The organism is Sutcliffiella halmapala, from assembly GCF_050107295.1.
GTDB lineage: Bacteria > Bacillota > Bacilli > Bacillales > Bacillaceae_I > Sutcliffiella_A > Sutcliffiella_A halmapala_A.
The window spans coordinates 1-57,671 of sequence record NZ_JBNIKR010000004.1 but is presented as its reverse complement, the minus strand read 5'-3'; the positions used below and the strand labels follow the sequence as shown (position 1 = coordinate 57,671).

General features: G+C 43.1%; 52 protein-coding genes, 1 tRNA gene and 1 other annotated feature (1 of these 54 running past the window's edge). Of the genes, 8 read left to right on the top strand and 45 right to left on the bottom strand.

What is annotated here, in order from left to right; genetic code table 11:
* From ACQCT5_RS07830 to ACQCT5_RS07780, 11 genes are all read right to left on the bottom strand, one after another.
* Window positions 1–819: the 5' portion of a hypothetical protein gene (locus ACQCT5_RS07830; RefSeq protein WP_499640670.1), read on the bottom strand. The gene continues 315 nt to the left of window position 1, outside the view; the window shows 819 of its 1,134 coding nt (coding positions 1–819); it begins with the start codon at window positions 817–819; its stop codon lies off the left edge, out of view.
* Between the two features lie 163 nt (window positions 820–982).
* A complete protein-coding gene (locus tag ACQCT5_RS07825; protein WP_499640668.1) occupies window positions 983–1,708 on the bottom strand; it encodes a pilus assembly protein PilO in 726 nt (241 codons plus the stop codon).
* Window positions 1,705–2,379: a PilN domain-containing protein gene (locus ACQCT5_RS07820; RefSeq protein WP_499640666.1), complete on the bottom strand. Its 675-nt coding sequence runs from the start codon at window positions 2,377–2,379 to the stop codon at window positions 1,705–1,707. The genes ACQCT5_RS07825 and ACQCT5_RS07820 overlap by 4 nt, the downstream gene beginning before the upstream one ends.
* A gap of 2 nt (window positions 2,380–2,381) precedes the next feature.
* Window positions 2,382–3,362, bottom strand: a complete 981-nt coding sequence (pilM, locus tag ACQCT5_RS07815; protein ID WP_499640664.1) for a type IV pilus biogenesis protein PilM — start codon at window positions 3,360–3,362, stop codon at window positions 2,382–2,384.
* Between the two features lie 24 nt (window positions 3,363–3,386).
* A complete protein-coding gene (locus tag ACQCT5_RS07810; protein ID WP_499640662.1) occupies window positions 3,387–4,136 on the bottom strand; it encodes a prepilin peptidase in 750 nt (249 codons plus the stop codon).
* Window positions 4,137–4,138: 2 nt separating this feature from the next.
* Window positions 4,139–4,597, bottom strand: coding sequence for a type II secretion system protein (locus ACQCT5_RS07805; RefSeq protein ID WP_499640660.1), 459 nt, complete (start codon window positions 4,595–4,597; stop codon window positions 4,139–4,141).
* A gap of 97 nt (window positions 4,598–4,694) precedes the next feature.
* Window positions 4,695–5,903 (bottom strand): type II secretion system F family protein, encoded by a 1,209-nt coding sequence (locus tag ACQCT5_RS07800; RefSeq protein WP_499640658.1) that lies wholly within the window; start codon window positions 5,901–5,903, stop codon window positions 4,695–4,697.
* Window positions 5,904–6,944, bottom strand: coding sequence for a type IV pilus twitching motility protein PilT (locus ACQCT5_RS07795; protein WP_499640656.1), 1,041 nt, complete (start codon window positions 6,942–6,944; stop codon window positions 5,904–5,906). It lies immediately after the preceding gene.
* Between the two features lie 12 nt (window positions 6,945–6,956).
* On the bottom strand, window positions 6,957–8,624 hold the full coding sequence (locus ACQCT5_RS07790; protein ID WP_499640654.1) for a GspE/PulE family protein: 1,668 nt from the start codon (window positions 8,622–8,624) through the stop codon (window positions 6,957–6,959).
* 20 nt (window positions 8,625–8,644) lie between these two features.
* Window positions 8,645–10,081 (bottom strand): hypothetical protein, encoded by a 1,437-nt coding sequence (locus ACQCT5_RS07785; protein ID WP_499640652.1) that lies wholly within the window; start codon window positions 10,079–10,081, stop codon window positions 8,645–8,647.
* Window positions 10,082–10,105: 24 nt separating this feature from the next.
* A complete protein-coding gene (locus ACQCT5_RS07780; protein WP_499640650.1) occupies window positions 10,106–10,492 on the bottom strand; it encodes a hypothetical protein in 387 nt (128 codons plus the stop codon).
* 102 nt (window positions 10,493–10,594) lie between these two features.
* Here ACQCT5_RS07780 and ACQCT5_RS07775 point away from each other — a divergent pair, with 102 nt between their 5' ends.
* From ACQCT5_RS07775 to ACQCT5_RS07765, 3 genes are read left to right on the top strand one after another with little or no spacing between them, the layout of a single operon-like run.
* Entirely contained in the window at window positions 10,595–11,293 is a 699-nt protein-coding gene (locus ACQCT5_RS07775) for a type IV pilus modification PilV family protein (protein WP_499640648.1), read from the top strand.
* Window positions 11,277–11,933, top strand: coding sequence for a PulJ/GspJ family protein (locus tag ACQCT5_RS07770; RefSeq protein ID WP_499640646.1), 657 nt, complete (start codon window positions 11,277–11,279; stop codon window positions 11,931–11,933). The genes ACQCT5_RS07775 and ACQCT5_RS07770 overlap by 17 nt, the downstream gene beginning before the upstream one ends.
* A gap of 13 nt (window positions 11,934–11,946) precedes the next feature.
* Window positions 11,947–13,698 (top strand): hypothetical protein, encoded by a 1,752-nt coding sequence (locus ACQCT5_RS07765; RefSeq protein ID WP_499640644.1) that lies wholly within the window; start codon window positions 11,947–11,949, stop codon window positions 13,696–13,698.
* Between the two features lie 37 nt (window positions 13,699–13,735).
* Here ACQCT5_RS07765 and ACQCT5_RS07760 read toward each other — a convergent pair whose 3' ends face one another.
* The 4 genes from ACQCT5_RS07760 to ACQCT5_RS07745 all read right to left on the bottom strand — a co-directional run bounded on the left by ACQCT5_RS07760 (window position 13,736) and on the right by ACQCT5_RS07745 (window position 21,335).
* Window positions 13,736–15,265: an Ig-like domain-containing protein gene (locus ACQCT5_RS07760; protein ID WP_499640642.1), complete on the bottom strand. Its 1,530-nt coding sequence runs from the start codon at window positions 15,263–15,265 to the stop codon at window positions 13,736–13,738.
* 199 nt (window positions 15,266–15,464) lie between these two features.
* The gene (locus ACQCT5_RS07755) at window positions 15,465–17,201 is read right to left on the bottom strand and encodes a sensor domain-containing diguanylate cyclase (RefSeq protein WP_499640640.1); all 1,737 of its coding nucleotides are present in this window, start codon (window positions 17,199–17,201) and stop codon (window positions 15,465–15,467) included.
* A gap of 109 nt (window positions 17,202–17,310) precedes the next feature.
* Window positions 17,311–18,615 (bottom strand): bifunctional folylpolyglutamate synthase/dihydrofolate synthase, encoded by a 1,305-nt coding sequence (locus tag ACQCT5_RS07750; RefSeq protein WP_499641158.1) that lies wholly within the window; start codon window positions 18,613–18,615, stop codon window positions 17,311–17,313.
* 77 nt (window positions 18,616–18,692) lie between these two features.
* Window positions 18,693–21,335, bottom strand: coding sequence for a valine--tRNA ligase (locus ACQCT5_RS07745; RefSeq protein WP_499640638.1), 2,643 nt, complete (start codon window positions 21,333–21,335; stop codon window positions 18,693–18,695).
* A gap of 58 nt (window positions 21,336–21,393) precedes the next feature.
* Window positions 21,394–21,630, bottom strand: a binding site (T-box leader).
* 187 nt (window positions 21,631–21,817) lie between these two features.
* Here ACQCT5_RS07745 and ACQCT5_RS07740 point away from each other — a divergent pair.
* Entirely contained in the window at window positions 21,818–22,006 is a 189-nt protein-coding gene (locus ACQCT5_RS07740) for a YszA family small membrane protein (RefSeq protein WP_386640630.1), read from the top strand.
* A 147-nt stretch (window positions 22,007–22,153) separates the two neighbouring features.
* A complete protein-coding gene (locus ACQCT5_RS07735; protein ID WP_499640636.1) occupies window positions 22,154–23,455 on the top strand; it encodes a protoglobin domain-containing protein in 1,302 nt (433 codons plus the stop codon).
* A gap of 206 nt (window positions 23,456–23,661) precedes the next feature.
* On the opposite strand, the gene ysxE is transcribed toward ACQCT5_RS07735, so the two are convergent.
* The 8 genes from ysxE to hemA form a co-directional block, all read right to left on the bottom strand.
* On the bottom strand, window positions 23,662–24,699 hold the full coding sequence (gene ysxE / locus ACQCT5_RS07730) for a spore coat protein YsxE (RefSeq protein WP_499640634.1): 1,038 nt from the start codon (window positions 24,697–24,699) through the stop codon (window positions 23,662–23,664).
* 255 nt (window positions 24,700–24,954) lie between these two features.
* Window positions 24,955–26,118 carry a stage VI sporulation protein D gene (spoVID, locus tag ACQCT5_RS07725; protein ID WP_499640632.1) on the bottom strand — a complete coding sequence of 388 codons (1,164 nt, stop codon included), beginning with the start codon at window positions 26,116–26,118 and terminating at the stop codon, window positions 24,955–24,957.
* Between the two features lie 419 nt (window positions 26,119–26,537).
* The gene (gene hemL / locus ACQCT5_RS07720; protein ID WP_499640630.1) at window positions 26,538–27,827 is read right to left on the bottom strand and encodes a glutamate-1-semialdehyde 2,1-aminomutase; all 1,290 of its coding nucleotides are present in this window, start codon (window positions 27,825–27,827) and stop codon (window positions 26,538–26,540) included.
* Window positions 27,828–27,915: 88 nt separating this feature from the next.
* The gene (gene hemB, locus ACQCT5_RS07715; RefSeq protein WP_499640628.1) at window positions 27,916–28,896 is read right to left on the bottom strand and encodes a porphobilinogen synthase; all 981 of its coding nucleotides are present in this window, start codon (window positions 28,894–28,896) and stop codon (window positions 27,916–27,918) included.
* Window positions 28,897–29,652: a uroporphyrinogen-III synthase gene (locus ACQCT5_RS07710; protein ID WP_499640627.1), complete on the bottom strand. Its 756-nt coding sequence runs from the start codon at window positions 29,650–29,652 to the stop codon at window positions 28,897–28,899.
* Window positions 29,652–30,584, bottom strand: a complete 933-nt coding sequence (gene hemC / locus ACQCT5_RS07705) for a hydroxymethylbilane synthase (RefSeq protein ID WP_499640625.1) — start codon at window positions 30,582–30,584, stop codon at window positions 29,652–29,654. Before hemC ends, ACQCT5_RS07710 begins: the two co-directional genes overlap by 1 nt.
* A 28-nt stretch (window positions 30,585–30,612) precedes the next feature.
* The gene (locus tag ACQCT5_RS07700; RefSeq protein WP_499640622.1) at window positions 30,613–31,446 is read right to left on the bottom strand and encodes a cytochrome c biogenesis protein; all 834 of its coding nucleotides are present in this window, start codon (window positions 31,444–31,446) and stop codon (window positions 30,613–30,615) included.
* 15 nt (window positions 31,447–31,461) lie between these two features.
* Window positions 31,462–32,832, bottom strand: a complete 1,371-nt coding sequence (gene hemA / locus ACQCT5_RS07695; RefSeq protein ID WP_499640620.1) for a glutamyl-tRNA reductase — start codon at window positions 32,830–32,832, stop codon at window positions 31,462–31,464.
* Between the two features lie 236 nt (window positions 32,833–33,068).
* On the opposite strand from hemA, the gene ACQCT5_RS07690 reads away from it, so the two are divergent.
* Window positions 33,069–33,551 carry a LiaF transmembrane domain-containing protein gene (locus tag ACQCT5_RS07690; RefSeq protein ID WP_499640618.1) on the top strand — a complete coding sequence of 161 codons (483 nt, stop codon included), beginning with the start codon at window positions 33,069–33,071 and terminating at the stop codon, window positions 33,549–33,551.
* A 59-nt stretch (window positions 33,552–33,610) separates the two neighbouring features.
* Here the strand turns inward: ACQCT5_RS07690 and ACQCT5_RS07685 are convergent, their stop codons facing one another.
* The 6 genes from ACQCT5_RS07685 to lonB all read right to left on the bottom strand — a co-directional run bounded on the left by ACQCT5_RS07685 (window position 33,611) and on the right by lonB (window position 41,248).
* Complete coding sequence (locus ACQCT5_RS07685; protein ID WP_499640616.1) at window positions 33,611–34,342, bottom strand: amino acid ABC transporter ATP-binding protein; 732 nt, start codon at window positions 34,340–34,342, stop codon at window positions 33,611–33,613.
* 11 nt (window positions 34,343–34,353) lie between these two features.
* On the bottom strand, window positions 34,354–35,016 hold the full coding sequence (locus tag ACQCT5_RS07680; RefSeq protein WP_499640613.1) for an amino acid ABC transporter permease: 663 nt from the start codon (window positions 35,014–35,016) through the stop codon (window positions 34,354–34,356).
* Window positions 35,017–35,099: 83 nt separating this feature from the next.
* Window positions 35,100–35,882: a transporter substrate-binding domain-containing protein gene (locus tag ACQCT5_RS07675; protein WP_499640611.1), complete on the bottom strand. Its 783-nt coding sequence runs from the start codon at window positions 35,880–35,882 to the stop codon at window positions 35,100–35,102.
* Between the two features lie 284 nt (window positions 35,883–36,166).
* Window positions 36,167–36,751, bottom strand: a complete 585-nt coding sequence (gene yihA, locus ACQCT5_RS07670; RefSeq protein ID WP_386640675.1) for a ribosome biogenesis GTP-binding protein YihA/YsxC — start codon at window positions 36,749–36,751, stop codon at window positions 36,167–36,169.
* Window positions 36,748–39,072 carry an endopeptidase La gene (gene lon / locus ACQCT5_RS07665; protein ID WP_499640609.1) on the bottom strand — a complete coding sequence of 775 codons (2,325 nt, stop codon included), beginning with the start codon at window positions 39,070–39,072 and terminating at the stop codon, window positions 36,748–36,750. The genes yihA and lon overlap by 4 nt, the downstream gene beginning before the upstream one ends.
* Before the next feature lie 490 nt (window positions 39,073–39,562).
* Window positions 39,563–41,248, bottom strand: coding sequence for an ATP-dependent protease LonB (gene lonB / locus ACQCT5_RS07660; protein ID WP_499640607.1), 1,686 nt, complete (start codon window positions 41,246–41,248; stop codon window positions 39,563–39,565).
* A gap of 140 nt (window positions 41,249–41,388) precedes the next feature.
* Between lonB and ACQCT5_RS07655 the strand changes: the two genes are divergently transcribed.
* Window positions 41,389–41,955 carry a tubby C-terminal domain-like protein gene (locus ACQCT5_RS07655; RefSeq protein ID WP_499640605.1) on the top strand — a complete coding sequence of 189 codons (567 nt, stop codon included), beginning with the start codon at window positions 41,389–41,391 and terminating at the stop codon, window positions 41,953–41,955.
* Window positions 41,956–41,996: 41 nt separating this feature from the next.
* Here ACQCT5_RS07655 and clpX read toward each other — a convergent pair whose 3' ends face one another.
* The 15 genes from clpX to ACQCT5_RS07580 all read right to left on the bottom strand — a co-directional run bounded on the left by clpX (window position 41,997) and on the right by ACQCT5_RS07580 (window position 55,474).
* Window positions 41,997–43,265, bottom strand: coding sequence for an ATP-dependent protease ATP-binding subunit ClpX (clpX, locus tag ACQCT5_RS07650; protein ID WP_499640603.1), 1,269 nt, complete (start codon window positions 43,263–43,265; stop codon window positions 41,997–41,999).
* Window positions 43,266–43,633: 368 nt separating this feature from the next.
* A complete protein-coding gene (tig, locus tag ACQCT5_RS07645) occupies window positions 43,634–44,920 on the bottom strand; it encodes a trigger factor (protein ID WP_499640602.1) in 1,287 nt (428 codons plus the stop codon).
* 217 nt (window positions 44,921–45,137) lie between these two features.
* On the bottom strand, window positions 45,138–46,166 hold the full coding sequence (locus tag ACQCT5_RS07640) for a tetratricopeptide repeat protein (protein WP_499640600.1): 1,029 nt from the start codon (window positions 46,164–46,166) through the stop codon (window positions 45,138–45,140).
* Window positions 46,167–46,387: 221 nt separating this feature from the next.
* Window positions 46,388–46,464 (bottom strand) — tRNA-Arg (locus ACQCT5_RS07635).
* Window positions 46,465–46,623: 159 nt separating this feature from the next.
* Complete coding sequence (locus ACQCT5_RS07630) at window positions 46,624–47,127, bottom strand: metallophosphoesterase (protein ID WP_499640599.1); 504 nt, start codon at window positions 47,125–47,127, stop codon at window positions 46,624–46,626.
* Window positions 47,128–47,137: 10 nt separating this feature from the next.
* A complete protein-coding gene (locus ACQCT5_RS07625) occupies window positions 47,138–47,740 on the bottom strand; it encodes an XTP/dITP diphosphatase (RefSeq protein ID WP_499641156.1) in 603 nt (200 codons plus the stop codon).
* 2 nt (window positions 47,741–47,742) lie between these two features.
* Window positions 47,743–48,510, bottom strand: coding sequence for a ribonuclease PH (gene rph, locus ACQCT5_RS07620; RefSeq protein ID WP_499640597.1), 768 nt, complete (start codon window positions 48,508–48,510; stop codon window positions 47,743–47,745).
* 136 nt (window positions 48,511–48,646) lie between these two features.
* The gene (locus tag ACQCT5_RS07615; protein ID WP_499640595.1) at window positions 48,647–49,738 is read right to left on the bottom strand and encodes a GerMN domain-containing protein; all 1,092 of its coding nucleotides are present in this window, start codon (window positions 49,736–49,738) and stop codon (window positions 48,647–48,649) included.
* Between the two features lie 147 nt (window positions 49,739–49,885).
* Window positions 49,886–50,695 (bottom strand): glutamate racemase, encoded by an 810-nt coding sequence (gene racE, locus ACQCT5_RS07610; RefSeq protein WP_499640594.1) that lies wholly within the window; start codon window positions 50,693–50,695, stop codon window positions 49,886–49,888.
* Between the two features lie 9 nt (window positions 50,696–50,704).
* Window positions 50,705–51,157 (bottom strand): MarR family winged helix-turn-helix transcriptional regulator, encoded by a 453-nt coding sequence (locus tag ACQCT5_RS07605; RefSeq protein ID WP_386640705.1) that lies wholly within the window; start codon window positions 51,155–51,157, stop codon window positions 50,705–50,707.
* A gap of 230 nt (window positions 51,158–51,387) precedes the next feature.
* Complete coding sequence (gerE, locus tag ACQCT5_RS07600; RefSeq protein WP_047972062.1) at window positions 51,388–51,612, bottom strand: spore germination transcription factor GerE; 225 nt, start codon at window positions 51,610–51,612, stop codon at window positions 51,388–51,390.
* A 137-nt stretch (window positions 51,613–51,749) separates the two neighbouring features.
* The gene (locus ACQCT5_RS07595) at window positions 51,750–52,214 is read right to left on the bottom strand and encodes an acyl-CoA thioesterase (protein ID WP_499640590.1); all 465 of its coding nucleotides are present in this window, start codon (window positions 52,212–52,214) and stop codon (window positions 51,750–51,752) included.
* Window positions 52,215–52,307: 93 nt separating this feature from the next.
* Window positions 52,308–53,075 (bottom strand): succinate dehydrogenase iron-sulfur subunit, encoded by a 768-nt coding sequence (gene sdhB / locus ACQCT5_RS07590; protein ID WP_386640711.1) that lies wholly within the window; start codon window positions 53,073–53,075, stop codon window positions 52,308–52,310.
* The gene (gene sdhA, locus ACQCT5_RS07585; protein WP_499640588.1) at window positions 53,072–54,832 is read right to left on the bottom strand and encodes a succinate dehydrogenase flavoprotein subunit; all 1,761 of its coding nucleotides are present in this window, start codon (window positions 54,830–54,832) and stop codon (window positions 53,072–53,074) included. Before sdhA ends, sdhB begins: the two co-directional genes overlap by 4 nt.
* A 33-nt stretch (window positions 54,833–54,865) precedes the next feature.
* Window positions 54,866–55,474 (bottom strand): succinate dehydrogenase cytochrome b558 subunit, encoded by a 609-nt coding sequence (locus ACQCT5_RS07580; protein ID WP_386640716.1) that lies wholly within the window; start codon window positions 55,472–55,474, stop codon window positions 54,866–54,868.
* 354 nt (window positions 55,475–55,828) lie between these two features.
* On the opposite strand from ACQCT5_RS07580, the gene ACQCT5_RS07575 reads away from it, so the two are divergent.
* Window positions 55,829–56,269 carry a YslB family protein gene (locus ACQCT5_RS07575; protein WP_499640585.1) on the top strand — a complete coding sequence of 147 codons (441 nt, stop codon included), beginning with the start codon at window positions 55,829–55,831 and terminating at the stop codon, window positions 56,267–56,269.
* 258 nt (window positions 56,270–56,527) lie between these two features.
* Here the strand turns inward: ACQCT5_RS07575 and ACQCT5_RS07570 are convergent, their stop codons facing one another.
* Entirely contained in the window at window positions 56,528–57,469 is a 942-nt protein-coding gene (locus ACQCT5_RS07570) for a carbohydrate kinase family protein (RefSeq protein ID WP_499640583.1), read from the bottom strand.
* Window positions 57,470–57,671 lie beyond the last annotated feature (202 nt).

Genomic DNA, 57,671 nt, shown 5'->3' with positions numbered 1-57,671 from the left:
TTTTTCCGGGATGGCAAACTCCTTCGCATAGGTTTCCAGTCCTTTTTCGGTTGCCATCGCACCAAGACTCTTCATTCCTTCGACCGTTTCTCCGATCCCCACCAAAACATAAATAGTATCAGTGCCAATAGCAACAGCTGAAAATCCCTGGCTTTTGAAAGTATCGATCGTCGCATTTGCAGATTCCATATTGGATAACGCTCCCCCCTGCAGGACAGCTACACTTTGCGCAGGAATGGTCACACTTTGTTCGCCGCTTTTTCCAGTAGTGCCGGTATTATTCTTATCCGGTTGGTCTGATACAGATCCAGCAGCAGGCTGAGTTGGATTCAATGGATTATTATCAGATGAAATATTCATGATAGCTAGAATAAGAAAGCCTAAACAAGTTCCAATACCGACAGCCATCAAGATGGATACAATAAGTTGTTTTGAAAAGGACGGAGGAGTCAATTTCTTCTTGCCTAAGGAATGGGGACGCGGTTTCTTTCCGGTTGGTTTATTGATTTGACGCAAATCTTCTATATAGGAAGTTTTTCCTGCTGTTGTTTCCTTCTTCTCCTGCTTAACCGGCTCTTTCGGAAGAACCCATTCGAATTCTTCTTCCTCTTTCTTTTCTGCAGCTGCAGCCGTTTCATCCACGATAATTAGGGGCAGATCGTCCTCTTCCATATGGATATCTTCTTGTACTTGATCCTGGTAGCTTGTCACAGGTGCGTCCGATTGTTTTTTCGCTTTCTTTCTTTTTGAATGATGATGAAATGATTTTTCCTTCCCGTTAATTCGTATTTTCACTTCATGTGAATGATTCTTGTCCAATATTTCCACCTCCACTTACCTTGACAAAATATGTCTGCATTTGATTTGTTTCATCCTATCATAGAGCATAAAAAAAAGAACAAGACTTTTGTCGTCTTGTCCTAATAGTTTTCCGACACAATCCCCTAACATTAGGGCTTTCGACTGTTTCCTCGGAAATAATTTACTCATTGTCGAGAAATGGATTGGTCTTATTACTCGGTTCCGGTGCAGAGATCGGAGGCAGATCCTCCATCAAGTCCGCTAGCTCCGGATGGTAAAACGCTGATAACTGAACCGAATATGTGAGTGATGTCAATTCCTGTGCAATGGAAGTCAACTCGGGAAGTCCAGTGAAAGCAACCGATTCGATTTGAGTGATTCGCGTCAAACCTTCCAATTCCTCAAGGAAGGTAGTGAGATCTTCATAGTTATCGGACTCGATGGATAAATTGACGGTTACCTTCTTTAACCCTTCAGGCAAGTAGGCTTGTTCGGTCTGCTGTTCCGCTGTGCCTTCTGTGTCAGTAGAGCTGTTTGATTCCACATACTCATCCAATGTCGTAGTGGATGCTGAAAAATCCGCATCCCCAAATGTCATGTTCATGATTCTTGAATTGGAGACCACTTCCGCCTTCTCAAATTCGAGAATCAGCTGTTCTACATAGGAGGTGACAGGAATCTTACGCTGGAGTTCCATTGTATTTCCCAAGCCTGTTCCAGCCGATTCTTGCTGCTGATCCAGAACTTGTATCAATTGCTCCTCAATTTCAATTTCCTGCTTTTTCTGCTCCACCATCGTCTGTTTCGGTGCATAGTTTAAATAGTAGAAAAGGATGATTCCCATTACGAGCAATGCTACAACAGAGGCAAAGATGATGTAGTGCTTTCTCTGCAGTTCAATGATCATAGGTCCTCGCCTCCATCCTCTGATTCCGATTCCGTCCCGGTTTCTGTATCCTCTTCATCCGATTCGGTTTCTTCCCCCTCAGTTTCAGGAGCTTCCTCTTCTTCTGCCTTTATGGCAGCCTTGTCAAATTCGAGACTATACTGTGCAATATAACGAGGCAACACATCAGCGTCCTCCTCTTCATCAACAGAGGCGGTAGAAACACTTGATAGATTTACATTCTGGAAATAGCTGTTTCCGTTCAGATGATACAGGTAATAGGCTGCGTCTTTGGATTGATCGAACTGGACTGTTACATTCAATGCTCCACTCTCAGCATAGGAGAAGCTTTGTACAAACCCGCGGTTCGGAAGCATCCTTACTAGCTCCTGCATGACAGGAACCATTTCCACCGGATATTCCTCTGCCCATTGAACCGTATTCTCCAAGCGCTGAGCGGAGGGGGAGTTCTGAGGTGTCCGGATGGATTCTTCTTTAGCCGCACGCAACGCTTGGACGTTTTCAAGGCCTCTTTCAGCCCTTGCGACATCCTGGCTGACAAGATGCTGAAAGATTACTAGAAGAACAACCACAAACAGTACAAAGAAACCGCAAATCCCATATACAAGAGGAGTTGTTATGTTACGCGCCTGTTTTCTTGGCAATAGGTTAATATCTACTAAAGTTTTCATTCCTACACCTCTTTTAACGCTAACCCGAGTGGGAAATAATACTTAGGGTCAACAACCTCTTGATCTTGTGTATAGACATCCTGCTCATATGTATCAACCGGGACTGTAATCCGTTCTCTCAGCTTTGCCAATACCAATGGGAAGTTAGGATGATCCCCATATAGGAGAACTCTCTTCACTTCATCGGTCCCTTGGTTCAAGGAGTAACGGAAGAAATTCATGATCCGTTCCACTTCTTTGATGAAGTCCTCCAAAAATACGTTAAACTGAATAATATCCCCTGCCCACTCCATTCTCGTATTCGTCTCAGATACTTCCCATGTCTTAATATCTGTTGGAATCGCGATGGTTCTGACGAATACAGGAACATGCTTCATAAAAATACTAAGCGTGATGCAACTGATATCAAAATGAATGATTAATAGATGGTCATGCTCGTTCCGCTGTCCAAACTCATAGTAGAGTCTGTATAGGCAAAGAGAAGATACATCGGCCACAGTGGGCTTCATTTTATTTTCTTCAAAAATGGAAGACACCTGTGTGACCATTTCTTCCGGTGAAGCGAAAAGGACAAGGTCCGTTTTCTCGGAACGCTGCAGAACATGGACGTCAAACACTGGATCTTCAAATGGAAGGTGAATGGTCGAACCGAGCTCCAGATACAGGTGGCCGATAATCTCGTCATCCATCACATTCGAAGGAATGCTAAGCTTTCTCGTCACCACAAACTGATCGGGAACGACAAATCTGACATGCTTCCGCTTCAATCCCCATTCTTCCACACATTCCTCGAATATGAGACGAAAGATATTTTCATCGACAATTTTTCCATCACGCACGATGTTCGGCGGCAAAAATCGCTCCCTTGTCCGCTTGACCGTCAAAGGATTCAAACTCTTCAACTCTACCATTCTAATAACATGGTCACGAAACGTAATATTTATAATATTATTATGTTTAGGCTGTAAAAACGAAAATTCCATAGAGTAGAACTCCTTTTTGATTTACTAGAAGAGTAGAGAAAAGTACAGTTTCAAAATTTGCTCGCCTATAAAATAACTGATGAGCGCCGCCACTGCAATAGATGGTCCAAACGGAAACGGTACACCTTTTTTCACCTTACCAAACAGCATTCCAGTGAGGGCTGCAATCATCCCGATCAAGGAGGAGAGAAAGAACGCGAGAATGACCATCTTCCACCCCAAAACAAACCCGAGGACAGCAAACAGCTTGATATCCCCTCCACCCATACCGCCTTTGGAAACCATGGCAACAAGTGCCGGGATCGCAAAACCTACCGCCAGTCCGATCAGATGATTCGGAAGGGTCTGATACGGAATGAAAATTCTTTCAAAAATGAATAAAAGGAAAAAGAACAACAGTATTTTATTTGGAATGAGCATATAGTGAATATCAGTAATGACGATGATAATCAGCATCGAAATGAGGGTCCAAGCAATGACGAGCTCGTAGGTCCATCCCATCAATAGTGGCGCTAGGACAAACAGCACAGCCGTCAAAAGCTCGAATAATGGATAAATAGGAGACACGGCCTGTTTACAGTACCGACATCTCCCCTTGGAAAATACATATGAAAGGACGGGAATCAAATCAATCCCCGTCAATGTCTGCTTACAGCTTGTACAATGTGACCTCGGCGCCACAATTGACATGCCCTTTGGAACTCGTAGGCCGACTACGTTGTAGAAGGAGCCTAGGAGGAGGGCGAATAATATTATTAATAGTATGTTATACATTATTATTCAGTTTCTTCGTCTGATAATTTTGTAACACTTTCTCTATTTAATGATGAAACAGCTACTCCACCAGTTTCAGTGAAGATACCTCTAGTATCATTTACTAATCTCACTTGATCAACTTCACCATTTTCAATTATTACATATGAATCTGTAGTGTCATATGAACCATTATCTGGATCTTCAATCGTTTCAATAAAATCTTCACTTATTAACTTTGCGAGTGTCACTTTTCCTTCTGAATCAACAACATCTACATTAGCTGTTATAGCTAACCGAGCTGAATTCACCATCTGCTGAGCATTCGCAACGTGTGCATCCTTTTTACTATTATCAATCAAAGCCCCAATACTAGGAACAGCAATCGCAGCAATAATCCCCAAAATAACAACAACGGCCAAAAGCTCGATCAACGTCAAACCTTTTTCATTTTTTAACAAACTTCTGAATTTTTGTAACATCTTTAATATTCCTCCCATTTTGGAAATATGTAGCAATCCATTTATACTATAATTCTATTATACTATCTTACAAAATTCAATAAGATTTTACAGCATTTTATGACTGAATGTGGTTAAAAATATCGAACATTGGAACTAGGATGGATGTGACTATAGTCCCAACTATCACTGCGAGCACCACAATCATTAATGGTTCTATTAAACTCTTTAATCTATCCGTTGCATGGTCGACTTCTTTTTCATAGAACTCTGCTATTTTATCCAGCATCGTATCCAGTGATCCGGTACTTTCCCCGATAGAGATCATTTGTGTTACAAGTGGCGGAAAAGCCCAGTGCTCCTTCATTGGACCAGTCATGCTTTCCCCTTTTTCCAGGGACAGTTTGCTTTCGGCCAATACTTTAGCAATAACCTCATTTTCCACAATCTTCTCCACGATGCTTACCGCCTGTAGAATGGGCACGGAACTTGTAAACAATGAGCTTAGGGTTCTGGTAAACCTTGCAATGACTGCCTTTTGAAGCAATGGCCCAAAAATAGGCAATCTTAGCACAAAGTAATCCAGGTAGTACTTGGTTTCCTTGTTTGACTTTAAGGCCATAACCCCTAAAACCATTGCTAGAATCATCAACAGGAACAGCCACCAGAATGACTGCATCCACTCACTTGCTCCAAGCACAAACCGAGTGATTAGTGGAAGTTGTGCGCCAAAGTCGCTGAACATGGCGACAAAGGTAGGAACAACCCCTACCAGCAGGAAGATGACCACCCCAATGGCAATGACACCAAGCACCATCGGATAGGTCAATGCCGAAACGATTTTGGATCTCGTCTCACTCTGTTTCTCAAATTGCGTGGCAAGCCTGTCAAGCGTGTCATCCAGGGCACCGCTCGCTTCTCCAGCCTTGATCATATTGATGAACATGGTGGAGAACACTTTTGGATGCTTAGCGGCAGCAGCAGAGAGCGCGTTACCCTGTTTCAATTCCTCTTCGACATCAAAAAGTACCCTCTTCAGCGCCTTGCTGGATGTTTGGTGTGCCAGAACATTGGTGGCTTCCACAACTGAAATGCCTGCCCGGATAAGGGTAGAGAATTGGCGCAGAAAAATAACGAAGTCTCTAAGCTTTACCGGATTACCTATTGCGATATCCTTCGTGAAAATCGACTCCGGTATCTCCTCAATCCTGACTACACGTATTCCCTTTTCTTTTAATTGTACAATGGCTTCGCGACGGGATGCGCTGGTGATGGAGCCATCCTTCTTCCCAGCTGTATCCCGACCTGTATAGGTAAACCTGGGCATCTAATTCACCGTCTCCTGCAGAAAGCTTTCTGCTGATACTCTGCTGATTTCACTATTTTGAATAAGCTGCCTGATGCTCATTTCCAAGGTGTGCATACCAAGGGCTCTGCTTGTTTGCATCACGTTTTGAATCTGATGAATTTTCTCGTTCCGGATCAGGTTGGCAACTGCCGGCGTATTGACCAGGATTTCCGTCGCCACTTTCCTGCCTTGTCTGTCCAAAGACGGAAACAGCCTTTGCGAAACGATGGCTACAAGCACCGAAGCAAGCTGAATCCGGATTTGCGCCTGCTGCGGTCCTGGAAATACGTCAATGATCCGGTCAATGGTAGATGGGGCACTGGTCGTATGCAGTGTTCCCAATACAAGATGTCCTGTTTCTGCAGCGGTGATGGCAGTCTGGATGGTCTCCAGGTCACGAAGTTCCCCTACAAGAATAACATCCGGATCCTGTCTTAAAGATGCTCTCAGGCCTGTAGCAAAGCTCTTTGTATCGAATCCTACCTCCCGCTGATCGATCATGCATTGATTATGCCTGTGAAGATATTCGATTGGATCTTCCAAGGTAATGATGTGCTTCTTCATTGTGCGGTTCATGTAATCAATCATGGAAGCAAGTGTTGTCGACTTCCCGCTTCCGGTAGGACCAGTAACAAGAATCAGTCCTTGTGGCTTATCTACAAGACTATTCAAAATAGGCGGAAGGGAAAGCTCTTCAAGAGAAGGGACCCGGCTTGGGATGATACGTATTGCAATTGCGACGGACGTTCTCTGGCGATAGGCGTTCACACGGAATCTTGATATCCCTGGGACGCTGTAGGAAAAGTCCAGTTCCCCTTTTTCATCAAATGTCTGCCACATAAAGTCAGGTATCATCTGTTTGGCAATTGTATGGGTATCCTCGGGAGTGAGAATATCTTTCCCATAGCTTTTGAGCTCCCCGTTTATGCGAAAAACCGGTGGAACACCAACGGACAGATGGATATCCGATGCTTTATATTCATAGGCTGCATGGAGCCAATCGTTCATTTTATCCAGCATGCTTTTCTACACCTACTCTTGGAGGGCAACACGGAGAATCTCTTCGGTTGTGGTAAGCCCTTTTTTTACTTTTATCAAACCATCATCAATCAAGAAGACGGTATCCTTTTTATATGCGTACTCCCTTAATCGGGAAATTGGTTCGTTGTTCATGATCATCTTTTTCATCTGATCATTGATGACAAGCAGTTCATGGATGGCAATACGGCCCTTATAGCCTGTCATATTGCACGTGCCACAGCCTTTTCCACGCATCACCTTATCAATCTCCAGGCCGCGTTTTGCAAATATCTCTTTCTCTCTTACTGTCGGATCCTCCGGTTTGGCGCAGTCACGGCATACTTTTCTTACAAGACGCTGTGCAAGCACACCATTAATGGAGGAACCTACTAGGAACGGCTCCACCTTCATATCTACCAGTCTTGTAATGGTACTGATTGCGTCATTGGTATGGAGCGTACTCAGGACAAGGTGACCCGTCAAGGAAGCACGAATGGCAATCTCAGCGGTTTCCCGGTCACGTATCTCCCCGACCATGATGACATTCGGATCCTGACGAAGGATGGCACGAAGACCTTTTGCAAAAGTCATCCCAACATTTGTGTTAACCTGGATCTGATTGATGCCTTCCAACTGGTATTCCACCGGATCCTCAACAGTAATAATGTTTACTTCTTCACTGTTGAGGTGGTTCAGCGCCGCATACAGAGTGGACGATTTCCCTGACCCTGTAGGACCGGTAATAAGGATGATCCCAGTCGGTTTATGGATGAGGTCTGTAAAGCGCTCGTAGTTCTTTTCATTAAATCCAAGCTGAGTGATATCATTTAACGCACTGCTCATATCCAATATCCGCATAACGATTTTTTCGCCAAAAACGGTAGGAAGGGAAGAAACACGTACATCCACTGGATGAAAGTCAACGTTCGTCTTAATTCTTCCGTCCTGTGGAACTCGATGCTCGGTGATATCCATTTTTCCGAGAATCTTGATGCGTGCAATAAGCACATTTTGGGTATGCTTTGGCAAGACCCTCTCTGTCCGGAGAACGCCATCAATACGGTATCTAACGACCACCTTTGTTTCCTGTGGATCTATATGAATATCACTTGCCCGCTGCTGGACCGCATTCTGCAATAGTTGATTGACCAGTCTTACAATCGGAGAATCCTCTTCCGTTATCCGCTCGTCCTCCACCTTGACCAGTACATTCGGTTCGAAGCCTTCCAACAGCTCATCCATGGAATCGGACGTTTCATAATATTTATTGATGGATCGTAAAATATCGTCTTTTGTAGCAATGACAGGTTCAATTTCAAAACCGGTAGAGAGCCTAAGATCATCCATGGCAAAGAAGTCCATCGGGTCTGACATGGCAACGTACAGCCGATCATGTTCCTTTTTTAATGGAATTAAGATATTCCGCTTTGCAAACTCTTTGGACACGATATGCATCAACTTTTCATCAAAAGGGTAGCGGAATAAACTTACATGCGGAATACCCAGCTGAAATTCCAATACTTCAATAAGCTGCTGTTCGGTGATGAACCCCTTTTGGAGCAGAACATCTCCAAGCTTCTGTTCACGCGTTTTCTCCTTCAAAGCACTTTTCAACTGACTTTCGGTAATAATGCCGGCTTCGACCAATAAGTCCCCGAGCCTCTTTCTTGTCTGCACCATATGTTTCACCTTTTCGTTTCTTATTTCCCAGAGTTTGCAGTACCGGAACCTGGCTTGTTGTCCGAATCATTATCATCTTCATCATTGTTATTTTTATTTGTGTTACCGGAGTTGTTGTTTTCTCCGTTATTTGAAGTGTTTCCACCTGTGGTGTTGGAGTTGCCGGTATTTGTTCCACCTGTGTTCGTTTCACCAGTATTTGTACCGCCTGTATTCGAGCCACCAGTATTGCTGGAACCTGAATTGTTGGTGTTCCCTGGTGTCGTTCCTGAATTTGTATCATCATCAGTTCCAGGGTTCGTTGCAACTGTATTTCTGATCAGGCTATGCTGTTCAATCCGGTGAATGGGAGCATAGAAGTCTTCACTATACAACGCCGTTTCCACCACCGCACCAGAGGCATCTTTAGCAACTCGTTGAAGCTTCACAAATACCCCGTCCTCTCCTTCCTCCTTGACTTTCTTTTGACTATTCAGAAGCGCTGCCGAATATTGAACAATCGTTTTCGGAGAATAGGATTCTTTGTTTTCCTCTTCAACACTATATACATAAGGCAACGCCGGACCGTTCAACGTTCCAAGCACCGTAGAAGAATCGATGGAAAAAGTAACAGTAAAGTCTTTATTATTAGGGTTCTCTATCACCAGGTCCATCTTGCCACTTTCCATCCTCGCTTCATAACCCGCTACCGCCCACTCAGGCAGCTCTGAAGAAATATGCCTTTCCAAAACGGTAAAATTAGTGGAAGCGGAAAGCTGATAAATGATTGAAGCAACGATGCTCGAAGCTTCATCCGATAAAGTGACATTTTCCTTTAGCAGCCAATCATGGACAGAGAAGACTTGCCCTGCCAAAAGAGACACTTCTTTATTTGACAGACCTTCCTTAATTTCTTCTAAAACTTTTTTATCAGACACCTTAAGAATGGCATCAATCGATGTTTTCTCCACTAACGTATCATCCAACAGATAATCCACAATGGAAAAAGTTTGATTTTCCCCTTTTAGCATGGTTGCAACTTCTATCAAATCATTTAAGAGTCTTTCAGAATCCAATGCAGCAAAAATATCAGGACTATTTGTTAAAGCTTCTAACTCAGCCAAAAGAATCCTTGACTCCAATTCCACATTTAAGGAATTGGTAGTGGAATCCTGCGCATTATCCACGGATTCAGGAATATAGAAAACAAAATGGTTTTTGTCAAAAGGTCTAAGTTCCCCGGACCATTCCAGAAAAATGGTTCCATCTGTCAGCCATGCATCTTTTGCAGCTTCCAATTTTTCCACAACTTCGTCTTTTGACTTGTTGCTTACCTCTTCATTGGCTATAAGAGTCTGCTCGGAAAATGCACTTTTGTGAGGCAGCCAATTATCCGTGATCATGCTAGCGACAAACGAAAATGTAAAAATAAAAGCTGTACAAACAAGCAATGCAAGCAATGTCTTCAAACTTTGCATACTTTCTCCCCCATTAAACTCCCATCATTTCTTCTCTGTTATCTGATCGGAGAGTTCTTCTAATACCAATTTTCTTCTATGTATTTCTTTTGGTTCGTACTTTTCCGTTTCAATGATATTATTGTTTGGATTAATGGATCTCGCATATCTGGTTGTTCCCTCTTTTGGAGAGCTTGTATGGAATAGATTTTGTCTTTGAAGTAATAGGGCAGCAAGAAGTAGAAGTAACATCATAAAAATAATGCTGTGCCAGATTGTTAGACTCTTTAGCACGAATATACCTAAAACGGAGATGAGAAATGATAATAGCGGGATGATCCATATCCCCTTAGAGGTGAATTTCATCCTGACAAGGAAAAATAATGGCAGCAATAAAGCCGTTGCCATAACGGCAAAAACGTAATTCCCCAAAATTACACCACTTTTCTTTATATTTTTACAAAATTTGTAGAACGAAGTAGACTATTGTTATTGTATAATAAACATAGGTATTTTGAAATAGGAGATTACAAGATGAAACAAATTATTGAAAAAAATGGTGGATTTACTTTAATTGAAGTTTTAGTGTCCATAACAATTTTCTCCATCATCATTCTCGGCATGATGACCTTCTTCACCAACGGACTTTCCTATGTAAAAGAAAACGAATCGAAAACAGTGGCAACCCAGGTGGCACGCAATGTCATGAATTATATGGAGAAGCAGGATTATCAGGTTATGGAAGGCTTTCTTACAAAGTCCCTTCAGCTAGAATCCTCTACAAGTGATGGCTCTCCCTACTACATACATCTCAATCGAACACATTGCAGCATAACAGAAGATCTTCAGGTTAAGCCGTTCCCAACAGCATCTGACAGGAGAGAATGGAAGGCTATCTCCATTTTCAGAGATCCTTCCCAATGCGATTCCATCCTTGCATCCAAGATAAACAATTCCATTTTCAATGAAAATAATGTGAATGTTTATATCATGAAATATAATGACAAGCAGCACATTTCCGGTTTAGCCAATCTAATAGAAAGCAAGGATCCTGCTATCGATCTTCCAGCATCCATTTCCGATGTGATTCTTCAGTGGAAGAACAATCCGCCCCCAAACCAATCTGAATCCGTGGATAATCATCTGTTAAGGGTCTTTGTAGTCGTGGATTGGAAGGATAAGAGAGAGGAAGTTTTGATACAAGGAGTTATTTCCCATGAATCTATTCGTTAAGATTTTAAAGGATGAAAGAGGTATATCACTTTACGAGCTATTAGCGGTTCTTGCAATCAGCAGCATCATTATGAGCTCCATGTATGGTGCCTTCATTATGGGAATCAATCTTTATAAAAAAATCGGAATTGAAGCCCAGATGCGTGATGAAGCTGATATTATGGTGGCCTCGTTATTAAACGATCTAAACAGTATCGAGCCTGATGCCATATCAGTTTCTACGCAGAAAGAGTTGAGTCTGTATACTGTAAGTCCAGAAGTATACAAGGATTATTTGACTATTGAAAGTGATTTGTTGAAAATCGCTTCTCCAAGTGCTGTACCACAAGGAAAATTCTATATAAAAGAAAGAGCAGAAAGCTCAGGTTCCTCCATTAAAAAGTACGATCTTTTTAAATACCAGGACGGAGAGGAAATCAGGATAAATGATGGCACATTTTTTCTGCAGCCGATTGACGACTCTACACCAATCATGACCTTTACCTGTTCCCAAAACTCTGTTCAAACCACTACAGGGGATACGATTTGCAGTTCAGGAACAATCAATACCCATTTTAAAATCAGTCACGGCGAATATTCCGCCCCATCCAACCGCCTTTACGTGGAACCGATGGAATTCCATAGTGAATTTGGATATTAGAGAGGTAATTATTATGAATCAAAAAGGGTCCACACTTCTATTAGTACTTATTATTTCTACTGTATTTATGATACTTGGTTTAAGTATTTTAACGATGGCTTTAAACGGAAGCTCCAGAACACAGCTGCGCAGTGAGGCATTCGGAACGATGTACAAAGGGAAGGAAGAGCTGGAGTTCATCGTTGCCACTTTTAAAGGAGAGGTGGAAGACCCTTCAAAAGTTAAGCTGAGCTATGAGCTCACGATGGATTCCTACAATAATTCGTTGCTGGGGATAGTGGATCAGTTGAAGGTAAACTACCCTGAATTAACTGTTACAGATCAGACTCCACTTTTTATTCCAAATCAACTGGAAAGAGATCAGTCTTTTACCAGAATCTTTGAATTTTCCTTACCAGCGGAATCCGACACATATAGCAAAGAAGTGAAGAAACGGGTTATTCTGACCCCTGCTCCGAGTTTTCTGGATTATGCCTTGGGGTCCTATGGGCTGGACGAGTCGGAAGGAAACTTGGATCTTAATGGTTCTTCCAATATTAAAGGAAGCATTATTGCAAACAAGCTCTCTGTGAAGAACTCCGCAAATTTCAAGGATAAGCTGGGCAAAAGGCTTACAGGAACAAACTATCCAGGAATCCTGGGAGATGTCTTTGTACAGAATGAACTGTCCCTGTATAATTATCCAGCGATGGATCCTGTTGAAAAAACCAGTGTGAACAATGTTAAAACCATCAATGATTTACTGAACTACTTCTATCTGGACTCCCGGCCATCTTTTCAGCGATTGAATGAAGAGTTTGTCGAGGTGCAATTTGATCAGTCTTTCCTTTTTAAATTTAATGAACAGTTGAATGTAAGCAAAAAGTTTGGTCTGAGTGATTTTCAAGATGAAGCTCAGCTTATCAAAGATCTTAATAAAGAACTGAGTTTTACTGTCAACCCTGGGGACATTGACCGGTTGGGCGTTCTGAAGCTGGATAGAGTGGATTTCTCGAAACCGATTGTTTCAAAGGAAGCCATACAAATGATGAGCAGTGACCAGGCCATCACTTTTGAACATGACATTATCGTAACCGAGGACCTGACCATTACATCCATCAACAATAACCCGATTACATTGAATGGGAATATCGTGGTTGTAGGCGATCTCGAGTTAAATGCCTACAATGTTCCAATCTATCATAGAGGGACTATTACCGTTCTCGGCAATCTGAGGATAAACGGAAACGATGTCTTGTTCAATAATACCGACAATAATACCGTTTACTTTGACAGTACCATCTATAACTGGAAGGAAAGCTTCATCTCCAATATCAATATCAAGGGACGGGATGATAAACAGCTGGTACTGCTTTCAAGGGATAACATTACCATAACGAGGATAAATGACTTGTATTCATATACCAATCAATATGAAAATAGCAGCTCTCTGGAAGAAATCATGTCCGGTTCATTTCTGAACAATACTGTTTCCCCTCTTGACGCTTATTTTTATACAGAAAAAAAAGCGGAGTTATACGGTGTCGGATCCCTTTTCTACATTAATGGAGGAGTCTTCGCAAAAGAATCCCTAGAAGTGAATGCTGTCAGAGGGAATATCGAGGAAGTGAACGAAGTATTGTCGATTCCGGATGCACTGGCTCAAAACGGAAGGAAAACCCGTTTTCAGGTGATCCACGACCCGAACGTTTTATTAGATCAATTATCGAGGCTGCCTTTATCGGAAAAACTTCGCGTCATCGTGGATGAAACTACTATTCAATAAAAAATCCCGCTGCATTGGCAGCGGGATTTTTTTATGTTTACCAGCGATATTCATCGGATTCTTCATCATCTTCGTCTTTCGGATTATACTGGACGACAATGTCGGTTACGGCAACAATGTTCCCATCCTTTGAAGTAGCGGATAATTGGACATGCCCTTTGGACAGGGTAGTCACAACACCATTTTCATCCACCTTCATCATTTCTTCGTTGCTACTTTTCCAAGTAACTTCTTTATTCGTTGCATTTGAAGGATTAAAAACCAATTCTTCATACATATTAACCGATGAGCCTTCCTTGATTGGGTAGTTCTTCTTTTTAAAGGAAAGTCCGGTCAATGGATAAACTCGATCTGTTACCTTAATAGTAACAAGTGCACGGGCGGAAGAATGAGGTTCTGCCACAACAGAGAGGGTTGCAACCCCAGCTTTTAGGGCAACAACTTTGTTGCCTTCTAATTTAATTATGTCACTACCTTCGACCAGAAGCCATTTGTGGCTCTTATTTTTGCCAGATGGATCCTGAATCTGAACATTGAAACTGCTAAGCTCCTTTTCATTTCCAACCGTCAAGTCAAGGGTACTCGGAGAAACGGTTATTCCTACATCATAGGTATCAAATCCTATTGATTGAAAAGGAAGTTTTTTATTTCCATACTCCACATTTGAATTAGTTAAATTAAACTTCTTGTCTGCTTGTTTAGGAGTTACTTTCGCACGGAATGTGATTTCATCTAGTGTATACTTATTGCCAGATTTTTTAGAGTAATTCAGTTTTCCGAAATCTATGGTGACAACTGTTTCGTCATTACTTTTTTTATGGTAAGTTACTGATTTGGGGCTGTCTAGAATTTCTACTTCAAGACCTGCCGGTAAGGTTTCTGAGAATATCAGGTTATTATTTGATGAAATTTTATCTGGAAGTATTAATCCGTCCTTTAGATAATACCCTTTGAATTTCCCCCATACATCTCCATTTTTTAAATAAAGATCAAATAAACCAATACTTTTGAACTCGTATTCCCTTTTGTTCTTTTTCCCTTCAATTTCAACAACCGGAATTCTCAAGTTAAGGTTCTGGCCTGTTTCTTTCAAATATTCTACACTGTCTTCCACCCATTTGGTTCTTCCATTTCCATGACTACCTGACCATGGTCCAAGTCTGTCAGGCAAGTTATTCAAAGAGTCAATTGTATATATATCTTTAACCCCTGAAATCATCAAATTTTGAAAAGATGGTTTTCCGTTTTTCGTTTCTGGAAAATCGATCGTAACTGTTGAGTCAAACTCATATTCCTTGCCAATCTCGAAGACTCTATCAGTTATCCCTATTGGTTTAAGACCACTTACACCAGAGTTGTTGTTTAACGGAACAATGTCTGTGGGCTTTATTGAATAGTTAATGAAAAACGCCTCATTTACTTTTTTCATGCCGCTTTCAGCTAAAGTACGGCTAACCGAAAAATCAAAATCACTCTCACTCGGGTTAAACTGGGACTGTGCACCGGTTGAAACACTAACAACTGCTATCAGCAATACAACAGTAATGATGGTTAATAATTTCTTCATTGGTCCTCCCCACATCCCGCCATTATGTAAAGTTTATCTGTTATTAGGATGGTTCTTAGTTTTATAGGTATATAGTATCATATCATGTCTATTATATCATTTTTTTGCCAGATACATAGTTTATTTTAGGGATTTTGCTTAATTTTGTCATTTTATAACTGTTGGAAAAAGAAAAACCCACCATTGAGGTGAGTTTCCATTACGACGTCTTCCTATACTCCGCCACCTTATTCCGTCCCGCCTGCTTCGCCCCGACATACATTGCCCGGTCTGCATGACGGATAAGATCCAGGGTATCCTCTGCATCATCCGGCGCTGTCGCAAAGCCGATGCTGGCGGTCACTTTGACTAGCTGGACGGTATGGGAATCGCGAATGTGCTGCTTCAACGCGAAGGATCTGTTGGCAAGGTTGACTCTGATTCTTTCTGCAAGCTCAAAGCATTTGCCTCTGTCCATATCTGGAAGCAGGATGACAAATTCCTCTCCACCGTATCTTGCAACAGTGCCAGCTTCCCCAACGATCCCTACAAGTCGATCTGCCACTTGCTTCAGTATTTCATTCCCGCTTTGGTGGCCGTATATATCATTGATCTTTTTGAAATGGTCAAGGTCCAGAAGAATGAGTGATAAGGAGGAAAGCTCCCCTTTGTCCAAGCTGGCATACTCTTTTTCCAGTACACTTTCAAAATAGCGGTAATTATAAAGTTTCGTCAGGGCACAACGTTCACTTTTTCGTTTTGTCTCCTGATAGTGGCGGGCCTTTTCCATTGCCACCCCAAAGTACGAGGCGAGTATATCTGCAATCATCAGCTGGGACTTATCATACGACCTTTTAGTGGTGCTTGCCAATACGACGATTCCCTCAATCTTTTGATTTCGAGATACTGGGACGCACATGACACTTTGAAGGGAAGGATGCAGATGCGTGTTTGAAAAATGCTTCCATTCCTTTCTAGTAAGATAGCATTGGCTTTTTCCCCGTTTTAATATATAGGACAAAAGTTCCTCGTTATCTATATTCATTTCAGTATTGACTGCCACAAAATCCTGATTGTCGATTACACGGAGGATTTTCAGTGTGCTTTCCCCGTTCACATCAACAATGGCTGCATAGTCAACAGGAAACAAGGTGGAGACCTTGTCCAGGAATACATCCAGCACCCCTTGCGTATCAAGGCGTTCTGTCAGCTGATGTCCGACCTCTGCTGCCTGCTGGAGGTATTTGTTAACCTTCTGGCTGGAATGGTAGAGCTGGAGTATCAATGTCAAGACGACAAACGGCAATCCCACGTAGAAAATCGCCACGATACCTAACTGCTCATATAGCACATATAGAATCAGTCCAACCGGCAATACAATAATACTGGTTACCGCTTCCCACTTAGTATCAGGAGTGATAAATCTGCTTTTTCGTTTATAGATGGACACTTGTATCATATACAAGGCAATGGAGTTCAGCGTGAAATACATCAGTTCATGGAAAAGGATAGGTACGATTACACCTGGCTGCAGAAGTCTTGTGTCCCCATGTCCTCCTCCAAGTGCATAATACACAAAACCGCAAATTAATGAAATCGTGGAAAACATTAATAGATTGATAGGTATTCTAAGTAGGTTGTCCTTGCTCACTCTTATTTTTAGCATCAGCGCTATGACGGAAATGAGGGTAAGGACCATTTCAGCAAAAAGGCCAAATGATAGCAGGATTGCAAGGGATACCCCCTGAGTCAGGAACAGCGGAACATCGCCCACAACGATCGGGATAAGGGCAAGTATGATCAGCAATATCGCAAACCCTACAAGATGAAGCAAGGGCAATTCCTCTATAGCTATAGGAGAAATCTGATAGCCTACCCAAAGGCTCAAAGGAAATATCAAAAAGAAGCATGTCCAAATCGCTGCTTTCATAGTCCCACTTATTGCATGAGGTGCCATGCTTACCCCCCCTTCCTACTAATTTCTTCAACGAAATAATGCAATAACGTAATTTTATCAAATTTTCTAAACTTTGTCACAACAAAAATAGGATAATTCTCCCTTTATTTCATTTCCCGTTTTCTGTGAAATAAGTCCTTACTTCTGAAATAAAATATAGGGAGCCCGTAATGAGCAGCAAATCGTCCTTTCCAAGGTCAGAAAGGATGGATTGCAAGGTACTCTTCCACGGTTCTACCGCTCTTTTTCGGGGGTGTTTACTTTTTCCACATAGAAACTCCGCATCCGCTGCCCGCGAGAAATCAAAGGAGGTAAAGGTGATGGTATCGGCGACTTCATCCAACAGGCTGATCATTTCATCCAATGGTTTGTCGGATAATGCGGTGAACACGATATGAACATTTTTTTCCTTGTATCGATCCCTGACCGTTTCAGCGAGCTTTTCAATTCCTTCTTTATTGTGTGCTCCATCCAGAACCACAGGTGGGTCCTGAGAGATCTCTTCCATTCTTCCAGCCCAGAACGCCTTTTCCAATCCCTTCCGGATATGCTCCCCTTCGATAAAGAAGGAATAGTAGTTTTTCACGTACACACATGCCATGACTGCAAGTGAAGCATTATCCACCTGATGCCGTCCTTTCATGGAAATCTTGAGGTTTTCCATGTTTCCAAAAGGAGTGGAAAGTGAAAAGCTTTCCCCTTGTACGGTTGCTTCATAGTTGCTGATTTTCAACTCTTGCGATAGCTGATACAGACGAGCTTTTTTCTCTTTTGCAACTTCCCCAATAACTCTTCTAGCTTCTTCCTGGGAAACTGCTGTTATCACTGGGACGCCATGTTTGATGATACCGGCTTTTTCAAAAGCAATTTCGGAAAGGCTGTCCCCAAGGATCGCCTGATGATCATGGCCGATGTTGGTGATGACGGATACGAGCGGGGTGATGATGTTTGTTGAATCGAATCTACCCCCAAGACCTGTTTCATACACGGCTATGTCCACGTCTGCCATATGCCTGAAATAGTAGAAGCTCATCGCTGTAATCACTTCGAATTCGGTGGGACTTCCAAGTTCATGGTTTTCCAGTTCATCTGCCAGAGGCTTGACGAGATTTACAAGCTTCACCAGGTCTTCGTTTGAAAATGGTATCCCATCCACACTGATTCTTTCATTGAATTGTTCGATATATGGAGAGGTGAAAGTACCTACCCTGTAGCCTGCCTCTTGAAGAATATGACGAATATAGGTTACCGTGGAGCCTTTGCCATTTGTACCTGCAACATGTATCGTCTTGAATTTTCGTTCGGGATGACTGAGCTTTTCCATCATCCATTCCATTCTTTTTATGCCGGGCTTGATTCCAAAACGCAATCGCGAATGGACCCAATCTAGAGCTTCTTCATATGTATGTATCATCATTCCGTTCCTTTCTGGCGGTTTATTTCTAAAGGAAAGACGAACCCGATACGGATTCGCCTTCACTTTTTTCATTCTTAGCCCTTCAGTTCGTCAATGCGAGCCTGAACAGCCTCTCGTTTTTCCACATAATCCTTTTCTTTCGCTTTCTCCTCTTCAATCACGCTCTCTGGAGCCTTCGCGATGAAGCCTTGGTTGGAAAGCTTCTTCTGTACCCGTTCCACTTCTTTATCAAGCTTCGCAAGCTCTTTTTGGAGACGGGCGATTTCTTCTTCGATGTTGATGAGGCCCTGTAAAGGAAGAATTAGTTCTGCTCCAGTTACAACTGCTGTCATTGCTTTTTCGTCCAAGGAAACGTTCGTACCGATTGTCAGTTCACTTGGGTTACAGAAGCGCTCCAAGTAGGAACGGTTCTGTTCCAGCTTGCCTGCAATTTCTTCTGTTTTCGCTTTTACTAGCAGTTTAACTTGTTTGCTCATCGGGGTGTTCACTTCGGCACGTACATTACGAACGCTTCGGATGATATCAACAAGCAGGCGCATATCCGCTGCCGCTTCCTTGTCTGTCAAATCCGTGCGAACCTCCGGCCATTTTGCAACCGTAATGGATTCACCTTCGTGAGGAAGCTGCTGCCAGATCTCCTCTGTGATGAATGGCATGAATGGATGTAACAGGCGCATCGTGTTATCGAGCACGTAAGCCAAGATAGAACGAGTTGTCTTCTTTGCCTCTTCGTCTTCGCCATAAAGGGGAAGCTTCGCCATTTCGATATACCAGTCACAGAAGTCATCCCAGATGAAGTTATAAAGGGCACGGCCCACTTCACCGAATTCATATTTATCTGCAAGCTTTGTCACTGTTTCAATCGTTTCGTTCAAGCGGGTAAGGATCCATTTGTCCGCAACTGATTTTTCTCCGCTCAAGTCGATATCTTCAAACTTCATATCTCCCATGTTCATCAAGGCAAAACGGGACGCGTTCCAGATCTTATTGGCAAAGTTCCAAGTGGACTCCACTTTTTCGAAGCTGAAGCGAAGATCCTGACCTGGTGAGCTACCAGTAGATAGGAAGTAGCGAAGTGAATCCGCTCCGTACTTTTCGATAACATCCATCGGATCGACACCATTGCCAAGGGATTTACTCATCTTGCGTCCCTGCTCGTCACGGACAAGTCCATGGATGAGTACATCCTTAAATGGACGTTCGCCGGTAAACTCCAATCCTTGGAAAATCATTCGGGATACCCAGAAGAAGATGATGTCATAACCTGTCACCAATACATCTGTCGGGTAGAAGCGTTGATAGTCCGGTGATTCCGTTTCCGGCCAGCCCATTGTGGAGAAAGGCCATAGTGCGGAACTGAACCATGTATCCAATACATCTGTATCCTGTTCCCAATTTTCGATGTCTGCCGGCGGCTCGTGGTCTACATGCACTTCGCCAGTCTCTTTATGGTACCAGGCAGGGATCCTGTGGCCCCACCATAGTTGACGGGAGATGCACCAGTCACGGATATTCTCCATCCAGCGCAGGTATGTGTTTTCAAAACGATTCGGTACAAAGTTTACTTTGTCCTCCTGATTTTGAAGATCGATCGCTTTATCAGCAAGCGGCTGCATTTTAACGAACCATTGAGTGGAAAGGTATGGCTCGACAACCGCTCCACTTCTCTCACTATGTCCAACGGAGTGCATATGCTCTTCAATTTTGAAAAGAACGCCTTCCTCTTGAAGGTCTTTTACAAGCTGCTTACGGCATTCGAAGCGGTCCAAGCGTGCGTATTTTCCAGCCTTGTCATTCATGCTTCCATCTTCATTCATTACAAGGATTCGCTCAAGATTATGGCGGTTCCCGATTTCAAAGTCATTCGGGTCATGGGCTGGAGTGATTTTCACCGCACCACTACCGAATTCCATGTCTACATAATCATCAGCAACGATCGGAATCTCACGGCCTGTAATCGGCAATGTGACGTTTTTGCCAATCAGGTGTTTGTAGCGCTCGTCTTCAGGGTGAACCGCTACTGCAGTATCCCCAAGCATCGTTTCAGGACGGGTTGTCGCGATTTCAATATGTCCGGAGCCATCAGTCAGAGGATATCTCATATGATAGAAGGCACCCTGAACGTCCTGGTGAATAACCTCGATATCGGATAATGCCGTCTTCGTTGCAGGATCCCAGTTGATGATATATTCGCCGCGGTAGATCAAGCCCTTTTTGTAAAGTGTTACGAATACTTCACGAACCGCTTTTGATAAGCCTTCATCCAGCGTGAATCGCTCACGGCTATAGTCAAGTCCAAGACCCAGTTTTGACCATTGCTGGCGGATGTGGTCGGCATATTCTTCTTTCCATTTCCATGTTTCTTCCACGAACTTCTCGCGGCCCAGGTCATAACGGGAGATGCCTTGGCTGCGAAGCTTTTCCTCTACCTTAGCCTGTGTGGCGATACCGGCGTGGTCCATACCAGGCAGCCACAATACGTCAAAGCCCTGCATGCGCTTCATGCGTGTCACGATATCCTGTAGTGTCGTGTCCCATGCATGCCCAAGGTGCAGTCTACCTGTAACGTTTGGCGGTGGGATAACTACCGTGTAAGGCGTTTTATCCTGGTCATTGGTCGCTTCAAAGAAACGGCCATCCAGCCAATATTGATAACGGTTTTTTTCAATTGCTTGTGGATCGTATTTAGTCGGAAGATTAACTTCTTTCATTTCCATCTTCGTTCCTCCTCATTATTTATTAAAAATAAAAAATAAAAAACTCCCCTCATCCAAATAAAAGGACGAAAGGAGTTAAGTTTCGCGGTACCACCTTTTTTTACAGGATATAGATAGACTATCCCCTGTACACTCAAAGCTTGTTAACGGCTCTTCACCGGTTTCAACTACTGACATTTCATTGAAACTACTCGAGGGCGACCTTCCAGACTGACCTTCCTAAGAAACCTTTCAGCAGATGGTTTCTCTCTCTAAAGGAGTCGAGTTCCGTACTCTTCCCTGTCACTGTATTTCATATAATTTTATTGTCCTTCTATGTTACAAAATAAATCATCTAATAGTCAATAAGCTTCTCCAACTTTTTATTAAGATATTCACAAAAGAAAATAATTGTGCGAAATTGGGCACTAATTTTCGCCATAAATCATAAGTTGATTATATAGTGAGTATTGGTCAGCTTCATCATAAGAGGAGGTACACCCATGCGAAAATATAATCCATATTCCTTGCCGCCCTGGTTAAGACAGGTCAGAGCTGTCTGTGCGCAATTCATTATACCAATTTGCATTTTCCAAGGTATACGGACCATTTTTCTCCCAACTACTTTTGATGTGTTAATACTGGCGATCTGCATTGTCATAGCCATATGTTTTCACCTGGAATGGATCTAAAAAACCAAGCGAGACGTTGGACCTTGTTTCCAATCGTCTCTTTTTTCTGATATCAGCATATTCTATGTAGCATATTTCCCTAAGAACCGCCATAATTATACATAAAGATAAGAATTTTTTACCATTTTCTATTCGAAGGAGAATACCATGCTATCATTTTTGCAAAAACAGAAAACGCCACCCTATTCGGCAAACATGCAATTTCCCTCCAGCCAGTCAGTAGTTCGCCTCTCCGATGAGGACCTTTCCAGCCGCCTTTATTATATGGGATTTACCAGAGAACATCTTCAAGCACTTAAGGATGCGAAGCCTGCAGTCTTTTCCATTCTTGATGACGTACTTCGCCAGGTGCTCGAGCATTTATATAAACAGCCGCCATTGAAACGTGTTGCATCCAACAATTCAAGTAAAGAAAGATTGGAAGCTGTATTCCGCCACTATTTTCAGAGCTTGTTAAGTGGAGAGCTTGATGAGGAATTTTTCAAAATGAGAAAGAGAATCGGACAAACCCATAACGGTGTCCACCTTCCTGTGACCTGGTTTTTAGCAACCTACTCAGCGATCCAGACACTTCTGCTTCCAAAGGTGGTCGAGTGGTTCCAGGACTCTCCTGAAAAACTGGTGACCATCCTTACTGCTCTTACACATATTACGAATCTCGATTCCCAGCTTGTCGTTGAGGAATATATCCATGTCAGGATCGACTTGCTCGAGCAGGCGAATGAGGACAATCGCACACTTCAAACTGAGCTGACAAAAATGAGTGAAGAAGTGGCAAGTACAGTGAGCGACACAGAGGAGACGATTCAGAAGGTCACGTTAAAAGCCGAAACCGTTCTTAAGGAAACGGATCTGACCCAAAGAAGCAGCAAGAACCTGCTGAATCTGACCCATGAAAATGAAAAACAGATGGAAAAGATGGTTGGTAATTTCGGTGAGGTCATGCGTGAGGTCACCCAATCCTTAGAAGAAATGCATATCTTGAAAAACGTGTCTGAAGAGATCATCACCATGACTCAGGGGATAGACAATATCGCTGATCAGACCAATCTCCTTGCTTTGAATGCATCGATAGAAGCGGCTCGTGCCGGCGAGGAAGGAAGAGGGTTTGCCGTAGTGGCAAGCGAGGTTCGAAAGCTTGCGGAAAGCTCAAAGGATTTGAGCAGCAAGATCAAGGTGCTCATCGACAAGAGTGACCAGCAGATCTCGAATGTGACCACCCTCATGGACTCCATGCATAAAGTTACCGGGCAGTCCCAGCAGAACATCCAGCAGGTAAAGGGCGGACTTATTACAGTCAAAATGGAAATGGACAACTATGTGGACCGCTTCAACAAAAACAAAGAGGATCTTGATAGCATCGTTACGGCATTCAAAGAGATTAATGCTACCACTACCAATCTCTCCGTGCTGACAGGTTCTCTTCTGAAAAAAGCGATAGATAAATAAAGGCTGTTTTCGCATACATTGTTCCTTTTTACGTATCTAACTCAAAAACGTAATATTACTTGCATTCGTGCTTTTCCCGTGTAATAGTTTTATTTTCTCTTTGAATTTTAAAGTGAGAATTGCTGTAAAAAATCCAAAAGCTATTTTTTACGGACATAAGCATCAAACTTTGTGAAAAGAGCCTAAGTAAAAGAAGGCCCCACCTCTTATCCGGTGTGGGCCTCTTGATTTTTTTTCTGCTCTTCGATCTGATTGATCCTTCCTGCTACATACTCAATATTTTTTGCCATCCAATAGCTGCCTTGCAGTCTTTTGACCAGCTCCCTTTCAGATACTGGTTTTCTTTGTTGGGTTCTCGGCTGCTGGAAATGTTGGATGGTTTGCATGAACGTTTTCGGATGGGAAAGATAGCTTAAGGTCAGATTCTTTTCATGGTCCTGTAGACTGAAGCCTTTCTGATATTCATAGAACCAGTCGATGCAGTCATCGCAATATACCGGGTAGGTGCGCAAATACCGCTGATAAAAGGAGATGAGGTCATTGGCAGGAGGACCATGCTTCGCCCGTTCCCAGCTGATAAAATAGCCTCTGCCTTCTGTATCTTTTACAAAATGATGAAAAGAAACCTTGCCATGATTCATGGATACCCGATGCTTTTTCGTTTCTTTGATTTCCTCCTGCCAGCCTTCCAGCTTTTGCAGGGAGAACTTTTGGGCCAGGGAGATCTCATGTGCATAGGTGCATGCCATCAGTTCAAATGGTGACATATAAGTCTTTTTTTCGCATTCATCCACAAACTTCTCCAGCTCTTCCTGCTCTTTCGTCCATTCCCCTGATAGCCGGTCATAGAAGGCGGTTATCTGCTCTTCCTCATATTCCTTTTCCTTCACCGTCATGCTATGCAGCTTGGAAAGCTCCTTGAACATGAGACTGTCCTTGAAATCCAGTTCCCTCTCTTCCTGATCCTCGATCCATGGCATCAAATAGTAGGCATCCGAGTAATTTTCTATAAAGTAATAGCCCTGTTTCGTCTGATAGATTGGTACGATCGTCTTTATTCCACGACTGTACAGCGAATGGATATTCATGAACAGTGGGTAGGCATGCTCTTTTCTGATTTTCTTCAGGGCAAATGTGCCGTTCTTGGTAGCAACCCTCCAGACCTCGCCATGTTTTTCCACAAATTCCGCCGTGACCCCGTATTGATTTAACAGCTCATCGAGATTATAAACTTGAGTCATCATGACATTACTCTCTTTCCTTTTGAGGTTAGTAATCTCTAAAAAAGGATGTTCAAAAAGTCCGGTAAAAAGCTATAGAATTTCTTCGTCTGCTTGCCTCTCCGCTCCTCTCGTATACAAATCATACGCTGCGGTGCTCGAGCCTTCGCATCCTCGAACTTCTTTGCTCTTTTTATCCTCCTTTTTGAACTTGCACTACAAAAGAAGTGAGAAAGGTCCCCCCTCCCTCACTACTTTTAAAAGTTTTATGTTAATCGACTAGGATTTTGCTTTTGCTTTCGCAGGGATGTATAATAATTGGCCTTCATTTACATTGTCCTCCGTGGACAGACGGTTGATGCGGATAAGCTGCTGGATGGTCACGTCATATCTTTCCGCAATATGGTCAATGGACTCCCCTTGCTGTACAATGCATATTTTCAACCTCGTAAACTCTTCTCCATCCTCTTCTGCAAAAATCTTCGTCAAGGAAAGGGAGTTCTCATCACGCGCCTCTGTTTCTTCCTCGTGATAAGCCTGTTCCACGACTTCCTCTTTTTGCTTTCTTTTTTCGAAGAAGGATGCAAGATTCTGAGGATCCTCCTCTTCCGCTTCCACTTCTTGTTTAGAAGACTGAAGTGCATAAATCGGCGAGAACGGATCTTCCGTATAGACCTTATCCGCCTGATAATAGGAGGTGTCTGCATCAAAGTCCAATTCATCGATTACAGCACTCTTTCTTGCCTCCACTTCAAAAGGCTCATATTCCCCTGAATCATTGTAGCTGTATTGCGTATTTGCATTGACTTCATCCTGATTGAGTATTTCTTCCTCATCATCATCATCATCATCGTCTTCTGCATCATAGTGGAAGTCTTCTTTATCAGCATCAAATTCAGAACGAGCACTTCGGTACATCGGTTCTAACTCCGGCTGTTCCTCCGTTTCAAAAGCATTCTCCTCTTCTTCCTCCTCTTGCTCAAACTCCTCCACTACTGGTGCACTTTGCTGATGTCCATAGATCCCGGAAATGGAGAGCTCTGCATCCAGCTGCAGGCAGCCGCGAGCAGGCACACTGTAGTCAAAGGATTCAATCGACACATAAATCTCATCAAGGCTTTGAATCCGGTTCTTCGGGATGGTGATGTCCACCGGAAAACGATGCTTCAACGCGCAAACACCATCCTCCCGCTCTTCCACCTCCTGCACCACTCTTGCCTGAGTAAAAGGACGATAATCCTCCTCTTCCTCCTCATTCATAAAAGCATGATACTCTCCTGATAATAATAAAGCTCCCCTGATGGAAACATATTGGTCCTGTTCATGAATTTGAATATCTGGATCCAACGCGATGGAGATGAGCTCTGCTACTTCCTGTCCCTTTTGAAACCATACAGACTCTTCTACTGAAAACCGCAAGCACGATTGTTGTTCTGAAGACAAAGGGGTTCCTCCTTTCACACCTAAAAAAAATTTACTATATCAATAAAGGTGTATGTGAGGAAATGACGGAATATGATAAGTTTTTGGTGATGTGGGGGGAGAGAGGAAAACTTATTCTTGTTCGATGAAAATACAGTATCGAACCTGTATAGTATGTTCACATTTTATTGTCATGACGCGATTCTTGCTGCATCCTATTGAATTTCAAGGGCAAATCCAGCATTTTTGATCTCTCTTCTTCCGCTATCCTCACGCATCATGCTCCTATTCTCACGTATCTGCGAATTATCCTCACGCAACTCTCGTTTATTCTAACGCTTCTGCCTCCTATCCTCACGCTACTTGCATTTACCTTCACACTCCCATAAACTCACAAAAAAACCCGCCTCCTACCACGGAGACGGGTTTCCTACCTTACTTTATTTCTTTATAGCTGCAAAAGACTTTTCAATCGCTTCAAGTGTTTTTTCGATATCCGCATCACTATGTGCAGTGGATAGGAATAGACCCTCGAATTGGGATGGCGGAAGAAATACACCGTTATCCGCCATTTCACGGTAAAACGCCGCAAAGTAATCCAGGTTGGATGTTTTCGCTTTTTCATAGTTGGTTACTTCTTCGTTCGTGAAGAAGAAGCCGATCATCGAACCAGCACGGTTGACTGTCAAAGGAACATCGTATTGCTTGGAGAGTGCAAGGATGCCGTCCTCCAATTTGTCCGCCTTTTTGGCAAACTCTTTATATGTTTCAGGTGTCAGCTGTGCCAAGGTTTCATAGCCTGCAGTCATTGCGAGCGGGTTACCGGAAAGTGTACCTGCCTGATAGATAGGACCGCTCGGAGCCACTCGGGCCATGATTTCGGCTTTCCCGCCGTAAGCACCAACCGGAAGACCACCACCGATTACTTTTCCAAGACAGGTCAAATCAGGCGTTACGCCATAGTATCCTTGTGCACAATGGTAGTCGACACGGAATCCGGTCATTACTTCATCAAAGATCAGCAAGGAACCATTTTTCTCGGTTACTTCACGCAATCCTTCCAAAAATCCTGGCTGTGGAGGTACCACACCCATATTACCTGCAACAGGCTCTACGATGATGGCAGCGATGTCTTCGCCGAACTGCTCGAATGCATACTTGATGCTTTCAAGATCATTGTAAGGAACCGTGATGGTGTTCATAGCAACACCATCCGGTACACCAGGACTGTCAGGCAACCCAAGTGTCGCCACTCCAGATCCGGCTTTGATCAATAGTGAATCTCCATGGCCATGATAGCAGCCTTCGAATTTCACGATTTTATTCCGGCCTGTAAAACCGCGCGCCAAACGCAGGGCACTCATCGTCGCTTCTGTACCTGAGCTAACCATACGAACCACTTCAATGGATGGCACGCGATCGATGACAAGCTTTGCCAGCTCATTTTCAATTAGGGTCGGCGCACCGAAGCTTGTACCGGACTCGGTTACTTTTTTGATAGATTCCACTACTCTGTCGTTGGAGTGTCCGTGGATAAGCGGGCCCCAGGAAAGGACGTAGTCTATGTATTCGTTTCCATCTACATCATAAATTTTGGAGCCTTTGCCTCGCTCCATGAAGATCGGGTCCATATTAACGGACTTGAATGCACGTACCGGGCTATTTACCCCACCTGGCATTAATTTTACCGCTTCTTGGAATGCTTGCTTTGACTTTTCATAGCTTCTCATTTTTCGTCATCCTTTCTTTCTATCGAATGGATTGTTCTATTTTTATTCGGAAGCGGTTCCTACACGAAGAACCGCTTTCCTCTATCCTTTAATTTTCGTTCAACCAGCGTGCAACATCTTTGGAGAAGTAGGTGATGATCAGATCCACACCAGCACGCTTCATGCTTACGAGCATCTCCATCACGATCTCTTTTTCATTGATCCATCCGTTTTGGGCCGCTGCCTTGATCATGGAGTATTCTCCACTTACGTTGTAGGCCACAACAGGCACATTGAAGTTGTTTTTCACATCACGGATGATATCCAAGTAGGATAGAGCGGGCTTCACAATCAGGAAGTCTGCACCTTCCATAATATCGGATTCCGCTTCACGCAGTGCCTCTTGACGGTTGGCAGGATCCATCTGATAGGTTTTGCGGTCTCCGAATTGAGGGGAGCTGTGAGCTGCATCACGGAATGGTCCGTAGAATGCAGAAGAATATTTAACCGCATAGGACATGACCGGAATATGTTCAAAGCCGTTCTCATCCAGTCCATGTCGGATAGCCGCAACAAATCCGTCCATCATATTGGATGGCGCAATGATGTCCGCTCCTGCTCTTGCTTGGCTGACAGCTGTACGTGCCAAAAGATCCAACGTAGGATCGTTCAGCACTTGGCCTTCCTCCACAATTCCACAATGACCGTGACTTGTGAATTGGCACAAACATGTATCCGCGATGATAACTAGATCTGAAAAGCTTTCCTTTATCTGCGCAATCGCCTTTTGCACGATTCCATGATCATGATAGGCCTGTTTTCCCACTTCGTCCTTTTCATTGGGGACGCCAAACACAATCACGGATTTTATGCCTAAATCCGTAACTTCCGCCATCTCCGCATTCAGCAGGTCCAAGGAAAGATGATAGACGCCAGGCATGGATGGTACTTCTTTTTTGATATTTTCCCCTTCCACGACAAAAATGGGATAAATCAAGTCCTCTTTATTAAGGTGGGTTTCCCTTACCAGCGCTCTCATATTATCCGAGCTTCTTAAACGACGATGACGAGCAAATTGTAAGTCTTTCATTTACGTATCCTCCCTTTGAAAATAAGTGATGATTTCTTTCAATAATCCATCCATGGTGTATACTTCCGGACTCACCGCCACTGTGAAGCCGGCTTGTACCGCTGCTTGTTCTGTGATCGGTCCAATCACTGCTACAGGGACGTCAGGCAAACCAAATGCCTTTTTAAAATTGTGAACCGTTGAAGGACTTGTAAAAGTAATAAGATCCAGGCTCTGCTGCACAACAGCCTCTCTATCCTCTTTTGTAAGGGATATCGGTTTATTTTCATACACGGTTATCTGTTTAACATTGTACCCTAAACGGAGAAGTTCTTCACGCAATACAGGCCGGGCGAGGTTTCCTTGGATTAATGCAAGCGTATCCCGTTCCGGATCCAGCCTATGTGAAATCTCATTTATCAGATTCTCAGCCGAATAGGAGGATGGAACAAGTTTTGTCTCATATCCTCGCTCCGCTAATGCTTCCTTCGTTTTCGACCCGACAGCAGCTATTTTATTCGTTAACGGTTCAGTATGTAATTCAAAAAAGTGCTTCACGCCATTCACACTTGTAAACACAAGCCAATCATATTGAGCGGCTGCGTCTTCAAGCTCTGCTGAAACCTCCTCTTTATTGTCCGGCAATGAAAATTGAATAAGAGGGACTTCCAATGGGGTCCCTCCGAGTTTCTGCACTTGCTTGGAAAAGTACGATGCCTGTTCCTTGCTTCTTGTAATAAGAATGCGTTTATCGGTTAAAGGCAAAGTACGGTCCATTATTGATCAAGCTCCTTTTTTACCTGATCAATCAGCATTTTTCCACCCTGGTCTGTTAAGCTTTGTGCTGCTTCAAGACCGACTTTGACGGGATCTGTACCTGTAATTCTTTCTTTGTAAAGGACAGATCCATCAGGAGCTCCAACCAGTACAGTAAGAGTGACCATGTCTTCCTGGCTTACAGAAGCAAAGCCTGCGATCGGCACCTGGCATCCGCCTTCCATTTTATGAAGAAATGCCCGCTCTGCCACGACAGCTTTTTCTGTTACGGAATCGGTGAAGAGCTTTAACGTTTCCAGTAATTCATGATCATTTTCGCGACACTCGATGGATAGGGCACCTTGGCCGACTGCCGGCAAGCAAAGGTCTTCATCGAGGAATTCTGTCACTACATCCTTTGACCATCCCATACGGGCAAGTCCAGCCGCCGCTAAGATAATCGCATCATAATCCTCATTCTGAAGTTTCGCCAGACGGGTATCAATGTTTCCACGGATCCATTTGATTTCAAGATCTGGGCGCTTTGCCAAAAGCTGCGCTCCACGGCGAAGACTGCTCGTACCGACAATCGATCCGCTAGGTAAATCTTCTAATTTAACATGGTCTTTGGAGATGAACGCGTCCCTATGATCCTCGCGGAAAGGAATACAACCGATTGTCAGTCCTTCCGGAAGAACCGCCGGCATATCTTTCATACTGTGGACCGCCATATCGATCTCACAATCAAGCATCGCCTGTTCAATCTCTTTTACAAAAAGGCCTTTGCCCCCAACTTTGGATAAGGTGACGTCAAGGATCTGATCCCCTTTGGTCACAATTTCCTTCACTTCGAAATCAAACGGTGCACCAAGGCTTTTCAGCTGGTCGATCACCCAATTCGTTTGTGTTAACGCTAGCTTGCTTCTTCTTGATCCTACAATGATTTTTCTCATATATCCTCCTTACCCTATATCGGGTTCTCTATAGAATCCAAAAATGGAAATTTGATAGTCTGCTTAACAGGAAAAAATTTATCAGTATCACCAAAAAAGCTACTATATTCCAGTTAGCAATAGCCTTGCCTGTTATCCCCTTTGCCAAACGCTGATAAAAATAATAGCTGTATCCTGCAATGACAAGGAAGGAACCAAGCACCTTTGCATCGTACCACACAAACTCGGAAAGCTTCACGGAGGCCCAGATGCTCCCTAAGATCAAGGATAGAAGCAACATAGGGACACCGATGACATTCAATACATAGGACATTTGGTCAAGCTTGGACAGATCCTGTATTCGCAGGAGCCGTTTTCCCCACTTTTTCCGCTTTAACAGATTGTACTGCAGGATGTAGAGAAGCGAAAAGACAAAGGATAGCGAGAATGCACCATAGGAAAGAATGGCCATCGTGATATGAATGATTAAAAGCTCCGAAACAAGAGCCTGTGCCACCACCTGTGATTCGTGCTGAATAGGGGTGAAGGTATGTAGTGCCATGACAAGGAACCCTATTACGTTAGTAAAGAATACGATAAAGTCGACCCGTAGTATCCGGTTGATAATAAGGGAGAAAGTAATGAGTACCCACGTGTAGAAGTACATTCCCTCATAGATGGTGAGAATCGGAAACCTTCCCGTATCAATCATGCGCAGAAATAAAAAAATTGTTTGCAGCACCCAAACAATTGCAAGTAACCAGAAGGCCGTTTTATTGGCCTTCCGGTTATTATGAAGATAATCAATGAAATATAGCAGTACACTCAAGGCATAAAGAATGATGGTAAACTCATACAGCCTTGCAATTGTCATCTCTAGCATATTTTCAGGCCTCTCTTACGACTGGAACGTCGCTGCATGAGGAAGCGGAATGCCCACGGGAGCACTCGTGCTTTTCTCCTTTTTCACAGCATAGTACTGTGTTTGGACTTCTTGTTGTACCGCTTCTTCAATATTAAAGATTTTAGTAAACAATTCTAGAGAATCTTGTGCATCAGGCTCAGAAGAGAGCTCTTTTGCACGAAGGATCGGATCACGGAGCATCTGGTTGATGATGCTTTTCGTGTGTTTGTTCAGCACCTTGATTTCACGCTCACTCAAGTGAGGAAGCTTTCTTTGAATGCTTTGCATCGTTTCTGACTGGATGTCCAAAGCCTTCTGGCGTAAAGCCGAGATGACCGGGACCACTCCTAATGTATTCAGCCAATGCTTGAACTCGACAATTTCCTCTTCAATGAACAATTCAATCTCTTCTGCCGCTTTTTTGCGCTCGGATAGATTGGCTTGGACAATCCCTTGAAGATCATCAATATCGTAGAGGAATACACTTTCCAGTTGATCGAGTTGAGGATCGAGGTCGCGTGGGACCGCGATGTCCACCATGAATAACGGACGGCCTTTGCGGATTCTCTCGACATAGATCATGTCCTCTTTTGTAATAACAAAGTCTTTTGCTCCGGTAGAAGAGATAAGGATATCCGCTTCTACCAACGAACAGGATAGCTCCTTGATCGATTTCGCTTTTCCTTCAAATCGATTTGCCAAGCTTTCCGCTTTTTCCAATGTACGGTTGATGACCGTAACTTTCTTTACCCCGTTGCTGTGAAGATTCTGGACGGCGAGTTCTCCCATTTTACCTGCGCCTAAAATTAAAACATGCTTATCTGTTAAATCACCAAAGATTTTTTTTGCAAGCTCCACCGCTGCATAACTGACGGAAACTGCATTCGAACCAATCTCCGTTTCGGAATGCGCTCTCTTCGCAAGTGTGATGGCCTGTTTGAAAAGCTGGTTGAAAATGGTCCCCACTGTTTGATTTTCTTGAGCGGAGAGGAAGCTTGTACGGATTTGTCCAAGAATCTGGGTTTCCCCAAGTACCATGGAATCCAATCCACAGGAAACCCGGTACAAATGCTCGATTGCCCCATCATTTTCATAGATGTTCAAGTATGGAGAAAACTCTTCCTTGTCCAAACCGAACCATTCAGCAAGGAAAGATTTAATATAATAACGTCCAGTATGCAACTGATCGACTACTGCATATACTTCCGTACGATTACAGGTAGAAACGATGATATTTTCCAAGATGGATTTGCGATCCTTTAATGCTATCATCGCTTTATCAAGATCAGCTGGATTAAAAGTTAACTTTTCACGGATTTCAACAGGGGCCGTCTTATAATTAACGCCGACTACTATAATATGCACTTGTCCGTACACCCCCAGGAAAATTATGATCTATAAAAATTATAACATGACTGATTGGCGAAACATCTGTTAAAATGTGAACAAATGGTTGCCATTTTTAAGTAATATACCCGTTCTTAATAAATACATTTCTCTTATATATTACAAACATTACAATTCTTTTATTCACCAACTTGTACATTAACAGAAATTCTACGCAGAATCAAGGTTTCAGGCTTGATTTCAAGGAGGAAAACATGAAGAAGAACAGCTTTTTGCCGGGATTGCTCCTGCTCTTATTTGGAGCATATTTCCTATTGGAACAGATGAACATCGAGCTATGGCAGGGAACCTTTACATGGCCGACCATTCTCGTTATTACAGGGTTTGCATTACTATTACAAGCTTACAAGCAGAACGATCACGCTAACATTCTACCAGGCTTTGTACTTCTAGGAGTCGGCTTGCATTTTCATCTGAAAGGTCAATTGGCATTTTGGCCAGATCACTTTGCTGTTATTATTCTCATTGTTGGGTTCGGTTTTATACTACGCTCTCAAAAAACAAAAAGTGGACTGTTTGAAGGTGTCGTGCTGACTGTAATCGCAAGCTTCTTTCTATTTTCCAATACCCTTATGGAGATGCTTGGAATCGTAGAAAACGGATTTTCCGCCTTACATACTTTCTGGCCAGCGGTGCTCATCCTTATTGGCGCCTATCTCATATTTAAAAAGAAATAATCAGAAAAAGACCTACGACAATTTCCATACATTGTTGTAGGTCTTTTTCTGTGAAGATTTTATAGTACGGCGTCCAAAAATTCTTTTGTCCGCTGATTCTCTGGATTATTGAAAAGCTGATCTGGGGAACCTTCCTCGACAATTCTTCCGTCATGCATGTAGACCACTCTATCGGCCACTTCTTGGGCGAATCCCATTTCATGTGTTACTACGACCATCGTCATTCCTTCTTCCGCAAGCTCTTTCATAGTCTTTAAAACTTCTCCTACAAGCTCGGGATCGAGTGCAGAGGTAGGTTCATCAAAGAGCATCACTTCCGGTCTCATGGCAAGCGCCCTGGCAATTGCGACACGCTGCTTCTGCCCACCGGAGAGTTTGCTCGGATACACGTTCTCCTTTTCGGAAAGGCCAACTTTAGCCAAAAGATCTGATGCAATCTTTTTCGCTTCCGCTTTTTTAAGCCCTTCCACTTGAATCGGAGCTTCCATGACATTTTCCAGAACTGTTTTATGTGGAAACAGATGGAAATGTTGAAACACCATTCCCACTTTTTGACGGACCTTGTTCAAGTTGTCCTTTTTGACATCCACTTCTTTCCCGTCAATCACTACGGTTCCGCTGTCCTTCATTTCAAGGAAATTCATGCATCGTAAAAGTGTACTTTTCCCCGAACCACTAGCCCCGATAAGGCACACCACTTCTTTATTATTTACTGTCATCGATATATCCTTCAATACATGCAAGGAACCGAATGACTTGTTCAGATTATTCACTTCAATCTTTGTATTCATCCGTTATCCTCCTATCTGTCGCTCGCTGAGAATTTCCGTTCCAGCATATTTACGATAATTCCAATGAATCCAACAAGAACTAAGTAGTAAACGGCTACAACCAATAAGTAGGTCATGACATCGTATGTGTTTGCCCCTTGTGTTTGGGCAACATTAAATAGTTCATAGAATCCGATGAATGCCGCTAGTGAGGAGTCCTTCAGTCCGATAATAAACTGATTCCCAAGTGGGGGAAGAGCCCTTCTGACGGCCTGTGGCAGGATGATGCGTCTCATGGTCAGCTGTCTCGTCATTCCGAGAGAACGCCCCGCCTCCATCTGACCTTTATCAATGGATTGAATCGTACCTCTGAAAATTTCTGCTATGTATGCCCCATTATGAAAAGCCAAGGCCAGAGAAATCGACCAGAATGCCGAGATGTTATACTCCACCAACCCGAAGTAGATAACGAAGATCTGAACAATCAACGGTGTTCCACGGACCAGATAGATATACGCGTTTGCTATCCACTCAAGAACTTTGATTTTGGATATCTTTAAAAAGGCAAAAAATAGACCGATAAAAAGTGCAATTAAGATGGATACTGCTGTAATCTGCAGGGTTTTGAGCATCCCTCTCAGGAACATGTCATAAGAACCCATAAATACTTCTATAAAATGCGCCAAACTTGGCATATTTCTCACTCTCCCTCTGGCGATTTAAAAAATGTGTGGTGTATAGACACCACACATCTAGATCAAATAAAGTAAGATTTCATTTACTCTTTAGGCTCTGTTGTGATATCTTCTCCGAAGTACTTCTCACTGATTTCTTTTAGCTTTCCGTTTTCACGCAATGTTTCCAACGCTTTGTTTACCGCTTCAAGAAGCTTCTCATTGCCCTTGGCGATACCGATTGCCTGTTCACTTCTTTCCAGCAGTTCACGACCCTCGAGCTCCATTCCAGCACCGATGGCTTCCCTGCCGGTGACAAAATCTGTTACTACTGCATCATGACGACCGTTGTTCAGTGCCTCCAATGCGACAACATCACTATCATAGTTCACGACATTGTCTGAAACTCCTTCCATAATATCCGCATAAGTGGATCCTCTGGATACTGCTACTTCCATATCCTTCAAATCATCCATTGTTTGAATATCGCTGTCTGGACGAACAAAAATCTGTGGTCCGGAATAGTAGTAAGGTGTGGAGAAATCCACTGCTTCTGCACGCTCTGGTGTAATGGTGTGACTTGCTACAGCAGCATCGAACCTTCCGCTTTTCACACCTTCCACGATACTCGCAAATGTATATTTTTTCTGAACCGGTTCAAGACCCAGCTCTTCTGCTACCGCTTCTGCAACCTCGATATCAAAGCCACTCATCTTTCCTGATCCATCCGTAACACTGAATGGTTTGAATTCTCCGGATGCTGCATATGTAAACTTACCGTCGTCCACTAGTTCGTACCCTTCATCTGATGTGGTTTTGCCACCTCCGCATGCTGCTAGAATAGTAGATAATAAGAATAAAACCACTAATAATAATCTCTTTTTCAATTTCCTGAATCCCCCTTGAAGTATATTTTTATGTACTAGTTAAATCGTAGCATTTTCACAAAACTGCCACAAATACGGTATGAGAGAGTATCATTTGATAATTCAGTATATTCCCTCGTAAGCAAAGACTACCTCCCATGTAACATAGAGATGCTCCCACATACTCCCGTATCCTTTCTATTCCCTTTCGGCAATTCTGAATAAACCTATATTTTATAACTTTTAAAAAATTTAAAATGAAATGTAAAAAAAGCGGCAGGACTAATGTCCTACCGCTTCATATGTTATTTCATTCTCTTTTGAAGGATACCCCACACTTCATCTTTTCCTTGTCCGGTTTCAGAAGAGAAAAGAACTACTTCATCCTCCTGATCCATATCCAAGGTTTCTCTTACTACCTTCTTATGCTTCTGCCATTTGCCTTTAGGGATCTTATCCGCTTTCGTCGCAATGACGATCACCGGAAGATCATAGTGCTTCAGATAGTCATACATCGTCACATCGTCCTTGGATGGCGGGTGGCGCAGATCGACGATCATCAAAACAGCACGAAGCTGCTCGCGTGATGTCAAATAAGTCTGCATCATTCTGCCCCAGGCGTCACGTTCCGATTTTGGCACTTTAGCGAATCCATAGCCTGGAACATCCACAAAATGAAGCATTTCATTGATCAAGTAAAAGTTCAATGTTTGGGTCTTACCCGGTTTGGAGGAAGTTCTCGCAAGGTTTTTTCGATTGATCATCTTGTTGATGAACGATGATTTCCCTACATTGGAACGACCCGCCAAGGCAAATTCCGGCAAAAGATCACTAGGATACTGTTCTGGTTTTACGGCACTGATTACAATTTCTGCTTGTGTTACTTTCATTGTGTCTCTCCTGTTAATGCGTGTTCCAACACTTCATCTAGATGTGATACTAAGACAAACGTCAAATCTTCCCGCACACTTTCTGGAATATCATCCAAATCTTTTTCATTATCTTTTGGTAGTATTACTGTCTTCAGTCCTGCACGATGCGCACTTAAAGATTTCTCCTTTAGTCCGCCAATTGGCAGCACCCGTCCTCTTAAGGTAATCTCCCCGGTCATTCCCACCTCTTTGCGGACCGGTTTCCCAGTTAATGCGGAGATGAGGGCTGTTGCCATCGTGATACCTGCAGAAGGGCCGTCTTTCGGTACAGCTCCTTCAGGAACGTGTATGTGGATATCGTTTTTCTCGTTAAAATCAGGATCGATATTCAACTCTTTCGCTCTGGAGCGGATAAAGCTGAATGCCGCATGTGCAGATTCCTTCATCACATCGCCAAGCTTCCCAGTCAGGAGCAGCTTTCCTTTACCCGGAGATAAAGAAACTTCAATGGATAAAGTATCTCCTCCAACAGTCGTATACGCCAATCCTGTCGCTACACCAACCTGATCCTCGAGCTCAGCCTGTCCATAACGGAATTTCGGCTTTCCTAAAAATTCCGGTAGGTTCTTATTGGTGATGATGACACGTTTCTTGCTACCCGATACAATGACCTTAGCTGCTTTTCTGCAGATGGAGGCAAGCTGTCTCTCCAGACTACGGACTCCCGCTTCTCTCGTGTGGTAACGGATAATGGAAAGAATCGCTTCATCACGGATCTGAAGCAGGTTTTTCTGCAATCCATGCTCTTTCGCCTGTCTTGGCAATAGATGGTCTTTACCGATATTCAGCTTTTCTATTTCTGTATACCCAGCGATCGTGATTATTTCCATACGGTCACGAAGCGGCCCAGGAATTGTCGCCAGATTGTTGGCTGTCGCCACAAACATGACGTTCGATAAATCATAGGCCTCTTCGATATAATGGTCACTGAAATTAAAATTCTGTTCCGGATCCAGCACCTCCAACAGGGCAGAAGAAGGATCCCCACGGAAATCATTGGACATCTTATCGATTTCATCCAAGAGGAAAACTGGATTGATTGTTCCCGCTTTTTTCATTCCTTGAATAATACGGCCCGGCATGGCACCGACATAGGTTCTTCTGTGTCCACGGATTTCAGACTCATCCCGCACGCCGCCCAGGGAAACTCGGACGAACTTTCTGTTCAGGGATTTTGCAATGGATCTCGCAAGCGACGTTTTCCCCACTCCTGGAGGTCCCGCCAAGCAAAGAATCGGCCCCTTCAGTGATTTTGTCAGCTGCTGTACCGCCAAGTACTCCAGTACGCGCTCTTTTACATTTTCCAAACCGAAATGATCTTCATTCAGGATTTGTTCGGCTCTTTTAATATCAAGCTGATCCTCTGTGGAGATATCCCATGGCAAGCCTAATAGCCAGTCGATATAATTGCGGATTACAGAGCTTTCGGCTGAGCTGGATGGGATTTTTTCATACCGGTCGATTTCTTTTAATGCCGTCTTTTTCACGTTCTCAGGCATGTCAATCTTGCTCAGCTTTTCTTTCAGTTCTTCAATTTCACCTGCTTTGCCTTCCTTATCACCAAGCTCTTTTTGAATTGCCTTCATTTGTTCACGAAGGTAATATTCCTTCTGCGTACGTTCCATCGAACGCTTCACGCGAAGTCCGATTTTCTTTTCCAATTGAAGTACTTCTTTTTCGTTGTTTACATACTTGATTACTTTATGAAGTCGATCCTTTACGTCTCTCGTTTCGAGCACCGCTTGCTTCTCTTTCATTTTTAACGGGAGATGCGAAGTGACGATATCCGCCATTCTTCCCGGCTCCGCAATATCAGAGACCGTATGATACGTCTCGATCGTCGTCTTCTTTGAAAGCTTCGTATATGTATGAAAGTATTCCAATAACGTTCTCATCAACGCTTCATCTTCTGCATCCTTATCCTCTGTATCAGGATAGGTCAGCAACTTCGCTTCCCAATGTGTTTCCTTCTCGATGAACTCTTCAATCTTAGCACGCTCAAGCCCCTCTACCAGTACACGGACCGTCCCATTTGGGAGCTTCAGCATCTGCTTTACCTTCGTCAATGTTCCCCATTCATACAGATCCTCTTCTGATGGTACATCCGTACTTACCTCTTTTTGTGTAGAAAGGACTACAATATTGTCATTCAGCATTGCTGTTTCCAAGGCCTGAATGGATTTATCCCTGCCCACATCCAAGTGAAGCACCATCGTCGGAAACACCATCAAACCTCTTAAAGGCAATAATGGAACATGATATTCCTTATTCTCTGCCATCGTAACACCCCCGTACGCTATCCATTGTTGTTTCATCTTTGTTCAATTCTATCCTAATTGCATAGCCCTGTCTAATTAAGAGTGGGCAAATACAAAGAAAAGATATTGTTTGTACTATTCTTTACTTGTTTCAGGAAGTTATTATCAAAACCAGTAGTAAAAATTTTACCTTTTTAGGGGTGGAAGTGCAATAAATGAGTTTATTTGAGGTGTTAAAGGAGGTTGAATAAGGAATGGTTGATTCACTTACTGCTCTCTTTTCCTGGGGTGAGGGTATCAAAAGGAGGGATTGATTACCTCACTGCTCTCTATTAACTAGAGTGAAGGTTATCAACCAGCGCGATTGATTCCTCTTCACCATCAGTTTAGATAAAGAGAGGGTATCAACAAGCGTAATCGATACCTTCACCTCCCATAATAAACGGCAATGAGGGTATCATTTTCACGATACCCCCACCACAAAAAGTTCTATTTATTGAAGCAACCAGTGTTACATCGATTCCGTTTTCGGTACAGAGATTGGCACCTGTAGTATATTCTCGATAATGGTGTCGGTCGCTTTTTCCCTTACCAAGGCCAGTTCCAGGACTTCCTGGAACTCATGCACCGGAATCACTTCGATTCCTTCTATTTCTCTGATGATGGACTGCATATTTTCTGCTGGGATAATCACTCTCTCAGCCCCCGCCTGCTTAGCCGCCTTAATCTTTGGAATCACTCCACCGATCGGTTTGACTGTACCATGGATACTGATTTCCCCTGTCATCGCAATCAGATTGGAAACAGGCAATTTGAAGATGGCGGAATAGATTCCTGTTGCCATTGCTATTCCCGCTGAAGGTCCATCAATCGGGACACCTCCAGGAAAGTTCACATGGATATCGAAATCAGCAGCAGGTACCCCAAGTGAACGCAGTACCGTGATGACATTTTCCACCGATCCCTTGGCCATACTTTTGCGGCGCACTGATTTGCCGCTTTGGCCACCAAGGCTTTCCTCTTCCACGATTCCAGTTATATTCACCGTACCTTTTTTAGGCTCGGTCGGGATGGCCGTTACTTCAATTTCCAATAACGCTCCTGAATTTGGTCCAAATACCGCAAGGCCATTTACGAGACCAAGCTGTGCTTTTTCCTTGATTTTGTTTTCGTATTTAGGTGCTAGCTGACTGGAATGGATGACCCACTCAATGTCTTCAAGCTTCACTTCGTATCTGTCTTCTGTAATGGCAAGGCCTGCGGCAATCTGCATCATGTTCACCACTTCCCGCCCATTTCTTGTGTATGAGGCGAGCAGACTGATTCCAGCCTCCTCTGCTGTCATATGTATCTTGTCCACAGCGTTCCTTGCAACCACTTCCAACTCTTCTTTGTCCAATTCACGGAAAAATACTTCCATACAACGGGAGCGAATAGCTGGAGGTATTTCGTTTGGTGTTCTTGTAGTTGCACCAACCAACCGGAAATCCGCCGGCAGACCATTTTGGAAAATATCATGAATATGTTGAGGGATTTGATGATTCTCTTCACTATAGTACGCACTATCAAGGAACACTTTTCGGTCTTCAAGCACTTTCAGGAGTTTATTCATTTGAATGGAATGCAGCTCCCCGATTTCATCAATGAAGAGCATCCCTCCATGCGCATGGGTTACAGCACCCTGTTTCGGTTGTGGTATACCAGCTTGTCCCATCGCACCTGCACCTTGATAGATCGGGTCATGCACAGATCCAATCAACGGATCGGCAATTCCTCTTTCATCGAATCTGGCTGTGGTTGCATCCAGTTCAATAAATACCGCAGATGATTTAAAAGGTGACTTCCTGTTCTTTTTTGCTTCCTCCAATACCAGTCGTGCTGCAGCAGTTTTCCCCACTCCAGGAGGTCCGTAAATGATGACATGCTGTGGATTTGGTCCGCATATTGCCGCTTTCAATGCTTTGATTCCGTCTTCTTGTCCGACTATTTCTTTGAAACTGGTCGGCCTCACTTTTTCCGCCAAAGGCTCGGATAGAGAGATGCTTCTCATTTTACGTAATTGTTCCATTTCCTTTTTTGACTCTTTATCAATTGAGACTTTCTGAGTACGTTGATTTCGTAGCAGGTTCCAAAAATAGAGTCCAATGATGACTCCAAAGAAAAGCTGAATAAACAGTGCAATACCTGTCCAAGACATAATTACCCTCCTGCATTCGTGATGTGATTATTTGCTAGTATCTCCGTGCAAAAGATGGAATAAACCACAAATGTGCATTTGGTTAAATTATGAAACTTATTCTTTGCTTACCCGTAAAATACAAGGAAGGGGGTGCTTTTTTGCAGGAATATACATTTACCTTACCACTGTTCAAATATTCATCGAAACCATTAAAAATTTCTAATCTAGAAGGACAAACAATAGCCTCTTTTGGACGGACCTATCGAAAAAAATGGATAGAAATCATATCCAAACTGCCTATCCCGATTTTATCGGAAGGTGTCATCGTGTTTTTCGGGAAAAAGGATTGCAGAGGATCTGCACAAACTGGGGAGGAACTGATAGTACAGGAACGAACCTTTAAAGAGAATTTATTAAGGATGAAGTGGGATATTCTCATACAAAATCAGCAGTTTGAAGAAAAGAAATATATTTTAAAAGATATATCTAAAGTAAAGACGCATGGCAAGTTCCTATATGAAAAGGAGAATAATACCCTTACAATTCAAAAGGAGATGTTCAAGCGGAAAGCCTACATAAAAAGTGATGGAATGCTTGTTGCTGAAATTAAAGTGGAGAAGCGTTTTCCAAAGCCCAGATTCAGTTTTGTCATTCATAGGGAGAATTTGATTTCCCCCTTGGAAATCGGAGCACTTTACTTTATTTTCAATATGCAATTTGATTGAATACAAAAAAGAGCACTCCCAAAGGAATGCTCTTTTACTGTTTATGCAGATGTCTTTTCGTCCTCTTCCAATTCGGATCCATCATCCAGAATCAGTTTTGGAGCGACATTGTTTGCTACGGTATCAGCTGTGATGACACATTTTTTAATATCATCTCTTGAAGGAAGTTCATACATCACATCAAGCATGATGCCTTCAATGATGGATCTTAGTCCACGTGCACCCGTTTTTCTTTCGATCGCTTTTTTCGCAATCTCAACTAACGCTCCATCTTCAAACTCAAGCTCGACATTATCAAGATCCAACATTTTTTGATATTGCTTCACAAGTGCATTTTTAGGCTTAGTCAGGATTTCGATCAATGCATCTTCATCCAACGGCATTAAGCTTGCAGTAACCGGAAGACGTCCGATGAACTCCGGGATTAAACCAAAGCGAAGAAGGTCTTCTGGCAACACTTTAGCAAGAAGTTCCTTTTGCTCCAGCTCATCCGCCTTTGCTTCAACAGTTCCGAATCCAATTACCTTTTTACCTAGACGGCGCTTGATGATTTGTTCGATTCCGTCAAATGCCCCACCGCAAATAAATAGGATATTCGTGGTATCGATTTGAATGAATTCCTGATGAGGGTGCTTACGTCCGCCTTGTGGAGGTACACTTGCAACAGTACCTTCCAAAATCTTCAGCAACGCTTGCTGTACACCTTCACCGGAAACGTCGCGCGTAATGGAAGGATTCTCCGACTTACGTGCCACTTTATCAATTTCATCGATGTAGATGATGCCTTTTTCAGCCTTTTCTACATCATAGTCCGCCGCTTGAATCAGTTTAAGCAGAATATTCTCTACGTCTTCCCCAACATAACCAGCCTCTGTCAAAGAAGTCGCATCGGCAATAGCAAAAGGAACATTCAGTATTCTTGCTAAAGTTTGAGCCAATAAGGTTTTCCCACTACCAGTAGGGCCGATCATGGCAATATTACTCTTCGCAAGCTCCACATCATCAATCTTGCTATTCGAATTGATACGCTTGTAGTGGTTATATACCGCTACGGAAAGCGATTTTTTAGCAGACTCCTGTCCAATAACATACTCGTCTAGAATATCACGAATCTCTTTTGGTTTCGGAACGTCTTTAAACTCAACTTCTTCCTCTGTACCTAGCTCCTCTTCCACAATCTCTGTACAAAGTTCAATACATTCATCACATATGTATACACCTGGCCCAGCAACAAGTTTTCGAACTTGATCCTGCGTTTTCCCACAGAAAGAACATTTTAATTGTCCTTTTTCGTCATTAAATTTAAACAAATTGTTTCACCCCTTATCATTTCTCTCTATTCTCATCCACCGGCTGGCTAAGATAAAACAAAGAATAGAAATGCCGAACAGACATATTATCCTGCCCAGCTTTCTTATCCAATAAGAAAAAATCCATTTTCCCATTAATCAAAACGAATAGTTATGTACTGCATTTTACCACATATTTACCTAACATTTCTAATAATATCTCTTTGGTTATGTATGGATATTTTAGAGGAAGAGTCCGTACTATTGTATCCATGATATGAAATAAATAACACAGCGATGGGTGGAAATAAAGGAAAATCTAATCAGAATCTTGTCCAGATGGTACAAAACAAGGCACGATTAAGTCGCGCCTTGTCTCTTATTTATTATTATGCAACATCTTTACTGTTTTCTACAAGGAAATCAATTGCTTTTCTGATTTTCAAATCTTCTTTAAGACCTTCCAAGCTTCCTAGTGCTTGCTTGATTTGCTCTACAGGCATATTGTACATGCCAGCCATTTTTTCTACCTCTTCGTTCGCTTCTTCATCTGTTACTTCGATGTTTTCAGCAATGGAAATAGCTTCAAGAGTCAAGTTCATTTTCACACGCTTTTCTGCATCCTCTTTCATTTGAGTGCGCAGAGCTTCTTCGTCCTGACCAGAGAATTGGAAGTAAAGATCTAAAGTCATACCTTGCATTTGAAGGCGTTGTTCGAATTCTTTAACCATGCGGTCAGTTTCTGTTTTCACCATAGCTTCTGGAACTTCCACTTCTGTGTTTGCAGCAGCTTTTTCCACTAGAGTGTCACGAAGATGATTGTCAGCTTCTGTTTTCTTTGCTTCTTCTAAACGAGCTTTTGTTTTTGCTTTAAGTTCTTCAAGCGTTTCAACTTCTTCGTCTACATCTTTCGCGAACTCGTCGTCAAGTGCAGGAAGTTCTTTTGTTTTGATTTCGTGAAGTGTCACTTTGAATACAGAAGGCTTACCAGCAAGCTCTTCAGCGTGGTACTCTTCAGGGAAAGAAACTTCTACTTCTTTCTCTGCTCCAGCTGTCATTCCAACCAGTTGCTCTTCGAAGCCTGGAATGAACGTGTTAGAACCGATTTCCAAAGAATAGTTCTCCGCTTTTCCACCTTCGAAAGCTTCGCCGTTTACGAATCCTTCAAAGTCCATCACAACTGTGTCGCCATTTTCTACAGCGCCTTCTTCTTTTACTACAAGCTCAGCTTGACGCTCTTGAAGACCCTTTAATTCAGCATCTACATCTTCGTCAGAAACGTTTGCATCCATACGCTCAACTTCTAACCCTTTGTAGTCGCCAAGTTTAACTTCCGGCTTCACGATTACTTTCGCAGTGAATACCAAAGGCTGGTTCTTTTCGATGTTTTCGATATCGATTTCCGGTTGGTCAACAGGCTCGATACCAGTTTCAGTTACAGCTTTTGCATAAGCTTCAGGAAGAATGATATCAAGAGCATCTTGATAAAGTACTTCCACACCAAAGCGTTGTTCGAACATTCCACGAGGTACTTTACCTTTACGGAATCCAGGTACGTTAACTTTTGTTACAACTTTTTTAAATGCTTCGTCAAGACCCTTGTTAACAGTTTCAGCGTCAACTTCGATTGTTAACACGCCTTGATTTCCTTCTAACTTTTCCCATTTAGCAGACATAATTTTCCCTCCAACATCTATTTTCGAAAAAGATAATGAAACAGTCACTATCTAATCGGCATAACCACATTTTCACGCGGTTGTTTGTTTATAAAATTTGCTGCATGCACATTCCTGATTGCCCCATATTCTGGCACAACCTAAGAAACCTATATGGTATATACAGTTTACAACCCTTACATTATAACACAACCTGCAACGAGTTCAACAGATACCATTATAAATGTAAAAATGAAAAATCTTCAAGCTTCCTAATTTGGTCAAGGATGCCCTCCAGTTCAACAGTCTTTACACCGTATTGCTCAAAAAATTCCTCTTCGTCATCAGGAATACCATAGAGAACATTGCCTAACCTATGCAATCCTGCTGCCCAAATTTTTGGGGAAGAGGGATGAAAAGGGATTGGAAACTGTGCAGTATGTAACCTTACAAGCATTTCCTTCAAGCTTTCGAATAAAACCGGATTTTCGCTATTAACGGAATCATCCAATATTCCAATCACTTTGTTTAAAAATGGATCCTCTTCACCAGTGGGTAGATCCTTTGGTACGACAACAGCGGTTTTCCCCAGTTTCTGTACGTGAAATTCCTTCTCCACTCCTTGTTCCTTCAATATATGGAGGAGAAATGTCTTTAAAACAGGATGCTTATCTACATCTTGAAGATATTGTTCGATGTCAGGAAGATAAGGACGAATATGCATCTGTTTTAATTGTTGAATGATTTCATACTGTTTTTGCAGTGTGCCTGTATGTAGCTTTTCGATGGGAAAAGTGTGCGAATCATCGTTTATTATCGGGTCTTCCTTTTCCTGCGCTTCATCCTGTCCTGGGAGCATTTTTCTCGCAAATTCCAGCAGCTGATAAAAGTTCTGTGCATACTGGGCCGGGATTTTATCTTCCTCTAAGATCGCCTCAATCGTATTCTTCACTTCCCCGTACTCTTTCAGTTGAATAAGGATTGTAATATAGATCTGGAGGATGTGAAAGTAATCCCCGATGTCTTCCCTGAGCATTTTCTTACAGCGGTTTTTCGCCTCGGCAAGCTGTCCCAGTTCCATATAACATACAATCATCCCAAGCTCCACTTCCGCATAGGCATATTCATTTTCTCTTGCTTGTTCAAACAGCGCAAGCGCCTCGGAAAACTTCTTTTCCTTCATTGTGTTCATTGCTTTTTCCAATAATCGCTGTTTAAGATTTGGAAATTCTACAACCTTCTTTATCTGTTTCTGTTTGTTTTTCATATGTATTTTTCCATCCTATTTTTTTGTGGAAATATTTGAAACAAGTGTATCAATGTTTATTGGGGAGTACAAGTGATTTGGGAATGAGTGGTGAATGGATAAATTGTCATTTCGAGATAGATGGCACTCTTTTTTCCCTAAACGAAAAAACACCACATACAATTTTATCAGCACTCAAAGATTAAGTGCTCATAAAAACGTATATGGTGCTTTAGGTAAAATGGCGTCCCAGGAGGGATTCGAACCCCCGACACACGCCTTAGAAGGGCGTTGCTCTATCCAGCTGAGCTACTGGGACATTATTAAAAGTGAATCAAGTCACAAGAAATATTTACTAATTATTATCAGCGACAAGATTTATTATATGAGATAAGGATTCTAAAGTCAACACTTTTTCAAAAACTTTTCTTATATAACTTTTAAAAAGAAGAAAGAGAGAGAAGTGGTCTTTCCCTCTCTACTTGTTGAAGGTATGAGAGGATAATCTCTCTCCCTTTTCATTATAGTAGTGTACGAAAAAGTCCAGATTTGTTTCTTCTATTATAGCATAGGTTTTATCTCGTGTCATACGTGGCAAGCTGATGCTACCAGGGTTCACAAAGAGGATTCCCCCGGTATATTCCGCACCCGCGATATGAGAGTGGCCGAAGCAGACTATATTGGCCTCCTCCTCTTCTGCAGCATACTTGATCGGCATCAAGGAGGATTTCACCTGATGTAGGTGACCATGGGCAATAAAGAGGCGATTATTGGCAACCTCTTTGATTAATTGCTGCGGATAACCACTATCGAAATCACAATTTCCCCGCACCGCGTAAAACCCTTCCATTGCCGCGCTGTCCGAGGGCAATTCAGAATCCCCGCAATGAACAAAATGCTCCACCTCATCTTGATGTCGGGCCTTCAGTTGCTGCAGGACATCAGTTTGTCCATGATTGTCACTGACAACTAGTACTTTCATCCTCTCACTCCTATTTTGTGAGAAATAGATCATCCCACTTATTGGTCAATTGCTTGATCGCATTCCCTCTGTGGCTGATTTCACTTTTTTCCTCTTTAGAGAGCTGTGCCATCGTTTTCCCTTTTTCTTCTACAAAGAATACGGGATCGTAGCCGAATCCATTTTCACCGATAGGCTGATGTGTAATCTTTCCTTCAGAGGTCCCACGGACAGTATGATTATTACCTGAAGGTTGCACGATTGCCAGTACACATACGAATCTTGCCGTTCTCTTTTCATCAGGTACATTTTCCAGCTGTCCTAACACTTTCAGATAATTTTCCCTGTCATTTTTATTAGTACCCGCGTACCGTGCTGAGTACACACCAGGTTCTCCGTTCAGGGCATCCACTTCCAACCCGGAGTCATCGGCAAGGACGGTCTTGCCCAGATATTCCGCTAGCGCTGTTGCTTTCAATAGGGCATTTTCCTCAAAGGTTGTCCCTGTCTCTTCCACTTCCGGAATCTCTGGGAAATCGGCCAACGATTTAACTGTGATCCCTTTTGGTTCAAAGATTGTTTGAAACTCCAGAACTTTTCCGGGATTGTTCGTGGCGATGATAATCTCCTGCATGTTCAACGTCTGTTCACTTCCTCTTTTGATATTCCAATGTTTTCAGCGATCGTGCCAAGCGCCTGCTTTTGGCATTCTACCAGCTGCAGCATCCCTTCCTCTGCAAGATCCAATAGCTCATTAAGCTGTTTTCTTGAAAAAGTGGCTTCCTCTCCAGTTCCCTGCAACTCTACAAAATCCAACGAACCTGTCATGACGACATTCATATCCACTTGAGCCTTTGAATCTTCTATGTAATTCAAATCAAGGATCGGCCCAAGTTGCGCATCGATTCCAACCGATGTAGCTGCCAAATAATCCGTGATTGGCAAGGCTTTGATTTTTTTCGCTTCCACAAGTTTTTGGAAGGCTAGAACCATCGCAACGAAGGCACCTGTTATCGATGCAGTCCTTGTACCACCATCGGCTTGGATCACGTCACAATCAATCCAGATCGTCTTTTCTCCGAGTTTCTCCAAGTCCACCACTGACCGCAGCGCCCTGCCTATCAGACGCTGAATTTCCATGGTACGGCCTGATACTTTTCCTTTTGTGGATTCACGCATGGTTCTTTTTTCAGTAGCTCTAGGCAACATGGAATATTCAGCTGTGATCCACCCTTTGCCCTGTCCTCGCATAAACGGGGGTACTCGATCCTCGACGGTTGCTGTACAGATGACCTTTGTCTCCCCAACTGTGATCAGGACGGACCCCTCCGGATGGGTTATGTAATGAGGAATGATTTCAATCTTTCTTAATTCATTTTTATCTCTTCCATCTACTCTCGGCATATTCTAAACTCCTTTTCTATAGTAGGCAGCATCATAACCGCCCAACAGTAAGAGTGTAAGATCACGAATCAATAGGAAAAAGAGGCAGTTACCCACCTCTTCACATGTCCTCCATTAGTATATCAAATTTTAGAGATTAAAACCTTCCTGTATTCACATTTTCGGGTCTCGCAACAGGCTCGGATACATTCGTTCCGTCTGTAGCCATCAAGTCGCCTTCCCCATTCACTGTAATGGAGATTGTTTCTACTCCGGCTTGCTCGGTTAATGTCAGGACAAGGGAATCCACTACCGCTCTGGACACCACCTTCTCCTCCAGCCCAAGGATATCTTCATTGAAATCCAGGGTCAGGTTGCCATTGGCATATTTCGGTTCAGATAAAAGCTTAATCTCATTGTTCAATTCCTTCGTCAGGCCTGAATTATAGGAGGGTCCCGCAACCAATGCATTGACGATTGCCGTATAGTCATTAGACTCTGTCATCGCTAAACGCTTCGTGACAGGAACGTAATACGGATCTCCTCCATTGTTCTCTGCAACAAAATAGAGGGTTACCGCGCGGGTATTACGGATATCGACCGTTTCAGAAGTATCAAGATTGATACCGTTGGCCCTGCTTACCCCTTTTCCGATTGGTGTCTTATTCACAGGCATTACTTCCTGGTTATGGCCGTTTACCTGGATTTGGACTTTTTTCACGTTTGGAAACTGTGTTAAAGTCCAGGTGATGGATTCCAGGATTTTCATTTCATCATTCGGATCATATTCAATGAACTCATTGGAGAAGTCAGCAACAATGGTGCCATCCTCCTTCAGGTTCACATCCACTTCTGTACCTGCCGGAAGAACCGCACGTAATCCATTAGGCAGCAGTTCCTCGATAGGACCACCCTTCACCAGATATTCCAGGGCTTGTTTTGCCGTACCTTCCGTCTTTGGCAAATCAAATGTTTGGGATACAACATAGCCATTGCTGTCGATTAAGTATAATTCCCTTTTGGTTGTTTCCGTTGCAGCTTCATCCTCACCATCAGTCGCTGTTCCCTCTGTTTCTGTTCCTTCCGTTTCATCCGTTACATCCTCGGCATCATCCACATAGCTGACATCCTTTGGAATATCTGCTTCAGGCGTAGCCTGCTCATCCCCTCCGAATAATCCACATCCAGACAATAATACAGAGGACGCAAGAACAGCTGCAGCAGTCATTTTCACTTTTTTATTAGACATAGGTTTCCCTCCTAAGACGGTTTGTACTAACATGTATACGAACCCTATGTCTAAAATAGACCGGATGAAAAAAGAATTTGTCCAAAAAGAAAAACTCCTTCTGGCATGGAAGGAGTTTTTCTTTTAATGCCTATGGAGTCCATGTTTTTATATCGAGATGGGTTCCAAAACAATCGTCTTCACATTTTTGATCTGCTGTTCAAACAGTTTGGAGGCGATTTTTTCGAAAAGCTCTTGGGAGCCTGTTGTATAGAATACATGCTCGTCTTTGGAGTTTTTCCGGTTCAGTAGTTTCTTGAAGTTCAGGATGGTACTCACTTCCCTTGCCGTTTCATCCCCTGAACAGATCAGCTGGACGTCAGGTCCCATCACTTCCTGGATGGTAGGTCGCAACAGCGGATAATGGGTGCATCCGAGAATCAGCGTATCCATGCCCATCCCCTGGAAAGGAATCAAGGTTTCACGGACAATGCGAAAGGCAGCTTCTCCTTCGAATTCCCCGCTTTCCACCAATGGGACGAAGTTGGGACAGGCAAGGCTGTCAACTGTGACATCGTTATTGATTGATTTTAACGCGTTTTCATAAGCACCACTATTTACTGTCCCTACCGTACCTATTACGCCAACATGGTTGTTGGACGTGACTTTCAGTGCAGTTCGGGCACCAGGATCCACGACACCTATGACAGGAATGTCCAACTGATCCCTGATTTCCTCCAACACAACTGCTGTCGCGGTATTGCAGGCGATCACGAGCATTTTGATATCGTGAAGCAGCAGAAATCTTGTCATTTCCCAAGTGAACCTGCGGACCTCTTCAGCAGGTCTTGGTCCATACGGACAACGGGCTGTGTCACCCAGATAGATAATTCTTTCTTTTGGAAGCTGTCGCATTATTTCTTTTGCAACTGTAAGGCCTCCAACTCCCGAATCAATTACGCCAATTGGTCTTTGCAACTAAATCCCTCATTCTTTCATTTCTAGATGTAATCGTGCTAAACACTTTTCTAACATGAAAATCTCATCTTGTGAATAGTTCTTTAGGATGTTTCGCAAATATTCCTGTCTCTTATGCACTACTTCTTCAATGATCCGCGCGCCCTCTTCCAAAAGATGGATGCGCACCACGCGACGGTCGTTAGGATCTTTTACTCGCTGTACGAGTTCATTTTTCTCCATGCGGTCTACCAGGTCTGTTGTCGTGCTGCACGCGAGATACATTTTGGTGGAAAGCTCCCCGATCGTCATATCCCCGCCCTCCATCAACCATTGCAAGGCAACAAATTGTGGTGGTGTAATCGTATAATTGCTAAGGATTTCGCGACCTTTCTGTTTTACCAGTGTCGCTATGTACCTTAATGATTTTTCAATATCCGCTACCAGTTGATCTTCTGATACTAACTCATTTTGCATTGTCATTCCCGACCCTCTTTCTACATATATGTCTTTTTATCTATATTCTGAAAGGACTTGTGAAGTTATTAGTAACACGAAATTAAATGTTCTCCTTACCATTCTCTTATGTTTTCCTCAAAAATGCAAGATGTAACAATCAATAATCATATGAGAACCAATCGCAATACTTGGATTTTGAATAAAATAACCGACTATCTTCCTTAACAAATTGTTAATAGATAGCCGGCAGATTATTAAAGCTCTAACTCTCCCATGCGAAGAAGCTCGACAACTGCTTGGGACCGCCCCTTGACTCCCAGCTTTTGCATAGCGTTTGAAATGTGGTTCCGAACTGTTTTCTCACTGATAAACAACTCACCAGCAATCTCTTTTGTTGTTTTATCTTGAACTAACAGCTCAAATACTTCTCTTTCTCTTTTGGTAAGCAATGGCTTTGGTTGAAACTCTTTCTCCTTCAATAATTGTAACCCTCCTTGCCTTAGCCAGAGCTGAACTAGCGGATGGGTGTATATTTAGTCATGGTATAATATGTTAGCAGGCAGGATGGAGTTACATCTAAATATGCAGTTTTTCTTCTGAAAGGGAAAAAAAGGCTTTAATTTTTTATAGAGAGCGGAGAAAGGAATAAATTGCGCTGTTCCGCACTCCAGGCTTCCCCTTTTCCTGTATGCTTGTTGAGTTGAACCATCCGTCCTCTTCCAACAAAGCATGGTTCCCCATTCTCTCGTTTTCCGAGGTAATGCAAGTCCACAGAGGATGTCCCCAACTCATTCGCTTTCACATAGATTTTCAGCTTCTCCCCGAAATACACCTGCTTAAGAAAATCGCATTGCAGATCTGCCACCACAGGAATGGTGCTGCTCGTGGGCTTTGTCCAATCCTGCATGAATCCCAATGCTTTAAAGAACTCAATTCTTGACTCTTCAAAATAGACAAATGGAACAGTGTTGTTCATGTGACCAAACATATCGGTTTCCGAGAAGCGGACTGTCACCTCATGACTGAATGAGAACTCATTCATCCAATTATGCATATCATTGATATAAGCTGTATTTTTCATTTGTGATAACCTCCTGTTTATTTTCAATATCTTCAGATAAATCATTTATTTGTAAAAAAACGCCCCTTAACAAGAAAGAGGCGTTCGTTTTATTTATGCTTGGTCACTGCCAAAGAAATTACGGAACATCTGGATAGTCGTATCGCGGTTAAGTGCCGCAATGGACGTGGTCAATGGAATGCCTTTAGGACAAGACTGCACACAGTTCTGTGAGTTACCACAGTTTGCAAGCCCACCGTCACCCATGATTGCTTCCAGGCGTTCTGATTTGTTCATCTCCCCAGTTGGATGCGCATTGAATAGTCGCACCTGGGAAAGAGGAGCAGGACCGATGAAGTCCGATTTGCTGTTTACGTTAGGACATGCTTCGAGACAAACACCACATGTCATACATTTAGAAAGCTCGTAAGCCCATTGGCGTTTCTTCTCCGGCATACGCGGACCAGGCCCTAGATCGTATGTTCCGTCGATTGGAATCCAAGCTTTTACCTTTTTCAAGGAATCGAACATGCGGCTTCTGTCCACCTGCAGGTCACGGACAACCGGGAAAGTGCTCATCGGCTCAAGCACGATCGGCTGCTCCAACTGGTCTACAAGCGCAGTACAGGATTGGCGAGGCTTGCCGTTGATTACCATGGAGCATGCTCCACAGACCTCTTCCAAACAGTTCATATCCCAGTTTACAGGAGTTGTAGCTTTTCCATCTGCATTCACTGGGTTACGACGCACTTCCATCAAGGCGGAAATCACGTTCATGTTTGGTCGGTAGGGCAATTCGAATGTTTCATAGAAAGGGGTTCCATCAGGACCATCTTGACGCTTCACTTTAAACGTTACAGTTTTAGTTTGTTCAGCCATCATTCTTTACCCCCTTTTTTCTTAGAGTAGTCACGCTTACGCGGCGGAATCAAGCTTACATCCACATCTTCATAATGGAATTCAGGTGCTGATTTAGAGCCAGTGAATTTCGCCATTGTAGTTTTTAGGAATTCTTCATCGTTACGTTCCGGGAAGTCCGGTTTATAGTGCGCACCGCGGCTTTCATTACGGTTATAGGCACCAATTGTCACTACACGCGCCAATTGAAGCATGTGGAATAGCTGACGGGTGAACGCCGCTCCCTGGTTGCTCCATTTTGCTGTGTCATGGATATTGATATTATCATATCGCTCTAATAGTTCCTGGATTTTCGCATCTGTCTGTAAAAGCTTATCGTTGTAACGAACAACTGTTACGTTGTCTGTCATCCACTCGCCAAGCTCTTTGTGAAGGACATACGCGTTCTCCGTACCATTCATCGTCATGATGCGGTTCCATTTCTGCTCTTCTTCTTTTACATAGCGATCGAAAAGGGACGTTCCAAGTGAATCTGTAGATTTTTCAAGTCCGTTCATGTATTCAACCGCTTTTGGACCAGCTACCATACCGCCATAGATGGCAGATAACAGGGAGTTGGCACCTAGACGGTTTGCACCATGTTGGGAATAATCACATTCTCCTGCTGCAAATAGACCTGGAATGTTTGTCATTTGGTCATAATCGACCCACAGACCACCCATGGAATAGTGAACAGCCGGGAAGATCTTCATTGGCACTTTACGAGGATCATCACCCATGAACTTTTCATAGATTTCAATGATTCCACCAAGCTTGATATCCAGTTCTTTCGGGTCTTTATGAGAAAGATCCAGGTATACCATGTTTTCGCCGTTTACACCTAGTTTTTGATTTACACACACGTCAAAGATTTCACGAGTTGCAATATCACGAGGAACAAGGTTACCGTAGGCAGGGTATTTTTCCTCAAGGAAGTACCAAGGCTTCCCATCTTTATATGTCCAAACTCGTCCACCTTCTCCACGGGCAGATTCACTCATCAGACGAAGCTTGTCGTCCCCTGGAATCGCTGTAGGATGGATCTGGATGAATTCACCGTTTGCATAGTAGGCACCCTGCTGATACACGATCGATGCAGCAGAACCGGTATTGATGACAGAGTTTGTTGATTTACCGAAAATGATTCCAGGACCACCTGTTGCCATGATAACAGCGTCAGCAGGGAACGAAACGATTTCCATGCTCGTCAGGTTCTGTGCAACAACTCCACGGCATACGCCTTCGTCATCAACTACTGAACCTAGGAACTCCCAACCTTCATATTTCGTAACAAGACCGGATACTTCATGACGGCGAACCTGCTCATCAAGTGCATATAATAGCTGCTGGCCTGTTGTTGCTCCAGCAAATGCTGTACGGTGATGCTGCGTTCCACCAAAGCGACGGAAATCCAAAAGTCCTTCTGGTGTACGGTTGAACATAACGCCCATACGGTCCAAAAGATGGATGATCCCTGGTGCCGCTTCACACATTGCTTTAACTGGAGGTTGATTTGCTAAGAAATCCCCACCATATACGCTATCGTCAAAATGCTCCCACGGAGAATCCCCTTCTCCTTTTGTGTTTACTGCCCCGTTAATTCCACCCTGGGCACAAACCGAGTGAGAACGTTTAACTGGTACTAATGAAAATAAATCCACTGGTACACCGGCTTCTGCAATCTTAATGGTAGCCATTAAGCCCGCTAATCCACCGCCGACCACGATAATTTTTTTACTCAATGGTAACTCACTCCTTAATAGTTGCTATAGGTCTTATACGAATGCTAATAATGCTCGAACTCCTACGACTGAAAGAGCGACAAAGATACCCATTGTCACGTAGGTAGCAATTTGTTGAGAACGAGGAGTTACAGTAATTCCCCAGCTTACACAGAAAGACCAAAGGCCATTTGCGAAGTGGAAAATGGTTGCAATTACACCAACAACGTAAAACCCGAACATAGCAGGACTAGCAAGAATGTTAGCCATCATATCAAAGTTTACTTCCGCTCCTCTTGCAGCTGCAATACGTGTTTCCCATACATGCCATACGATGAAAATCAACGTCACAACACCTGTGAATCGTTGAACCATGAACATCCAGTTACGCCCATACCCATACTTGCTTACATTGTTCTTTGCTGTAAAAGCAATATATAAGCCGTAGATTGCGTGGAATAGAATTGGCAGGAAAATCACAAAAATTTCTAAAGCATAACGGAACGGCAGGCTCTCCATAAAATGTGCCGCTTTGTTAAATGCATCCGGACTCTTTGTAGCAAAATGGTTAACAACCAAATGCTGAATTAAGAAAATACCAACCGGAATGACTCCTAGAAGCGAGTGGAGTCTTCGAAGTAAAAATTCACGTTCTGTTGCCATCACTTAACCCCCTTTTTAATGTAAGAAAATAGATTAGATGTTTACAAGTTCTTTCTTTCACTATCTATTATAGTAAAAAATCACTCGAACTCCCGCATCCCTTTTTTAAACTTCCAATATAATGAAAGCCTTTACAGATATATCGACAAATATGTGACAAGTTTATTTTACTCCCCCATATTGGAAGCGTCAAGAAAACGCGTACAAAAATTGTAATTTTTGAAAAAGTCAAGTGCAGTTTAATATGTCAGAAAAATAAGATAATATTTTTCTAGTATAAAATACTTCTTCCGCTTCATTTATTTGTGAAGGGCTTTATTATATAATGAGGATAGTAGAAAGAGGGGAAGTAAATTGACCGAAGCAAACAAGCTGCAAGAACAGCAAGAAGAAATGGACACAACGTTACAAGTCCCTGTTTTTGGGTACGAACTGATACGCGACATGCTCCTTCCAGACCTTTTAGGAAAAGATCACACACAGATCATCTATTGGTCCGGCAAGCAGCTTGCAAGGCGATTCCCGATTGGCACCCAGGAAGAGATCTCTCAATTTTTCAAAGAAGCGGGATGGGGAGAGCTCGAGATCATTGAACAGAAAAAACACGAGATTAAATACCTTCTGAGCGGCGACATGGTGAAGCGACGCCTTGAGTTGAATAAAGACGCAATCTTCCAGCTCGAAGCCGGTTTTCTTGCAGAACAGATTCAGCGCCAAAAAGGCAAAACTGCCGAGGCAATCGAAGAGCAGAAAAAACGCCAGGAGATCTACATCACTGTCCAATGGGACAAATAACCTATACTTTCTAGCGCATGCTGCGGCATGCGCTTTTCTTTTTGTATGTTTGCGGGGCGTCCTCCGCTTTAAGTTCATTTTTGGAGAGTTGATGCGGATCCGGGGCGAGAGTTCGTGCCCAAAAAGTACAGTTCGTGCGGAATTGTGCAGAGTTCGTGCCAAACCGGGGCAAGTTCGTGCGGAACTACGAAGAGTTCGTGCCAAAACGGGGCGAGTTCGTGCGGAACTGCGCAAAGTTCATGCCAAACTGCTTTTTGACTACCTACCTGACAAAGAATCAATTTCTTCCAAGCGTGGCATCGCTGTCATAGCTCCCTGCTTTGTAGTGGCAAGGGCGCCAAGATGGTTGGCGAATCCAATGCAGTCACTAAGTGCTGCAGCTGTGGAAGGTATCCCTTTTACATGAACATATCGTAGAATCCCCGCCATGAAAGCATCTCCGGCACCCGTTGTATCGACTGTCTCTACTTTTTCCACAGAAAAATGATGGGTAATTTGATTTTGTACGACATAAGTGCCTGATTCACCGACCGTCACAAGGATCAACGGTATATCAAATTGTACAAGGTCGGCTATCCCTTCCTCCATACGCGAAGTTTTAGTCAGAAACAATAACTCCTCTTCCGTTAGCTTGAGAATATCCACTTCTGGAAAAAAGGAACGAATTGTATTTCTGCATTGTTCATCACTATCCCAGCGTGGGCGCCGGATGTTCACATCTAGGGAAAGTAAGGTGCCAGCTCCTTTTGCTAGCTTCACTGCATGGTGAGTGGTCTCGAGCGCTACTGGATGAAACATGGTACCCGAGCTGATATGAAAGATGGAGGCATGCAGGAACGCTTCGGGATCAACTTGGGATTGCTCCACTTGTATGTCCGGTGTTTCATCAACATATTTATGGAAGCTTCGTTCGCCACCGGGTAAAAGATGCACATAAACTCCACTCACTTGCTTTTCGGGAATCATTTGCGAATAATCAAGTCCCACGCCTTCCTTCAGAAGCTCCTTACGGGCGAACATACCGGTTTCATTTTCACCGGTTACCGTGATAAGCTGGGTTGGCACATTCAATCGACTCAACCCAACCGCAATATTTAATGCGGCTCCCCCAAGATGTATGATGTATGATTCATTTGTTGTATCTTTTGCTATGTAATCGACAAAAGCATCACCATAAGTGATAACATGGATTTTCTTCATTCAGCAGGAACCTCCAGGCATATTATTCAATCTAAATTATTATACAAAATTACAAAAAAAAGAGCACCCTCCAAAATAAAGTGTACCCCTTGTAAAGGACATTTTTAAAAAAAGGCTTAAGCAGCCAGAAGAAGATGATCTCTGTATTGCACAGGGGTCATCTTTTTTCTATTCCATTGATACCTAGTATGATTATAGTGAC

Excerpts from the sequence above, each read along its gene's own strand:
- ACQCT5_RS07785 (WP_499640652.1), bottom strand. The coding sequence starts at position 10,081 with ATGCAAAGTTTGAAGACATTGCTTGCATTGCTTGTTTGTACAGCTTTT.
- ACQCT5_RS07755 (WP_499640640.1), bottom strand. The coding sequence starts at position 17,201 with ATGGCACCTCATGCAATAAGTGGGACTATGAAAGCAGCGATTTGGACA.
- ACQCT5_RS07690 (WP_499640618.1), top strand. The coding sequence starts at position 33,069 with ATGAAGAAGAACAGCTTTTTGCCGGGATTGCTCCTGCTCTTATTTGGA.
- hemL (WP_499640630.1), bottom strand. The coding sequence starts at position 27,827 with ATGAGAAGCTATGAAAAGTCAAAGCAAGCATTCCAAGAAGCGGTAAAA.
- ACQCT5_RS07765 (WP_499640644.1), top strand. The coding sequence starts at position 11,947 with ATGAATCAAAAAGGGTCCACACTTCTATTAGTACTTATTATTTCTACT.
- ACQCT5_RS07775 (WP_499640648.1), top strand. The coding sequence starts at position 10,595 with ATGAAACAAATTATTGAAAAAAATGGTGGATTTACTTTAATTGAAGTT.
- hemB (WP_499640628.1), bottom strand. The coding sequence starts at position 28,896 with ATGAAAGACTTACAATTTGCTCGTCATCGTCGTTTAAGAAGCTCGGAT.
- hemC (WP_499640625.1), bottom strand. The coding sequence starts at position 30,584 with ATGAGAAAAATCATTGTAGGATCAAGAAGAAGCAAGCTAGCGTTAACA.
- ACQCT5_RS07570 (WP_499640583.1), bottom strand. The coding sequence starts at position 57,469 with ATGAAGAAAATCCATGTTATCACTTATGGTGATGCTTTTGTCGATTAC.
- ysxE (WP_499640634.1), bottom strand. The coding sequence starts at position 24,699 with ATGATGACTCAAGTTTATAATCTCGATGAGCTGTTAAATCAATACGGG.
- ACQCT5_RS07760 (WP_499640642.1), bottom strand. The coding sequence starts at position 15,265 with ATGAAGAAATTATTAACCATCATTACTGTTGTATTGCTGATAGCAGTT.
- pilM (WP_499640664.1), bottom strand. The coding sequence starts at position 3,362 with ATGGAATTTTCGTTTTTACAGCCTAAACATAATAATATTATAAATATT.
- ACQCT5_RS07700 (WP_499640622.1), bottom strand. The coding sequence starts at position 31,446 with ATGCTAGAGATGACAATTGCAAGGCTGTATGAGTTTACCATCATTCTT.
- lon (WP_499640609.1), bottom strand. The coding sequence starts at position 39,072 with ATGGCAGAGAATAAGGAATATCATGTTCCATTATTGCCTTTAAGAGGT.
- sdhB (WP_386640711.1), bottom strand. The coding sequence starts at position 53,075 with ATGATGGCTGAACAAACTAAAACTGTAACGTTTAAAGTGAAGCGTCAA.
- ACQCT5_RS07605 (WP_386640705.1), bottom strand. The coding sequence starts at position 51,157 with ATGACAATGCAAAATGAGTTAGTATCAGAAGATCAACTGGTAGCGGAT.
- ACQCT5_RS07680 (WP_499640613.1), bottom strand. The coding sequence starts at position 35,016 with ATGCCAAGTTTGGCGCATTTTATAGAAGTATTTATGGGTTCTTATGAC.
- ACQCT5_RS07640 (WP_499640600.1), bottom strand. The coding sequence starts at position 46,166 with ATGAAAAACAAACAGAAACAGATAAAGAAGGTTGTAGAATTTCCAAAT.
- tig (WP_499640602.1), bottom strand. The coding sequence starts at position 44,920 with ATGTCTGCTAAATGGGAAAAGTTAGAAGGAAATCAAGGCGTGTTAACA.
- ACQCT5_RS07750 (WP_499641158.1), bottom strand. The coding sequence starts at position 18,615 with ATGATACATACATATGAAGAAGCTCTAGATTGGGTCCATTCGCGATTG.
- ACQCT5_RS07615 (WP_499640595.1), bottom strand. The coding sequence starts at position 49,738 with ATGTCTAATAAAAAAGTGAAAATGACTGCTGCAGCTGTTCTTGCGTCC.
- yihA (WP_386640675.1), bottom strand. The coding sequence starts at position 36,751 with ATGAAAGTAACACAAGCAGAAATTGTAATCAGTGCCGTAAAACCAGAA.
- ACQCT5_RS07710 (WP_499640627.1), bottom strand. The coding sequence starts at position 29,652 with ATGGACCGTACTTTGCCTTTAACCGATAAACGCATTCTTATTACAAGA.
- ACQCT5_RS07580 (WP_386640716.1), bottom strand. The coding sequence starts at position 55,474 with ATGGCAACAGAACGTGAATTTTTACTTCGAAGACTCCACTCGCTTCTA.
- ACQCT5_RS07795 (WP_499640656.1), bottom strand. The coding sequence starts at position 6,944 with ATGCTGGATAAAATGAACGATTGGCTCCATGCAGCCTATGAATATAAA.
- ACQCT5_RS07735 (WP_499640636.1), top strand. The coding sequence starts at position 22,154 with ATGCTATCATTTTTGCAAAAACAGAAAACGCCACCCTATTCGGCAAAC.
- ACQCT5_RS07810 (WP_499640662.1), bottom strand. The coding sequence starts at position 4,136 with ATGTATAACATACTATTAATAATATTATTCGCCCTCCTCCTAGGCTCC.
- ACQCT5_RS07625 (WP_499641156.1), bottom strand. The coding sequence starts at position 47,740 with ATGCAGGAGATTATCATCGCCACGAACAATCCCGGAAAAGTTCTGGAG.
- ACQCT5_RS07805 (WP_499640660.1), bottom strand. The coding sequence starts at position 4,597 with ATGTTACAAAAATTCAGAAGTTTGTTAAAAAATGAAAAAGGTTTGACG.
- ACQCT5_RS07825 (WP_499640668.1), bottom strand. The coding sequence starts at position 1,708 with ATGATCATTGAACTGCAGAGAAAGCACTACATCATCTTTGCCTCTGTT.
- ACQCT5_RS07745 (WP_499640638.1), bottom strand. The coding sequence starts at position 21,335 with ATGGAAATGAAAGAAGTTAATCTTCCGACTAAATACGATCCACAAGCA.
- ACQCT5_RS07770 (WP_499640646.1), top strand. The coding sequence starts at position 11,277 with ATGAATCTATTCGTTAAGATTTTAAAGGATGAAAGAGGTATATCACTT.
- ACQCT5_RS07800 (WP_499640658.1), bottom strand. The coding sequence starts at position 5,903 with ATGCCCAGGTTTACCTATACAGGTCGGGATACAGCTGGGAAGAAGGAT.
- ACQCT5_RS07685 (WP_499640616.1), bottom strand. The coding sequence starts at position 34,342 with ATGAATACAAAGATTGAAGTGAATAATCTGAACAAGTCATTCGGTTCC.
- ACQCT5_RS07595 (WP_499640590.1), bottom strand. The coding sequence starts at position 52,214 with ATGAAAAATACAGCTTATATCAATGATATGCATAATTGGATGAATGAG.
- ACQCT5_RS07630 (WP_499640599.1), bottom strand. The coding sequence starts at position 47,127 with ATGAAAGTACTAGTTGTCAGTGACAATCATGGACAAACTGATGTCCTG.
- lonB (WP_499640607.1), bottom strand. The coding sequence starts at position 41,248 with ATGTCTTGGACAGGTATTGCACTGTTTATTCAGCTTTTCTTTGGAGTC.
- ACQCT5_RS07790 (WP_499640654.1), bottom strand. The coding sequence starts at position 8,624 with ATGGTGCAGACAAGAAAGAGGCTCGGGGACTTATTGGTCGAAGCCGGC.
- ACQCT5_RS07820 (WP_499640666.1), bottom strand. The coding sequence starts at position 2,379 with ATGAAAACTTTAGTAGATATTAACCTATTGCCAAGAAAACAGGCGCGT.
- rph (WP_499640597.1), bottom strand. The coding sequence starts at position 48,510 with ATGCCGAGAGTAGATGGAAGAGATAAAAATGAATTAAGAAAGATTGAA.
- ACQCT5_RS07740 (WP_386640630.1), top strand. The coding sequence starts at position 21,818 with ATGCGAAAATATAATCCATATTCCTTGCCGCCCTGGTTAAGACAGGTC.